A 55,128-nucleotide genomic window follows, 5' to 3' on the forward strand; every position below is an offset into this window, starting at 1 on the left:
ACTTCGCGGCCGGTCTGAAGAACCGCGCCTCCGACACCTTCATCACCACCCACGCCGCATTCGGCTACCTCGCCGAGCGCTACGGGCTGGTCCAGGAGGCCATCAGCGGCGTCGACCCCGAGTCCGAGCCCAGCGCCGCCCGGATGAAGCAGCTGCACGCCCTCGCCGAGGACCACCACGTCAGCACCGTCTTCTTCGAGACCCTCGCCAGCCCCGCCACCGCGAAGACGCTCGCGGGCGACCTGAAGCTGAAGACCGACGTGCTCGACCCGCTGGAGGGCATCACCGACGCCTCCAGGGGCCGTGACTACTTCGGCGTGATGAAGGCCAATCTGGCCGCCCTGCAGAAGGCTTTGGGAACCAAGTGAGCGGACAGGAGACAGCCATGGAGCAGCCCGTCATATCCGTGCGCGGGGCCACGGCATCGCTGGGTTCGCGCCCGGTGCTGCGCGGCGTCGACCTGAGCGTGGGCCGCGGCGAGGTCGTCGCCCTGCTCGGCGCCAACGGTTCCGGCAAGTCCACCGCGGTGCGGGCCATCGTCGGCCAGGTCCCGCTGACCGGCGGCGAGCTGGAGCTCTTCGGCACCCCGCGGCGCCGCTTCCGCCAGTGGGCGCGCGTGGGGTACGTCCCCCAGCGCACCACCGCCGCCGGCGGCGTGCCCGCCACCGTGCGCGAGGTCGTGGCCTCCGGCCGCCTGGCCCGCACCCGGCTCGGGCCGACCCGCAAGGCGGACCGCGAGGCCGTCGTACGGGCCCTGGAGCTGGTCGGCATGGCCGACCGCCTGAGGGACCCGGTGGCCGCGCTCTCCGGCGGCCAGCACCAGCGCGTGCTGATCGCCCGCGCCCTCGTCGGCGAACCCGAGCTGCTGATCATGGACGAGCCGACGGCCGGCGTCGACCTCGCCAGCCAGGAGGTCCTCGCGAGCGCCCTGCGCGAGCAGGTCGCCCGCGGCGCGTCCGTCCTGCTCGTGCTGCACGAGCTCGGCCCGCTGGAGCCGCTCATCGACCGCGCCGTCGTGCTGCGCGACGGCTGCGTCGTCCACGACGGGCCGCCGCCCGAGGCCGTGGGGCAGCATGCGCTGCCCGGCCACGACCACGTACACCCGCACGCCGACCCGGCCGCGGAACCGATCCGGACAGGGCTGCTGAGCTGATGGACATCCTCGAACTCGCCTTCATGCAGCGGGCGCTGCTCGCCGCGCTCCTGGTGGGCATCACCGCCCCCGCCATCGGCATCTACCTCGTCCAGCGCCGCCAGGCGCTGATGGGCGACGGCATCGGCCACGTGGCCCTCACCGGCGTCGGCCTGGGCTTCCTGCTCAACACCAGCCCCGTGTGGATCGCCACGATCGTCTGCATCGTGGGCGCCGTCGTCATGGAGCTCATCCGCTCCTACGGCCGGGCCCGCGGCGACATCGCGCTCGCCATGCTCTTCTACGGCGGCATGGCCGGCGGCGTCATGCTGATGAGCCTGGCCCCCGGCGGCTCCAACGCCAACCTCACCACGTACCTCTTCGGCTCGATCACCACCGTCTCGCCGCAGGACGTCGTGGCCATCTGCCTGCTCGCCGGCTTCGTGATCCTCACCACCGTCGGCCTGCGCAAGCAGCTGTTCGCGATCTGCCAGGACGAGGAGTTCGCCCGCGTCACCGGCCTGCCCGTGCGCCTGCTGAACCTGCTGATCGCCGTCACCGCCGCCGTCACCGTCACCGTCGCCATGCGCGTCGTCGGACTGCTGCTGGTCAGCGCCCTGATGGTGATCCCCGTCGCCGCCTCCCAGCAGATCGCCCGCAGCTTCGCGGCGACCTTCTCGATGTCGGTGGCCATCGGCGTCCTGGTGACCCTCTCCGGCACCGTGACCTCGTACTACGTGGACGTGCCCTCCGGCGCGACGATCGTGCTCCTGGCCATCAGCCTGTTCGTCCTGCTGACCGTCCTGGCCACCCCCCTCGCCCGCCGCCGCGCCACGGCGACGGAGGCCGCGGAACGCTGCACGGCGGTCACGGACGACGTCAAGGTCTGATCGCCTGGCACAATTGGCCTGCACCCCGTGCGACGAGTGTTCAGGCGAGCTTGAGGAGGCAACTGTGGCGACCGCCGGACCCCCGGTACGCGGCCGGGCCACCAAGCAGCGGGCCGCGGTCGCGGCAGCGCTCGACGAGGTGGACGAGTTCCGCAGCGCGCAGGAGCTCCACGACATGCTCAAGCACCGCGGCGCCTCCGTGGGCCTGACCACGGTCTACCGCACCCTGCAGTCCCTCGCGGACGCCGGCGAGGTCGACGTCCTGCGCACCAGCGAAGGCGAAGCCGTCTACCGCCGCTGCTCCAGCGGTCACCACCACCACCTGGTCTGCCGCCTGTGCGGCAAGGCCGTGGAGGTCGAGGGCCCGGCCGTCGAGAAGTGGGCGGACTCCATCGCCGAGGAACACGGCTTCGTGGACGTCGCCCACACGATCGAAATCTTCGGCACCTGCGGCGACTGCGCGGCGAAGCGGTAGCAGACGCCCTGCAGCGAACGACGGGGGCGCCTCCGGAGGATTCTGGAGGCGCCCCCGTCCCCATTCACCTACGCGTCGACAGCACCGTCGGGGCCGGCAACAGCGGGACCGGCATCAGAGTCAGCGCGAACACCACCTGCACACCGATCTGGATCCACAGGATGAGCGGGGTCCCCGCAAACAGCAGAGGCCACACGGGCAGCAGCAGCATCCCCGCCATGAGGGCCCGGAACTCCTGGTGCTCCATCTTCCTGCGCGTCACACCGGCGACGAGGGCGATGAGGACCGACGGGATCCCGATGAGCACCAGCATGCCGATCGCGGTGCCGCAGTAGGACAGCATCGACTCCCCGAACGAGGCGTGCTCGAACGAGTCGGACCCTGCCTTGAGCGTCCGCGGGCCGGTCACCGCAATGGCCAACCAGCCGACCATGAACACGGCGAGGTAGGCCAGGACGCAACGGCCCAACCTCAAACCGACCTTCGACGGTTGGCGGTAGCCGACTTCAGCAGCCATCACTGACACCCCCTGTCATCAGCCCGGCGTCATACCAACGACCTGTGATCGGTTGTCCGTGGGACATCTGTCAGGGACGGAAACATCGGCACGGGCATGATGACGAAGGCGAAGAGAAGCTGAACCACCGTCTGGACACCAAGGTAGATCGCATGATCGGCGAACAACAGCAGCCATTCGGGAAGCAGCACCAGAGCGGCCATGAGCGCGCGGAAGCTTCCGGGCTCCATTGTCCGCCGGAGCGCTCCTGCGAAAACGGCGATGACGATCGTCGGTAGCCCGATGATCAGCAGCATGCCCGGGATCTGATCGAGGTTCTTCAGCAGCGACTCCCAGAAAGGAAGCGTTGCGAAGGAATCGGATTCGGGATCCGCAGCCCGCGGCCCCACCGCGGCGATGAACGCCCAGCCCACAACGAAGGCAAGGAGGTACTGCAGGACACAGGCCGTGACCCGCCGGATGCCGCCCGACGGCCTTTTTCCCGGATGCGCAGTGCTCAACCTCAGCACCCCCTCGTGCAAAGACCATCGACCCACGTCCGGTCGACACTCGAAGACACGCCGGGAATTTTCGCAGGCATCGAATCAAGGCCAGAACCGTGGACCAACTGATTCGTGGCTATGACCCGCGGCTCACCATTACGGGGGTACTGAATGACCTCCATGTCGGGGTAAGCGTCACCAGCACGAGTGACGCTGACTGATGATTTACCGGCCTTGATGGACACTTTGTTGTCCACCGAGAAGAGCGGGAAGAGACTCTGCACTCCCCGGACGTTCAAGTTAAGCTCGTCCGGCGTAGAGTTTCCCAGCTGGAGCACGTTGTTACCACCCAGGGTGTCAGTCGACTTGGCGTTGATCTTGATGTCGTTCGCCGGGATTGTCGTCGACGTTGAATGCCGCCCAAACCTGGCCATCATGTAGCCGTCGTTCCCGGGAGCGATGTGCGATGGGGCGACAGTGAAGGACACTTGACCCGTTGCAGTATCCCAGAAGAGCACCATGCGGTACGGCGCGTCGGGATCTTCCGAGAAGTCCCGGTCATCCCCGAGAAGCATCCCCATCATGGCCAGCTTCGTATGTATGAAGAAACGCATCATGATGATGCCTCGGTCCGGACCACGACCTACATTGAAGGTTGCCCGCTGCGAGCCGGAAGGCTTCCTGCCATATCCCGCGCGGCGAGCTGCCTCGTGGGAACTACTCTCATCACGAGCCCATCTACTCCTCGGATAGGTCTTCTCCCCCCAATTTACGTTTTCTGTGGTTCCGCATCCTCCGGGACAACCACCTGTCGACGGGTTGTACCCATAACATTCGGCGCCCATCCGGCAGTCGTCCGGTATGAGTCCGGTCGGGTCGGAGGACGTTGCCGGATTGTTGTTGGCATACGTATACCCGTTCCCCTGCTGAGGATCGTTCAGATCCATGATCGGGTCGACGCTGATGAAGCGCCCATTGACCGGGTCGTACTCTCGGGCGCCGAGATGGGTCAACCCGGTGTCGGAGTCCCGGGTACCGCCCACGAATCCCTTGTCGCCGGTCCAGTCGGCAGGCTGCGCGCCGCGAGGGCCACCGAACAACATGCTCTTGCGCCTGAAGACCGCCTGGCTGGAGGCGTCGATCTGCGCACCTGACGTGCCATGGTGATCCGAGAGCAGAAACGTGAGCTTGCTGCCGACGCGCATCGCGAAGGTCCGGCTGCCGCTCCCGTAATAGCGTGTGCCGACCACACTCCCTGACTTGGTCAGCTGCAGCTCGGTGCCATTGGGCAGGTAGAGGGTGACCCCGGATGAGTCCTTGCGCAGCAATCGGGCCCCGTCCGTGTCGTAGATGTAGCCGGTCGTGACATCGGCCTGGGTCAGGGTGGCCAGATGCCCTTCGGCATCCCAGTCCAGTCGCTGCTCAGGGGACGAACCGATCTTACGGACGGTCGTGTTTCCAGCCTGGTCGTACGCGTACGTTTCCTCGACAGGCCCGTTCGGCCCGGTCTGGCTGACCGCGGTCAGGTTGTGCTTCCCTGCCGCTGGAGCCTTGTAAGTCCGAGCGAGGTCACCGGTCGGGCCTGACGGCGTCTTGTGCTGAACCTCCGTCTTACGGTTGCCGACCGCGTCATAGGTGTAGGAGGTCCAATAGGCGTCGGCGCCTCCAATCACCGAGGCTGAGGGGCCAGAACCACATTTATCCGCAGTGGTCCACGCCTCGGTTATGCGCTTCAGCGGATCCATGGAGAAGCACTGGGTTTCGGCACTTCTATCGGCATCCTGCCCGTACGAAGCCGCGATCGAAGTGACGTTTCCGGCAGGATCGTAGGTGTACCGAGTGTCATCGATACGCTGTGGAGCCGCGTCACGATCAGTGAACGCACGGGTGAGCGCGCCAGTATGGTCGTCATACTCGTAGCTGTTGTACAGGTGCTTCCCGAAGTCTCCGTACTCTTCTCTTGCGACCCTTCCATAGTGGTCGTACGAGGCTGCAGAGATAAGCGCATCAGTACCGGCGGCCAGAGACGTCGGCAGCCCTGCGCTGAAGCTGTATCCGGGTGTCAGGTCTTCTTGCGGCAGACCGCCGGCGGCAGGGAGGCGCGACCACTTGACCTGGCCGGTGTGATAGTAGGCAGTCGACCACTTGTAAGTACCGGCAAGCAGTCCCTCCGCAGAAGGAATCGTCACCTCGGACATAGACGGTTTGTAGAGGGTGCTGTACGCCGTGGTCCTGCTCGTGTAAGCGGCACCGTTCACGTAACGGGTGGCACTCGCCGGCTGGCCCTTGCCGCCAGTGGCAGTGTCATAGCCCCACTCGGCCAGCTTGGTGTCCCCTTGGGAGAGAGCTACACGACGCCCGAGGATGTCGTAGTCGGTATGCAGCGTGACGCCTCTGCCGTCTTTGACATCAGTAACTCGGTCCCCCTTGTCGTAGGTGGTGATCACCGTTCCCTTGTCCGGATCCGCAACCTCCACCTTCCTCCCGCGGACGTCGTACTGGTACTTCCACGTCGCCCCAGCCGGGTCGGTCACCTGAGCCAAGCGACCTCGCTTGTCGTACTGATACACCGTCGACTGCGACTTCTGGCGCTCGTTGTCGGTGTACTGCTTGAGCTCCACCGTATGACCGCGCGCATCGGTGACAGTGGTGGAGGCGATTCCCCCAGTCGGCGGCAATACCGTGGTGGTGTCGCCCGTGTAGGCCGTGGTGGTGCGCTTGGTCTCGTCACCGAAACGCCTCGAAATGACGGCCGTCGCCCGGCCCGCGCCGTCGAACTCGGTGTCGGTAGAGGCAGGGTATTTTGTCTCTTCACCGGTCACCAGGACCGCTTCGGCCTTGCCGTCGGCGTAGAACTGCCCCGAGTTACGCCACTGCAGTCCCCGGGCGTCGTAGAAAGTCTCTGCAACGAGCCGGCCCGAGTCGTCCGGCGACGGTGTCTGCGTCTCCCGCGGCCGAAGAAGCCCGTCGTAGAAGGCGTACGAGGCCTGATAGGCGTTGTTGAGGTTCAGAGTCTTGGTCGTGACGACGCTGGGGGCATCTTTATTGATCGAGTACTCGAAAACCTGACTCGGTGAATCAGGATTGCTGGATTGTGGATGGGCAGCGGTCCACACCTTGGAGATGCGACCCAGCGGGTCGTATGCGGTACTGGTCACCCGGCCATTCGCATCGGTCACCTGCACCGGCTGTCCTCGAGAACCATCCAGTTCGGTGGTCATCTGGTGGCCCAACGGGTTGGTGGCCACCGTCTTGACAGCCACCTCACCGGATGCGGGGACGTACTCGGTGGTCGTCGTCTTCCCATAGGCATCACTTGCGGCCAGCATCCGCCCGTAGACGTCGTAGCAGAGCTTGTCCTTGGACGCACCGCAGTTGCTCGGCGTGCTGCCGACCGTGTCGTATCCGTCGCCCTTCCCGTTGATCTGATCGGTTTTGGTGACATCACCCCTGGTAGGCGCGGCAGCCGGGTCACTGGCACCGTCGAAATAGGTACGTATGTCACTGATGACGTCAGAGGGACGATCCGGTGTGGCGCCGCAAGGAACCGCGAGGGTCTCCGTACGAGACACCTTGTTGAGCAGCCACAGGCTCGCGTTGCGCGTGTAGGTGGTGATGATGCACTGCTCGTCACCCTGCTTCGCGGTATCGCCCAGGTCCGATACCTCGGTGACCATCCCGTAACTGTCGAACGACCTGGAGATCGATGTCGTGCGCTCGCCCTTCGATGTGGCGGTCCGGGTTTGTTCTTCCTTTATCCCCTTGAAGTACGCCTCAAGGTCAGGAAGACCGGAGCGGGGTCGCGAGGCAGTCAGCGATGAGCGCCACGGCGTGTACGACGTGGCCGTTACGAGCGAACCGCCGTCGCCGTTGAAGGTGGCCTGCTCACGAAGCATCCCGGCGAACTGCTCCCGGTCGGTTACCGAATCACCGGCCGAGTTCTTCACCTCCTTGCCGTCAATGCCCCGGAAGTAACGGTTCTCGGTCAGTGTCCTCGAACTGCCGGGCGTCCCGACTCGGGTCTGGACCCGGCCGTAACCGCGTGCGATCGAGTACGTCCTGTCCGTAGCCTTCAGGAGCTCATCCGCACTCTTGGCCCACGCCGCTCCGTCAAGGTACGTGTACTCGGACACCTTGTCCGGTGTGCTGGCCAGGTTGTCACCCTCCAGTACCCGTGTGACCACGTACGAGTTGAACCAGTCCTGCTTGGCCGTCTCGCCCTCATACGCCCACTTCACGGGATAGCAACGCGTCGCGTTGGTGCCATCCGCGGGTGGCAGACTGCTCACTGTGCAATCCGGTTCCGAATAGTCAACGGCTACCGTCCCGCCGGCTTCGGTGGTGACTTGGTGAAGCCGAAGGCGCACGAAGGGGGCCAGGCCGTCGCCAAGCTTGTCCACCCGGTTGGGCCGCTGCACGCCGGAGAACGTCACCGGGGGCATGGTCTGGAGGCCTCCGACCTTGCCGGACCGCGTGATGGACTTGAGCCACATGGGCGTCGAGACGCCGTCGCCCGAGGGCGGGAAGTCCTGCTCGAGCGACCAGGAGTCTATGTCTCTGTACGCCCCGCCGGTAAGAACCTTGGTAGTGATGCTTGCCAGGCGTTTACGGGTCCAGAAAGTTGGCGAGTATTTGTCCTTGCACTTCTTGTCGCCGTCTTTGCAGTACTGGTCGTACGGAACATCGGGCCAATACTTCGCGTGATCATCATCGAAGCTTCCGCAGTTGTCCAGGCAGCGCTCTTTGACATCGAACTGCACCTGAGCCATGGCTTTGGCCGCATAGATCGAGTCCGACCGAAGGCCGTAGTCGATGTGGTCGAGCCAGCCACCGCGGACGTACGGCGTAGGGGTTGCGTTGTCCGACGCTTCCGGCACGTTACGCCCGTAGTTGTTGGACTCGGTCCTCCAGTGGAAAGCCATGGCATTGCCGTGCGTATCGACTACGTAGTCGAGTTGCCAGCGCCAGGCCTGCTGACACCATGCGTCGGCGAAGGAAGCCTTGTAGCACGGCTCTCCCGGCTGGTTGCCGAAGACAGGGACGGTCCAGGCCGAGTGAGTCTCCGGTGTCGATGAGTCCTTCCATCCAGGCAGTCGGTTGAGACCGAAGAAGAACTGGGTCCCGTCGGTCGTGGTGACCTTCCAGTGCTCGCCGTTGTCATCCCCGTTGACGGCGCCGGTGAGCTTCTCCACCTTCTCACCGGAGTCATTGGCAGGGTGCCAGCCCTTGTCCTTGTCGTGGACGAGCTCCGTCGTCCGGCCGCCGAGCGACAAGGTGGCGTTGTCGTTGTACCAGCACAGGTCACCGACCTTGGTCTTGTTGGTTCCTCCCTCCTTGTCTTCATTGCACGGCTTATAACGGCGTTCAATGAACCCCGGCTCCCAGGACCAGCCGTCACCTATCCAACTTGCCTGGTTGTTGGAGGCTGCGGTGCGCCCATCCACTGTCTGGGAGGAATAGTTCAGGGAAACGGTCGGCTGAAGGCCGCCGGGCACGGAAGGGATACCGATGGGGTAGTTCCAGTTGAAAGCACCCGACGAACCGCCGGCGCTCCACGAGCCGGATGCCTCCAGAGGCGACGCCTTGTAGCTGCCGGAGGAGCCGCTCCCCTCTGCGGTTGCCGCGAGAACGACAGCCTTAGGGCCACTGTTGCTGCGCAAGCCGGCCCCCGCCTGCCTCGCCCCAAGCTCGACTGCGGTCGAGAGACTGCCCAGCTTGGTGTCGTTGGACGTGGCAAGCGGTTTCTTCACCCGGCACTCGGCCTTCTCCGGGGTGGTCACTGCACACTCCGGGAGCTGCACAAGCCGCAGGCGCGACGCCCAGTCACCGCCGTAGGCGCCCCGGAAGGAGGAGTAGTCCACACGGACTCTCGCTCGTTTCGCGCCGGCTCCGGCGTCGGTACGCGCCACGGACACGAGCAGGCCTTCAACGCCGGCCCGTTGGGCGCTTCCTCGCTCGGCTACCGTGACCTGGACCTTGGCGGTGTCCGAGGCGGCGCCATGAGCGGAGGCATCCTCCGGAGCAACCGAGACCGGTAGTGTGCCAGCCTGTTTCATCATCCCCTGCTGCGGCCAGCTTCTGGGAGCTCCACGCAAGGCGGTCAGCGAATCCACATCACTGGAATTAATGATTCCGGTGCTCAGCGCGACTTCGGCCTTCCCTGCAGCCGGCCACTTCACACTGGGCGGTCTCCAAGGATTCTCACTGGCCGCATCCGGGCGTCGACTGCTACCCGGAGACACCCGCTTCACTGGCACAGACTTCGGTTGCTTCAGCGAAGGTAAACCCTTCCCCGAACCACTCGACGAGAGCGGTAGCGCTTGTGCTGGCAACGTCGCTGTCAGCGCGGCCAGCGCGACAGCAGCGGCCAGCGAAGGTCTGAGTAACCGCCGCATGCCTCACCTCCTTGTTCGTTCCAAAAATGACCGGCGAACAGTAGCAGTGACGTAGAGGTGAAGGCAGCATTCCGCAAACATCACGGGAAGATTGGCCGAAAAATAATGCGTAACACTTCATGGGCTCACGTATAAAGTCTCGTTGACTTTTTTCGACGGAGGGAGCACAACGTGCACCGAAGACCCCCGCGCAGATACCGACGACCGCTTCCAGCGACTGGGCTGCTAGCGCTATTCGCAGTCAGTGCCCTCGCCCTGCAAGGCATCGTCATGCCCACTGCCACAGCCGCACGGCATGCCTCCCCTGCGTCTCGGGCCGCAACTGCTTCCGAACCCGACGACGGCTCCGTCAGCGAAGAGGACAAGGCGCTCCAGGAAGCCAAGTCCAGCGGTAAGCCCGTGGAGCTTCTCTCAGCCCGTACCGAGTCGTCGGACACATGGGCCAACCCCGATGGGGCCTTCTCCCTCCGGCGCTACGGCTCGCCCGTCCGCATCTGGCGGGGCAGCACCTGGGTGCCGACCGACCCCACCCTCGTCTTCGCGAGCGACGGAACGGTGGAGCCCAAGGCTTCCAACGTGGCGGTGAAGTTCTCCGGCGGCGGCACCGGTCCCATGTTGTCCGGCATCAAAGACGGCCGGACTCTCACCCTCTCCTGGCCGACCGCACTGCCCAAGCCCACACTCACCGGCAACGTGGCCACCTATGCCGAAATCCTCCCCGGCGTCGACCTCCAGCTCAAGGCAGAGGTCGAGGGTTTTTCCCAGCTCATCGTGGTCAAGACGGCCGAAGCAGCGAAGAACCCTCAACTTGCCACGCTCAAATTCAAGATGGCAACCGACGGCCTGACCGTATCGACGGACGAGGGCACAGGAAGCCTCACCGCTGCGAACCCTGCCGGGCAGACGGTGTTCACCAGCCCGACCCCGCTGATGTGGGACTCGGCAACCTCCGCGAGTTCGCCGGCAGCGCGCTTACCTCGCGCAGCCCTCACCTCCGGCGGGACGACCGAGCCGGGAGAGGTCTTCGAGCCCCCGCCCGGCGCCAAGGACGCGCCGATGCCCACCAGCGTCAGCGGTGACACTCTCCAGATAACTCCGGACCAGAAACTACTGACCGGCGCAGAGACGCAGTACCCCGTCTACATCGACCCGTCGTGGGCCTGGGGGCAGCGGGAGAACTGGGCACGCGTCTACCGCAAGTATCCGGACAATTCCTTCTGGAACGCCAAGGAGGTGGCGCGGGTCGGGTACGAGAACGAGACCTACGGGCTCTCGCGGTCGTTCTTCCAGATGAGCACCAGCGACTTCAAGGGCGCCGACATCCTCGACGCCACGTTCCGCATCAAGAACGTCTGGTCCTGGTCCTGCAACGCCCGGCCGGTGGAGCTGTGGCACACCGGGCCGATATCCAGCAAGACCACGTGGAACCGGCAGCCTTCCAGGATAGGGAAGATCGACACCGTCAATGCCGCCAAGGGCTGGCGGGGCAGTGACGACTGCCCCGCCGGAAACCTCGAGTTCAACGTGAAGAGCAAGGTGCAGGAGGCCGCTGCGAAGAAGTGGTCCAACATCACCTTCGGCATGTATGCCTCGGACGAGACCGACACGTTCGGCTGGAAGAAGTTCGACGCCAAGACGGCGGCTCTGGAGGTCAAGTACAACCACCCGCCGACCGTCCCGAGCAAGGTCGGCACCAATCCCAGGACATCCTGCGACAGCGGCGGTTCCATCGGAAATACCCAGGTCAGCCTGTACGCCACCGTCGACGATCCCGACGCCGGCAACCTCACGGCTCAGTTCCAGCTGTTCCAGGCCGGCTCCAGTACGCCGCTGCTGGATCAGTCCCTCAGTGCGGCCAAGGGGCGTACGGTGACCCTGCCCCTGCCGGACGCGAAGGTCCCGACAGGCGACTATCAATGGCGAGTGAGGTCCAAAGACCCGGATGGCGCCTACTCTCCCTGGAGCGCCACATGCAAGTTCTCCGTGGCCAGGGCCCGCCCGGCCAACCCTCCGAAGATCACATCCGCCGAGTTCCCGCCGGGTGAGAACGGCTGGCCGGCCAACACCGGCAAGGCTCGCACAACCGGCCACTTCGCCCTCTCCCCCAACGGCGCCGGCGATGTCGTGCAGTACGGGTGGTTCACGGACTACGACCCGGCCGTGAAATACATAGATGCGGCATCGGTCAGCAGCTCACCACCCGCCTTCAAGCCGCCGGGTTTCGGTCCGCACTTCATCTACGCGTTCAGCATCGACAAGGCCAAGAACCGGTCCGACACCGCCACTTACCTCTACTACGCCGGGCGTTCGTCGGAACGTGACGGGCCGAACGACGTCAATGGCGATGCGAACAGCGACATCTGGAGCGTCGACACCAATGGCACGCTGCTGACCTACGCCGGACAGGGAAACGGTCAGTTCTCCGCGGCGACCAACGGCGGCCAGGTGTTCGACGGCGCGCAGATCACCTTCCGCGGTGACTGGGGAGGCGACGGCTACAACGACCTCATTGCCCTCGAGTACGACGCCGTGGCCAAACGTAAACGTCTCTGGGTCTACCCCAACAACGGATTCGGCATCGCCACCGTCGACTACAGCGACGGCAAGCGGCCCCTTCAGGTGGCCTGCCCGGACAAGACGCCCGGCAACGATGAGGACCCGGCGGGATGCGCGGCAGGTGACGATCACTGGCAGGATGCCGACCAGATCGTCGCCCCCGGTGACATCAACGGTGACGGCAAGCCGGACCTCCTGGTCAAGGAGGGCAAGCTGCTCTGGGCGTACTACGGTGACCGCGCATCCAAGTTCCTGGACAAGGTGGAGCCGCCGGTCCTGGTGGGAGGCAACGACTGGGACAAATTCACCGTCATTGCTCCTGGCGATCTCAACGGGGACGGTCTGGCCGACCTGTGGCTGCGTGACAACAGCAACGGCGACATTCTGCGCGCGTACGGCAAGGAGGGAGAGAAGAAGGGCGTCCTGAACCCGACGACATGGGGGACGAGCAGCCGGGTGAAGGTCGGCTCAGGCGTGACCGTCGCCGGCTATCCCGTGGTCGGCTCCTCGGGTGATATGAACGGCGACGGCATCCCCGACCTCTGGTCGCGCAAGTCCGACAACACTGTCATCGGCTGGGCCGGGGAGAAGACGGGCAGCGACTTCACCGGATTCACCCGGGGCAACGTCATTGACGGTGTCACCGGCGGCTCCCGGATCCCAGCGGGTACCACGTTGAATGCCGGCGACACCTTCAGCTCCCGGTCCGCCAAGCTGACCATGCAGAACGACGGCAACCTCGTCATCACGTCCAATGCCAACAAGCAGCTGTGGTCGACCGGCACGGGCAACAACCCGGGCGCCAAGGCGATCATGCAAAGTGACGGTGGCCTGAAGGTCTACAAGGCCGACGGCACCACCGTGCTGTGGGACAGCAAGACCTCAGGGGCCGGCGGCTACGCTCTGTTGCAGGACCGCGGGAATCTGGTGGTCAGCAACGCCAAGGGACAGTCGTTGTGGAGCAGCGGCACCGCCATCCGGCACGACTACAACGGCGACGGACGCAGTGACCTGGTCAGCTGGTACGACGTCGCAGACGGTCACGACATCATGAATGTCTACTCGACCGGCAGCGACGGTGTCTTCAAGGAGCCTCGTCTGGCGTACAACGCGCCGGCCGGCACATGGGACGTCTCGAAGCTCCGCTTCGTCACGGGCGATTTCAACGGTGACGGGCGAGCCGACGTTGCCGCGCTCCGTGACGATGGCGACGGAAAGGCAAAGCTGTTCACCATCCCCGGCAAGGCCGACGGAAGTTTCGGGGAAGCGTTCTCCTCGTGGAGCGCCCCGGTGGGCTGGAACGCCGAGCGGATGACTTTCGAGGCCGGCGACTTCAACGGGGACGGCCGCGACGACATCGCCGTCTGGTACAACGCCGCGGACGGCTCGGACCGCTTGTGGACGTTCACGGCCGATGTCCGAGGCGGCTTCAACGAACCGTTCGCCTCCTACTCGGCCCCCGACGGCCAGTGGGACGTGGCCAACATGAAGTTCGTCACCGGCGACTTCAACGGGGACGGCCGCGACGACATCTCGGTCCTGTACGGGTACGCCGATGGCACGATGAAGATGCACACCTTCGCCGCCGCCCCTGGCGGGGGATTCCTCAATCCGGTGACCTCATGGAGTGCGGCGTACGACACCTGGGGTTTCTGGGAGAATTACCGGCTCCATGCCGGCGACTTCAACGGTGACGGCAAGGACGACATCGCCTACTGGTACGCGTACCCTGACGGCCGCGGTGCGCTGCACACGATGCTCAACCGTGGCACGCCGACGGTGACCTTCGCCGAACCGGTGAAGTCCTCGCAAAGCCCGGCGGGCCAGTTCGTCGCCAAGCGCATGCACATCGTGATCGGCGACTACGACGGTGACGGCCGTGACGACGTGGGCGTCCTCTTCGGGCAGACCGACAACGGGCTGCGCATGTACACCTGGCTCACGAAGCCGGACGGCCGCTTCAACGACCCCACCGCGGGCTGGGGGCTGCCGGCGAACTCCATGACCTGGCCAAGGATCCGCGAGATCAACAGCTACAACAGCGACTACAGCTCGTTGCGCTAGCCGCTGTCGTCTTTAGGCGGCCCCGGACGTCGAGGACGTCCGGGGCCGTTCGGCCTGTAGCGGTCAGGCCCGCGGCAGGCGGGCGTCCAGCAGGGCGCGCAGGCGGTCGGCCTCGGTGGGGGCGGCAAGGCCGCGCTTGGGCAGGACGGTCAGGCACCGCTGGTCCTGGCTCAGCAGCACGAAGAGCTGCTCCCGCTCCAGATAGCAACTGAACTGCGGCCACGCCTGCGTGGTGGCGGTCTGCTCGCCCACGCAGGTCACCCCCTGGGAGTTCAGCGACACGCGCCGCCGGCCGTGCTGCTGCAGGCGCCCACGCGCCAGGTGGGCCTGGAGGCCGAACAGCTGCAGGGCGGCGAAGACGACCAGGAAGAGTGCGAGCCCCCAGTCCTTGGGGGGCACCCCGCCGACTCCGTCCCTGAAGATCTCCAGGGTCAGGCCCCACGCCATCATCACCAGCGCGGCGACGAGCACCCAGTTCATGACCCGGGCCCTGCGCACCGTGCGGGCACGGGCGATCATGGCGCTGCGCAGGTCGCCGACCGTCAGCTCGAAGTCGAGGACGACGTCCTCCACCGGCGGAGCCGCGAACGTCTCACTCACCGGTCGCCGACTCCTTCGCGAGCTGCTCCTCGTTGGGGATCGCGCCGCCGAAGCGGCGGTCGCGGCGGGCGAACTCCAGGCAGGCGCGCCACAGGTCGCGGCGGTCGAAATCCGGCCACAGGACGTCCTGGAAGACCATCTCGGCGTACGCGCTCTGCCAGATCAGGTAGTTGGAGGTGCGCTGCTCGCCGGAGGGGCGCAGGAAGAGGTCGACGTCCGGCATGTCCGGGTAGTACAAGTACTTGGCGAAGGTCTTCTCCGAGACCTTCGCCGGGTCGAGCCGGCCCGCCTTGACGTCCTCGGCCAGCGCCTTGGCGGCGTCGGCGATCTCCGCGCGGCCGCCGTAGTTCATGCAGAAGTACAGGGTGAGCTTGTCGTTGCCCTTGGTCTGCTCCTGGGCGATCTGCAGCTCCTTGGCGACCGAGCGCCACAGCTTGGGCATGCGGCCCACCCAGCGCACCCGGATGCCCAGCTCGTCGAGCTGGTCGCGGGTCTTGCGGATGAAGTCGCGGTTGAAGTTCATCAGGAAGCGGACCTCGTCCGGGGACCGCCGCCAGTTCTCGGTGGAGAAGGCGTACAGGGAGACGTTGCCGACGCCCATCTCGATGGCGCCCTGCAGGACGTCCAGCACCCGCTCGGCGCCGACCTTGTGGCCCTCGGTGCGCGGCAGGCCGCGGTCCTTGGCCCAGCGGCCGTTGCCGTCCATGACGATGGCCACGTGCTCGGGCACGAGCTCGCCGGGGATCTTGGGGGGCCGGGCGCCGGAGGGGTGCGGGTCCGGGGTGCGGTACTCGCGTCGGATGCCCAGAATCCCGCGTCGTGCCATGACTGCCACTTCTCCTTGGTCCCTGTCCTTGATCCCTGTGTGCCTATTGTTCGACGTAGCGCAGGGAGCGCAGGCCGCGCTCCAGGTGCCACTGCAGGTACGCGGCCACCAGGCCGCTGCCCTCGCGGACGTGGCGCGCCTCGCACGCGTCCGCGGTCGCCCAGTCCCCGGTCAGCAGCGCGCCCAGGAGCTCGATCGACTCCGAGGAGGGTACGACGCATCCCGGCACCCGGCACTCCCCGCACACCACGCCGCCGGCCGCGACCGAGAAGAACCGGTTCGGACCGGGCATACCGCACTTCGCGCAGGCCCCGAAGCTGGGCGCGTAGCCGTTGACGGCGAGGGAGCGCAGCAGGAAGGCGTCCAGGACGAGGTGCGGGGCGTGCTCACCGGCGGCGAGGGTGCGCAGGCCGCCGACGAGCAGCAAGTACTGCTGGACGGCCGGCTCGCCCTCGTGGTCGGTGAAGCGCTCGGCGGTCTCCAGCATGGCGGTGCCGGCGGTGTAGCGGGCGTAGTCGGTGACGATCGCCCCACCGTACGGGGCGATCGTCTCACTCTGCGTGCACAGCGGCAGGCTGCGCCCGACGAGCTCGCCGCCGCGGGCGAAGAACTGCACGTCGACGTGCGAGAACGGCTCCAGGCGGGCGCCGAACTTCGACTTCGTGCGGCGCACCCCGCGCGCGACGGCGCGCACGCGGCCGTGGCCGCGCGTGAGGAGGGTGATGATCCGGTCCGCCTCGCCCAGCTTCTGAGTGCGCAGCACGATGCCGTCGTCGCGGAACAGAGTCATGGGGACATTGTCCCGTACGGGGCAGTGTGCCCCTGCCCTGCGGGCGGCCGCCTACGACGGCGTGCGGGCCGCCGCCAGGAGGCGGTCGGTGGCTTCGGGGCCCAGCATCAGGGCGCGGCCCACCGTGGCGAGGACCTCGCGTTCGGCAGGGCGGTAGGGGCCGTCGGCCAGGGCGATGCGGGCGCCCTGGAGGAGGATGGCCTCGCGGCCGGCCGGGGCCAGGTGCGGGGCGAGCGGTTCCAGGGCCTCGTGGAGCTCGATGACCAGCGCCGTGCCGCGGCTGTCGAAGCCGCCGGCCGGCGGGGCCGCGTAGCGGCCCGTGTCGGCGGCCAGGGCCTCGATGAGGGTGACGAGCTGCTCCTCGCTGCAGTCGGCGAAGCCCGCCGCCCGCACCGCCCCCACGGCGGCGCGCCGCACGGTGTGGGCCTGGGTGCCGCCGGCGGCCAGAACGGCCAGGGCGACGGTGTGCACGGCGTCGCGCAGCATCGCGGAGAAGCGGGTGGTGGTGGGGTGGTCGAGGACGTCCATGGCGTAGCGGCCGCGGCAGGCGGTGCATTCCACGATGGGCCCGGCCTGCCCGCGCGGGAGCAGGGGGACGCCGAGGACGACGAGGCGGCGCCGGCCGGTGCGGCGGTGGTAGTTGCGGTCGCCGCCGCAACCGGGGCAGAAGAACTCGCCGTCTCCCACGGTGCGCCATACGGTGCGTACGCCCACCACACACCGGTCCGGGCTGTGTCGGCCTTGCGCGTGCATCACGGCGCACCTCCATAACGCCACGGCCTCGTCGCCGCGTTGACGTGATGTTAGCCACATCGTTGATGCGGCGTCAGTACCTCGGCCGTCCGGCCGCGGCCGCCGCGGGGGTGCGGCGGCCGCCGGGCCCACCGGATGTGGTCAACCGCGGTACGCGCGGTTGACCGCCGAGACGACGGCCTTGATCGAGGCGCGGGTGGTGTTGGGGTCGATGCCGATGCCCCACAGCACCCGGCCGTCGATCACGCACTCGATGTACGAGGCGGCCTGGGCGCTGGCGCCCTCGCTCATGGTGTGCTCGGTGTAGTCCAGCAGCCGGGCGTCGACGCCGATGGCGGCGAGCGCGTCGAAGAAGGCGGAGATCGGGCCGTTGCCGGTGCCGGTCAGGGTCGTCCGCGTACCGTCGACGACCGCCTCGACGGTCAGCGCGTCGCGGCCCTCGCTGGTGGTGGAGGTGTGGGTGCCGAGCAGGGCGATGCGGCCCCACGGGTTGCCGGCGGTCGGCAGGTACTCGTCCTGGAAGACCGACCAGATCTCCTGCGGGGTGACCTCGCCGCCCTCGGCGTCGGTCTTGTTCTGGATGATCTTCGAGAACTCGATCTGCATCCGGCGCGGCAGGTCCAGCTTGTGGTCGTTCTTCAGGACGTAGGCGATGCCGCCCTTGCCGGACTGCGAGTTGACGCGGATGACGGCCTCGTACGAACGGCCGACGTCCTTGGGGTCGATCGGCAGGTACGGCACGGCCCACTCGATGGCGTCGACACTCGCTCCGGCGGCGGCCGCGTCGGCCTCCATCGCCTCGAAGCCCTTCTTGATGGCGTCCTGGTGGGAGCCGGAGAAGGCGGTGTAGACCAGGTCGCCCGCGTACGGGTGGCGCGGGTGGACCTCCATCTGGTTGCAGTACTCGGCGGTGCGGCGGATCTCGTCGATCTGCGAGAAGTCGATCTGCGGGTCGACGCCCTGGGAGAACAGGTTCATGCCGAGGGTGACCAGGTCGACGTTGCCGGTGCGCTCGCCCTGGCCGAACAGGCAGCCCTCGACGCGGTCGGCGCCGGCCATGACCGCCAGCTCGGCGGCGGCGACCGCGGTGCCGCGGTCGTTGTGCGGGTGGGCGGACAGGCAGACGAATGCGCGGCGCGAGAGGTGCCGCGACATCCACTCGAAGCGGTCGGCGTGCGTGGAGGGCGTGGAGCGCTCGACGGTGGCCGGCAGGTTCAGGATGATCTCGCGGCCGGCCTCGGGCTGCCAGACGTCCATGACGCCCTCGCAGACCTCCAGTGCGAAGTCCAGCTCGGTGTCGGTGAAGATCTCCGGGCTGTACTGGTAGCCGAAGACGGTCTCGTCGCCGAGGATCTTCTCCGCGTACTCCATGACCAGCCGGGTGCCGTCGACGGCGATCTGCTTGACCTGCTCGCGCGAGCCGCGGAAGACCACGCGGCGGAAGACCGGCGCGGTGGCGTTGTACAGGTGCACGGTGGCGCGGTGGGCGCCGCGCAGCGACTCCACCGTCCGCTCGATCAGCTCCTCGCGGGCCTGGGTGAGGACGGAGATCGTCACGTCCTCGGGGATCGCGCCCTCCTCGATGATCGAGCGGACGAACTCGAAGTCCGTCGCCCCGGAGGAGGGGAAGCCGACCTCGATCTCCTTGTAGCCCATGCGCACCAGCAGGTCGAACATCTCCCGCTTGCGGGCGGGCGACATCGGGTCGATCAGCGCCTGGTTGCCGTCGCGCAGGTCGGTCGACAGCCAGCGGGGCGCCGCGGTGATGCGCCGGTCGGGCCAGGTGCGGTCGGGCAGGTCGACGGCCTCGTACGGGCGGTACTTGTGCACCGGCATCCCGGAGGGCCGCTGGGTGACGGTGGCGGCGGTGACGGGCGTGGGTCGGCCGACGGAATCGGCGCTCTGAGGGTTCTGAGCGTTCTGGGGCATCTGCGGAAGGCTCCTCGGAAGTCACGCGGACGGCCGACGGGGCTGCTGGCGACGAGGCACGGGCAGCACCGGACTCCGCGGGGAGGGGGTCGGCCTTCGCTACGGACCCTCGCCGCGGCAGCTAAGAAGAAGCAGCACGTCACGCATGGTGCACAGCACACTAGCCGAGCCGCCGGGGGCCGGGCAGGGGCGTTCCAGCATGCGGGATGCGGGCGGGCCGCACCGGAACCCGGCCACTCGTTTGTGTCAATCCGCGCACCGGTCGCTGACAAGGCGGGGAGCCGGTGCCAGATTCGGCCCATGACTACCCGGAACCAGAAGCACGGGGTCTTCTGCGGCATCGTCCCGCCGCACGTGCTCGACCGGCTCGCCGAGTCCGAGGACCCCCGCCACTACGAGCCCGCCCGCCGCACCCTGGAGCACGACGGCGCGCTGCGCACACGGCGCCGCGTCACGGCAGCCCGCACCGTGTCGGGCGCGGCGGCGGGGGCCGCGTCCGACCGTCCGCAGCGGACCATCTACGACGCGCGGCACGGCAACACCCTGCCGGGCGCGAAGGTGCACGCCGAGAGCGAGGGCCCGGCCAAGGACGCCACCGTCAACCGCGCCCACGCCGGGCTCGGCGCCACCTTCGACCTGTACTTCAAGGTGTACGGCCGGCACTCCATCGACGGCGCCGGAATGCCGCTGAACGCCAGCGTCCACTACGGGGAGGGCTACGACAACGCCTTCTGGGACGGCGAGCAGATGGTCTTCGGCGACGGCGACGGCGACCTCTTCCTCGACTTCACCATCCCCGTGGACGTCATCGGCCACGAGCTGACCCACGGCGTGACCCAGCACACGGCCAACCTGGAGTACTACGGCCAGTCGGGCGCGCTCAACGAGTCGGTCTCCGACGTCTTCGGCTCGCTGATCAAGCAGTACGCCCTCGGCCAGAGCGCCGCGCAGGCCGACTGGCTCATCGGCGCCGGGCTGCTCGGCCCGGGCGTGGACCGGGGCGCCGCGCTGCGCTCGATGAAGGCGCCGGGCACCGCCTACCAGGACGACGTCCTCGGCACGGACCCGCAGCCGGCCACCATGGCCGGCTACGTCCGCACCAGCCGGGACAACGGCGGCGTCCACATCAACTCGGGCATCCCGAACCACGCCTTCTACCTGCTGGCCACCGCCCTCGGCAGCAATGCGTGGGAGCGCGCCGGGCGCATCTGGTACCAGACGCTGACCGGCGGCGAGCTGGCCTCCGACGCGGACTTCGCCGCGTTCGCCCGGCTGACGGTGGCCTCGGCGCGGACGCTGTACGGCGAGGGGGACGCCGTCCAGGCCGTGCTCAAGGCCTGGAGCCAGGTGGGGGTTCCCACCGCGTAGAGACGGCCTGGACCGCCGCGGACGGGGTAGGCGTCAAGCATGCGTATCGCCATCACCCGCACCGGCGGCTATGCCGGCATCGAGCGCCGGGCCGAGCTGGACACCTGCGGCCGGCCCGACGCGACGCACCTCGAGGCCCTGGCGCACCGCGCCCTCGCGCCGGGGCGCGAGGCGCCCGCACGGGGCGTACCGGACGCCTTCCACTACGAGATCAAGGTGAACGGCCGTTCGGTCCACCTCGCGGACCCGCACCTCACGTCGGAGCAGCGGGAGCTGATCCGCACGGTGCTGAAGGAAGGCGCCTGAGCGCTCCCCCTAGGGCCTGTCCGGCGGGGATCTGCGTCACGCGGTGCCACGGCGCCCCGTAAGGGGCGCGGGGAACTGCGCGACAAGCCACGACGCGCCCGCAGACAGAGTGCCGTGCTGCGCCCGGATCTCGCCGGGGGTGCCTCGGCTGCGGGCCGTCTCTGGCTGCTCGCGCCCACGCGGCGGCAGCCGCAGATCGACACTGCCCCGCGCCCCTTCGGGGGCCCCGCAGTGCCTAGAAGCCCAGCTTCCGCAGCTGCTTCGGGTCGCGCTGCCAGTCCTTCGCCACCTTCACGTGCAGGTCGAGGAACACCGGCGTGCCCAGCAGCGCCTCGATGTGCTTGCGGGACTTCATGCCGACCTCCTTCAGGCGCGCGCCCTTGGGGCCGATGATGATGCCCTTCTGGCTGGGGCGCTCGATGTAGACGTTGGCGTGGATGTCCAGCAGCGGCTTGTCCTTGGGGCGGTCCTCGCGGGGGATCATCTCCTCGACCACGACGGCGATGGAGTGCGGCAGCTCGTCGCGGACGCCTTCGAGGGCCGCCTCGCGGATCAGTTCCGCGACCATGACCTGCTCGGGCTCGTCGGTGAGGTCGCCCTCGGGGTACAGCGGCGGGCTCTCCGGCAGCATCGGCGCGATCAGGTCCGCCAGCAGCGCGACCTGCTTGTCGCCCACGGCCGAGACCGGGACGATCTGCGCCCACTGGATGCCCAGCTCCTCGCCCAGCTGCTGGATGGCGATCAGCTGCTCGGCGAGGGTCTTGGAGTCGACCAGGTCGGTCTTGGTGACGATGGCGATCTTGGGGGTCTTCTTGATGCCGGCCAGCTCGCCCGCGATGAAGCGGTCGCCGGGGCCGATCTTCTGGTCCGCCGGCAGGCAGAAGCCGATCACGTCGACCTCGGCCCAGGTGGTCCGGACGACGTCGTTGAGCCGCTCGCCCAGCAGGGTGCGCGGCTTGTGCAGGCCGGGGGTGTCCACCAGGACCAGCTGGGCGTCGGGGCGGTGCACGATGCCGCGCACGGTGTGCCGGGTGGTCTGCGGGCGGTTGGAGGTGATCGCGACCTTCGTCCCCACCAGTGCGTTGGTCAGGGTCGACTTGCCCGCGTTGGGGCGGCCGACGAAGCACGCGAAGCCCGCGCGGTGGGGGGCCTGGGAGGGGGAGGCGGCGTTGTCCATGCCTCACATTCTCCCCGATTCCCCGCTTCCCTCCGACCAGAGCCGCCCGCGGGCCGGGCCGGCGCCGGGCTAGCCCGCGCTGACCACGGGCCCGGGGGTGCCGTCGGGCCCGGCCAGCAGCACGGGCGTCCGCGGCCCGCCCAGGTCGCCCACGGCGGCCCGGTCGGCGTCGGTGACGGCCCCGGCCTCGGAGACCACCGCCGCGGCCTCCAGGGACTTCGCCCCGCTGGCCACGGCCATGGCCACGGCCGTCTGCAGGGCGCTCAGCCGCAGGGACGGCAGGTCGACGGTGCCGGCGACGTACGTACGGCCGGTCTCGTCGCGCACGGCCGCGCCCTCGGCGACGGCGTTGCGGGCCCGGGTGGCCCGGGCGAGCGTGATCAGCTTGCGGTCTTCGGGGTACAGGGTCTCCGTCATGCCTGGAGCATAGGCGCGGGGCGCCCGGCGCCGATCAGCCGGTGGCCGCGTCCGCCAGGGCGTACATGGTCGCGCGCCGGCCCTCCGGCGTGCACAGCCGGGCCACCTTCTCGGCGGTGCCGGTGTCGGGCACGGGGTTGTGCAGGACGATGGTCAGGTCGGGGCGGGCCGGTACGCGCAGCTGGGCGCTCTCCAGGTACAGGGTGCCGGCCACCGGGTGGTGGACCTCCTTGATCAGCAGTCCCCCGGGCTGCACGTCGCCGCGTGCCCACAGCTGCCGGAACTCCTCGCTGGCCTCGGCCACCTCGGCCACCACCGCCTCGAAGCCCTCGTCCCCGGGCCGTTCGGAGCAGGCCGCCCGGTACTGGGCGACGACCCTGACCGCGTTGGCCTCCCAGTTGCCGGCGCGGGAGCGGTAGACGGGGTCGGTGAAGAAGTCGATCAGGCAGTTCTGCCGGGTCTGCTCCCGGAAGCCCAGGACGAGGGTGGCGGACTCGTTGTAGGCCACCAGGTTCCAGTACGGGTCCATGATGTGCGCCGGCGAGGGCAGCCAGGCGTCGATGAGCCGGCGCAGCCCGTCGCACAGGTACTCGGGGTCGTCGGTGGGTGCGGGCTCGGGCAGCGGCGGGTTGAGCCCGGCCAGGACGTACAGGTGGCGGCGCTCGGGGTGGTCCAGGCGCAGCACCCGGGCGACGGCGTCGAGCACCTGGGGCGAGACGGTGATGTCGCGGCCCTGCTCCAGCCACTGGTACCAGGAGGCGCCGACCCCGGCGAGGACCGCGACCTCCTCCCGGCGCAGCCCCGGCGTGCGGCGCCGGCCCCCGCCGTCGGGCAGGCCCACGTCGGCCGGGGACACCCGGGCCCGACGGCTCATCAGAAACTCTCGCAACTCGTGGCGTCGGCGTACGGCCGTCAACTCTCCCCCTCTTCCCCCGCCGGAGGCGGCCCTGCGTGGCGGTACGGCCCCCACGATAAGGCGCGTTGCCTTCACCTCCTGCGGCGGTGCCGCCGGTCCACGGCCGCCAGCAGCAGGCCGCCCATGACCGAGACGTTGCCGTAGAACGCCGCCCGGTGCTGCATTCGCCGGCCCGGGTCCGTCTCCTTCCAGAAGGCGTGACCGGCCAGCGTCGTCGGCACCAGGCTGGCGGCGAGCACCAGGGCCGACACGCGCGGCAGGACGCCGCAGGCCAGGGCCGCGCCGGCGCCGAGATGGACGGCGCCGTTCAGCCGGACCAGCGCCCGGGCGTCGCGCGGCAGCCCCGGCACCCGTCGGGCGATGGGCAGGGCCACCGGCGCCGCGAGGGCCGCGAGGGCCTCGGGGTGGCGGACGGTCTGCAGGCCGCTGGTGACGAAGACGGACGCGAGGAGGGGACGGGCGAGGCTCCGGACGATTGCCACGCTCACGGCCTTCCCGCGCGGGGCCGGGGGGATGCCCCGGCCCCGCAAGGTTCGCCCACTCAGCCCGCTCGGCCCGCTCGCCCCGCTCAGGCGTCCTCCGACGCCTCCCGCACCGGCTCCACCAGCACCGTGACGATGCGGTTGCGCCGGCCGGCCGGGGCCTCGGCGGTCAGGCGCAGGCCCTGCAGGGCGGGGTCGATGCCCCGCTCCCCGACGGGGACCTCCGCCGTGGCGCCGGCGATGGGCACCCGGCCCAGGGACTTGGCCAGCAGGCCGCCGACGGTCTCGACGTCCTCGTCGTCCAGGTGTTCCAGGCCGTAGAGCTCGCCGAGGTCGCCGAGGTCGAGGCGGGCGGTGACACGGTAGCGGCCCTCGCCGAGCTCCTCGACGGGCGGCAGCTCCCGGTCGTACTCGTCGGTGATCTCGCCGACGATCTCCTCGAGGATGTCCTCGATGGTGACGATGCCGGCCGTGCCGCCGTACTCGTCGATGACGACGGCGCAGTGGGTGCGCTGCTGCTGCATCTCGCGCAGCAGGTCGCCGGCGTTCTTGGTGTCGGGGACGAAGACGGCCGGCCGCATGGCGGTGGAGACCAGCTCGCTCTCGGCCTCGCGGTTGATGTGCGTCCTGCGGACGAGGTCCTTGAGGTAGACGATGCCGACGACGTCGTCCTCGTTCTCGCCGGTGACCGGTATCCGGGAGAAGCCGGAGCGCAGGGCGAGGGTCAGGGCCTGCCGGATGGTCTTGCCGCGCTCGATGACCACCAGGTCGGTGCGCGGCACCATGACCTCGCGTACGAGGGTGTCGCCGAGCTCGAAGACGGAGTGCACCATGCGGCGCTCCTCGTCCTCGATGAGGGACTCCTTCTCGGCGAGGTCGACCATGGCCCGCAGCTCGGCCTCGGAGGCGAAGGGACCCATGCGGAAGCCCTTGCCGGGGGTGAGCGCGTTGCCCAGGAGGATCAGCAGCCTCGGCACCGGGCCCATGACGCGGGCCAGCGGCAGCAGCACGTACGCGGCGGCCGTGGCGGTGCCGAGGGGGTGCTGGCGGCCGATGGTGCGCGGGGAGACGCCGACGGCGACGTAGGAGACCAGCACCATGACGGCGATGGCGACGGTCAGCGCCTGCCAGGTGGCGTCGAAGGACTCCAGGCAGACGTACGTGACGAAGACGCCCGCCGCCATCTCGCAGGCGACGCGCACCAGCAGGGCGACGTTGAGGTAGCGGGTGGGGTCGGCGGCGACGGCCATGAGCCGGGCGCTGCCGCGCCGCCCGAGCCGGACGGCCTCCTCGGCCCGGAACCGGGTGGTCCGGGCGAGGCCGGCCTCGGCGCAGGCGGCGAGCCAGGCGACGACCAGCAGCAGGACCGCCGCGGCGATCAGGCGGCCGGTCACGTGAACGTGGGCGCCGGGGAGGGTCCCGTCAGGCCGTGCTCGGCGCGCCAGCCGTCGATGATCGCCGCCTGGAGGCCGAACATCTCGGCCTTCTCGTCGGGCTCCTCGTGGTCGTAGCCGAGGAGGTGCAGCACGCCGTGGACGGTCAGCAGCTGCAGCTCCTCGTCCATGGAGTGCCCGGTCGGCGCCTCCTCGCCCTGCTTCTTGGCGACCTCCGGGCACAGGACGATGTCGCCGAGGAGGCCCTGCGGCGGCTCGTCGTCGTCCTTGGCCGGCGGGCGCAGCTCGTCCATCGGGAAGGACATCACGTCCGTGGGGCCGGGCAGGTCCATCCACTGGATGTGCAGCTGTTCCATGGCCTCGGCGTCGACGACGATGACCGAGAGCTCGGAGAGCGGGTGGATGCGCATCCGGTTGAGGGCGTAGCGGGCGACGTCGAGGATCGCCTGCTCGTCGACCTCCGTGCCGGATTCGTTGTTGACGTCGATGGCCATGGGTTTCGCGGTTTACTTTCCGTTGCGGCTGTCGTACTTCTCGTACGCGTCGACAATACGGCCGACGAGCTTGTGCCGGACGACGTCCTGGCTGGTGAGCATGGAGAAGTGCACGTCGGGCACGCCGTCGAGGATCTCGCGCACCTGGCGCAGACCGCTCTTGGTGCCGCCGGGCAGGTCGACCTGGGTGATGTCACCGGTGATGACGATCTTGGAGTCGAAGCCGAGCCGGGTGAGGAACATCTTCATCTGCTCGGGGTTCGTGTTCTGCGCCTCGTCGAGGATGATGAACGCGTCGTTGAGCGTCCGGCCGCGCATGTACGCCAGCGGCGCGACCTCGATCGTCCCGGCGGCCATCAGGCGCGGGATGGAGTCGGGGTCGAGCATGTCGTGCAGCGCGTCGTACAGCGGGCGCAGGTAGGGGTCGATCTTCTCGTAGAGCGTGCCGGGCAGGAAGCCGAGCCGCTCGCCGGCCTCGACGGCGGGGCGGGTGAGGATGATCCGCGTGACCTGCTTGGACTGCAGGGCCTGCACGGCCTTGGCCATGGCCAGGTAGGTCTTGCCGGTGCCGGCGGGGCCGATGCCGAAGACGACGGTGTGCTTGTCGATCGCGTCGACGTAGCGCTTCTGGTTGAGCGTCTTGGGGCGGATGGTGCGGCCGCGGTTGGAGAGGATGTTCTGGGTGAGGACGTCGGACGGGGCCTCGACCGCGGCCCCCGCGTTCTCCTCGCGCAGCATCGAGATCGAGCGTTCCACCGCGTCCTCCGTCAGCGGTGCGCCCGTGCGGAGCACCAGCATCATCTCTGCGAAGAGGCGCTGTACGAGGGCGACTTCCCGCTCGTCCCCGGTAGCGCTGATCTCGTTCCCCCGGACGTGGATGTCCGTCGACGGGAACGCCTTCTCGATCACGCGCAGGAGCGAGTCCCCGGAGCCCAGGACCGTGACCATGGGGTGCTTGGCCGGGACGGTGATGCTCGTGCTCGCCTGCGGTCGTGTGGGTGTCTGAGTCATGGGCCGGCTCTAGGCCTGCTCATCCCTCTCTTTCCTGCATTCCTGTATCCGAAGAACCCTGGAATTCAAGGGTACGACGGCCCGGCCGGCGGGCCGAAGGGCTTTTACCTGCGCCGGAAGCCCAGCGTGGGCACGGCCCGGCGCAGCGGCCAGGGGCGTGGGGCCGCGGGCAGCAGGTCGTCGAGGAAGGCGTAGCGGCGCAGGGTGGCCGCGGACTGGTCGTCGAAGGAGCGCACGTGCTGCCACCAGGCGGCGACCTCCACCCAGCCGGGCGCGGAGAGCGAGCCGCCGAACTCCTGCACCGACAGGGCCGCGGTCAGCCCCGCGAAGGCCAGCCGGTCGGCCAGCGGCCACGCGGCGAGGGTGCCGGTGACGAAGCCGGCCACGAAGACGTCGCCGGCGCCGGTGGGGTCCAGGGCCTCCACGTCGATGGCCGGGACCTCGGCGCTCTCGCCGGTGCGCCCGTCCACGGCGTACGCGCCCCGCTCCCCCATGGTCACCACGGCCAGCGGCACCTTCTCCGCCAGTGCCCGGGCGGCGGCGCGCGGGCAGTCGGTGCGGGTGTAGCGCATGGCCTCCTCGGCGTTGGGCAGGAACGCCTCGCAGTGCTCCAGGCCGTCCAGGTCGGCCGGGTCCCAGCGGCCGGACTCGTCCCAGCCGACGTCGGCGAAGACCCGGCTGCCGGCGCGGGCGGCCCGGGCGATCCACTCCTGCTGCCGCCCCGGTTCCAGCAGGGCCACGCAGGCGCGGGCGGGCGGCGGGCAGCCGGGGGGCTCCTCGGGCGGCGCCTCGTGGCCGTGGGAGACCATCGTGCGCTCGCCCTCGTAGGCCATGGAGACGGTGACCGGGGAGTGCCAGCCGAGGACGGTGCGCGACAGGCCCAGGTCGATGCCCTCGCCGCGCGAGAGCGCCTCCCAGCAGTACTCGCCGTACATGTCGTCGCCGAAGGCGGCCGCGAGCGAGGTGCGCAGGCCCAGCCGGGACAGGGCGGTGGCCATGTTGGCGATGCCGCCTGGGCTGGAGCCCATGCCGCGGGCCCAGGACTCGGTGCCGCGCACGGGGGCGGAGTCCAGACCGGTGAAGATGATGTCGAGGAAGACGGTGCCGGTGAGGTAGACGTCGGTGGCCGGATCGTCCGGGGCGCGGATCCCGGCGAGCGGGTCGAGGACGGGGGCGGCAGGCCGCTCCGGACGGAACTCGTGGGGCCCGGGCACCGTCATGGTCGCTCGCCGCTCCTCTCGGGATGCACGAATGCGGTTCCGCACAGTGTGCCCGATGCTGAGGTACGTTCCGTCCCATGAGGCTGACCATTCTCGGCGGTGGCGGGTTCAGAGTGCCTCTGGTGCACCGCGCGCTGCTGGACGACGCCCGGCGGGACGCGCCCGGCCGCTGCACCGAACTCGTGCTGTACGACACCGACTCCGCCCGCATGGCCGTGATCGCCTCCGTCCTGGGCACCCAGGCCGCGGGCGTGGCCGGCGCCCCCGCGGTACGGCTGGCCGGCAGCCTGGACGAGGCGCTGCGCGGGGCGGACTTCGTCTTCTCCGCGATCCGGGTGGGCGGCACCGCCGGGCGCGTGCTCGACGAGCGGATCCCGCTGGCCGAGGGCGTGTTGGGCCAGGAGACCGTCGGTGCGGGCGGGGTGCTGTACGGGCTGCGGACCGTGCTGGTGGCCATGGACATCGCCGAACGCGTGGCCGCCGTCGCGCCCGACGCCTGGGTCATCAACTTCACCAACCCGGCCGGCATGGTGACCGAGGCGATGTCCGCCGTGCTGGGTGAGCGCGTCATCGGCATCTGCGATTCACCCGTGGGGCTGGTGCGCCGGGCGGCCCGGGCGCTGGGGGTCGAACAGGCCGGTGCGGAGTTCGACTACATCGGCCTGAACCACCTGGGCTGGCTGCGGTCCCTGCGGGTCGGGGGCGAGGACCTGCTGCCGGGTCTGCTGGCCGACGAGGCGGCGCTCGCCACGTTCGAGGAGGGCAAGCTCTTCGGGTCGCGCTGGCTGCGGGCGCTGGGCGCGCTGCCCAACGAATACCTGCACTACTACTACTTCCGCCGCGAGACCTTCGCCTCCCTGCGGGAGGCCCCGCAGACCCGGGGGGAGTTCCTCGACCGCCAGCAGGGCGACTTCTTCGCGCAGGCCACCGCCGAGCCGCACCGCGCGCACGAGCTGTGGCAGCACGCCCGGCTGCAGCGCGAGGAGACGTACATGGCGGAGAGCAGGGCGGCCTCCGGCGGCTGGCAGCGCGATTCCTGCGACCTGGACGGCGGCGGCTACGACCGAGTGGCCCTCGCCCTGATGCGGGCCATCGCCGGCGACGAGAACACCCGCCTGATCCTCAACGTCCCCAACGGCTCGACCGTGCCGGCCCTCGACGCGCACGCCGTCATCGAAACGGTGTGCGACGTCAGCGCGAAGGGCGCGCAGCCCCTGCCGGGCGCCCCCCTGCGCGAGGACCAGCTGGGCCTGATGCTGCAGCTGAAGGCCGTCGAGCGGGCCACGATCGACGCCGCCGTCCACGAGGACCGCGACGCCGCGCTGCGCGCCCTGGCGCTGCACCCGCTCGTCGACTCCCCGGCCGTGGCGGCCCGCATCCTGGAGCGGGCCGGCTTCTGACGCCCCGTCCGTCGCTTCCGTCCGCCGGGATGCGGCTGCACGGGTGACGCCGCCCGCGCAACAAGGTGATTTACGTAAGAGATGCTTCCGGTTCCGGTCAGTTCGGGGCCGATTCCGTCAAGGATTCGCATTGTTCACCCGAGTGAGTCCACCGCTTCACTCACAGTTTCCCCAACGTCTGTGATCGTCCGAGCGCGCAGAGAGAGGGAGCAATGGAATCCATGCGCCACCTGGCCGCCCACCTGGGGCTCGACCTGGTCGCCGTATGCCTGCTGACTTTCGCGATCTACTACCCGCGGCACCGGCGCCGGGACCTCGTACCCGCCTACCTCGCCCTGAACGTCGCGCTGTTCACCGTGGTCGCGGCCCTCGGCGAACTCAGCGGCAACGGCGGCCTGGCGCTCGGCTTCGGGCTCTTCGGCGTGCTGTCCATCATCCGGCTGCGCTCGGACGCCGTGCAGCACGAAGAGGTGGCGTACTACTTCACCACCCTCGTCCTCGGCCTGGTGTGCGGCCTGCCGCACCTCGCCCTGGGCATCGCCGCCGCCATGGCCGCCGTCCTGCTGCTGGTCGTCTACGGCGCCGACCACCCCCGGCTGTACGCCCGTTCCCGCCGCACCCTCGTCACCCTCGACGCCGTCCACGGCGACCCCGCCGCCCTGCGCGCCGACCTCGCCCGGCGGCTCGGCGAACCGCTGGACTGGACGGTCATGGAGGTCGACTACGTCCGCGACCTCATGGTCGTCGACGTCCGCTACCGCGCCCTCGAACCGGGCGCCCCCACCACCCCGCGGCAGGTGACCCCGCAGTCCGCCCCGGCCTGGGAGGCGGCGTGAGCGCACCCGCAACCGTCGCCGGGACCGGGGCTGTGGGTGCCATCGGCACGGCCGCGGCCGCCGCGGCACCCATAACCCTGACGGAGGTCAACGAGCGGGCCGAACTGCTGACGCGCTTCGACCGCAGCTACCTGGTGCCCGCCGAAACGTTCTGCCGCCTGGCCGCCCGCCTCACCGACCCCCGGCGCGCCGGCGGCCCCTTCCGGGCCCTGACCATCGACGGCGTCCGCGCCTTCCGCTACCACTCCGTCTACTACGACACCCCCGGACTGCGCAGCTTCCACGATCACCGCCAGGGACGCCGGCTGCGCTTCAAGATCCGCGAACGGGTGTACGAGGACTCCGGTGAGCGGCAGTTCGAACTCAAGCTCAAGGGCCGGCGCGGCGACACGGTCAAACACCGGCGGCCGATCGGCACCGGCGGCCACCCCCTGGACGCCCCCCACCGCGCCTTCCTCGACACCACCCTGGCCCGGGCCTACGGCTTCCCCGCCCCGGCGACCCTCAGCCCGTCGGTCAGCACCGACTACGTGCGCACGACGCTGGTCGCGGACGGCGAACGCATCACCTGCGACGCGGGGCTCGTGTGCACGGACCTGCGGGGCGGGCGGGTGGTGCGGTGCGACAGCGGGCTGGTGCTCGTCGAGACGAAGAGTGCGGGGCACTTGACGGAGGCGGACCTGTTGCTGCATGCGCACGGGGTGCGGCCGGCGGTCTTCACGAAGTACTGCGCGGCACTGGCGGCCCTGCGGCCCACCCTCCCCGCGAACCGCTGGCGCCGCGCGGCACGAGCCGCATTTGCGGCGGGGTGACGCCGCCGTCTCCCGGGGGGGGTGCTGCCCGGTGGGCCGGTTTGTGCCCACCCGTGCCGCCCTGCGGCACGATTGCCCACAAACCGGCGGGTGCCGAATCCAGCCCGTCCGGCGTTTGAGGACGCCGGGCGGAGCCCGGTCCCGGGGGTGCTAGGGGGCGGCAGCCCCGCTAGGAGACGGGGAGAGGGTGGGGCTGGGGAACAGCCGCCCGCAGGGCCACCCACCCCATTGGGACAAATGCGCGCCATGGGGAACCAGAAGCGGAAAGCCGGACGTGTAACACGCACCGAACAGCCCCCGGCGAGAGGAAGCACCCGCAGTGACGTCCATAACCCGCCGCAACGTCCTCACCCTCGGCGCAGGCGCCACCCTGGCCACCGTCCTGGCCGGCAGCGGAACGGCCCACGCCGCCGGAGGCAACGCCGCGCGCCGCCTCGCCGCATTGGAGCGCGCGCACGGCGCGCGCCTCGGCGTGTACGCCCACAACGTCCGCACCGGCCGCACCGTCGCGCACAGTGCCGACGAGCTGTTCCCGATGTGCTCGACGTTCAAGACGCTCGCCGTCGCCGCCGTGCTGCGCGATCTCGACCGTGACGGCGAGTTCCTGGCCAAGCGGATCCACTACACCGCCCAGGACGTCATCGCCGCGGAGAACTCGAAGATCACCGAGAGGCCGGCGAACATCGCGCACGGCATGACCGTCGAGGAGCTGTGCGCCGCCGCCATCTCCTTCAGCGACAATTGCGCCGCCAATCTGCTGCTGCGCGAGCTCGGCGGCCCGGCGGCCGTCACGCGTTTCGCGCGCTCGCTCGGTGACCGTGTCACGCGTCTCGACCGGTGGGAGCCCGCGCTGAACACCGCCGAGCCGGACCGGGTGACGGACACCACGACCCCGTACGCCATCGGCCGCACGTACGCCCGCCTGGTGCTCGGCGACGCGCTCGCCACCGCGGACCGCAGACGGCTCATGGGCTGGCTGCTGGGCAACACCACGAGCGACAAGCGGTTCCGCAAGGGCATTCCCGCCGGCTGGAGGGTCGCCGACAAGACCGGTGGCGGCAGCTACGGGACGAACAACGACGTCGGTGTCGTCTGGACGCCGCAGGGTGCGCCGGTCGTGATGGCCGTGCTGACGACGCATCCCCGCGACCGGAAGGCGCAGGGCGACGACGAGCTGATCGCGCAGACCGTCGCCGTCCTGGCCGACACCCTCGGCTGACCGCAGCACAGTCAGTCCTCGAAGACCACCACGGACCGCAGCACGTCCCCTTCGTGCATGCGCTCGAACGCCTTCTCGACGTCGCCGAGGCCGATGGTCTCGGTGACGAAGGAGGCGAGGTCGATCCGGCCCTGCAGGTGCAGGTCGATGAGCATGGGGAAGTCGCGGCTGGGCAGGCAGTCGCCGTACCAGGAGGACTTCAGGGCGCCGCCGCGGCCGAAGACGTCGAGGAGCGGCAGCTCCAGCTGCATCTCGGGCGTCGGGACGCCGACGAGGACGACGGTGCCGGCGAGGTCGCGGGCGTAGAAGGCCTGCTTGTAGGTCTCGGGGCGGCCGACGGCGTCGATGACCACGTCGGCGCCGAAGCCGCCGGTGAGCTCGCGGATCGCCTCGACGGGGTCGTTGTCGCGGGAGTTGACCGTGTGGGTGGCGCCCATGCGCCGGGCCCAGTCGAGCTTGCGGTCGTCGATGTCGACGGCGATGATCCGCGCGGCGCCGGCGAGGCGGGCGCCGGCGACGGCGGCGTCGCCGACGCCGCCGCAGCCGATGACGGCGACCGAGTCGCCGCGGCCGACGTTGCCGGTGTTCAGGGCGGCGCCGAAGCCGGCCATGACGCCGCAGCCGAGAAGGCCGGCGACGGCCGGGGAGGCCGCGGGGTCGACCTTGGTGCACTGGCCGGCGGCCACGAGGGTCTTCTCGGCGAAGGCGCCGATGCCGAGGGCGGGGGCGAGCTCGGTGCCGTCGGTCAGCGTCATCTTCTGCCGCGCGTTGTGCGTGGCGAAGCAGTACTGGGAGCGGCCGCGCAGGCAGGCGCGGCACTGGCCGCAGACCGCGCGCCAGTTCAGGACGACGAAGTCGCCGGGGGCGACCTCGGTGACGCCCTCGCCGACGGCCTCCACGATGCCGGCCGCCTCGTGGCCGAGGAGGAAGGGGAAGTCGTCGTTGATGCCGCCCTGCTTGTAGTGCAGGTCGGTGTGGCACACGCCGCACGCCTGGACCTTCACCAGGGCCTCGCCCGGCCCCGGGTCCGGTACGACGATCGTCTCCACGCGCACCGGTTCGTTCCTGCCCGGTGCGACGACCGCTCGTACTTCCTGCGCCATCTCGAGCCCCACCCTTCGTGTCGCTGCTGGTGCTCCCCACGGTACGCCCTCGGACGATCTTCTCCCGGTCTTCTTCGCGCGTAGAGAGCCCTTGACCAGCACAGGTCAAGCGCTTAGCTTCACGGGGAGTTTCCTTGTTACCCAGGAGTCATAACGTGCCGTCCCTCTCCCTGAAGTCCACGCGCGTGCGCGTGGCCGCCGCCACCGCCGCCGCCCTCGTCGCCGGGGCCGGCCTGTACACGGCGGGTGCCGCCAGCGCCGACCACGCGGTGCCGCGTTCGGACAAGGAGATCCCGAACCTCACGCAGGTCCAGGACAAGATCAAGGCGTACTACGGCGACACCGTCGACGCCTCCGGCCAGCACTACGCCTCGCCGGAGAGCAACTACGCCAAGCAGGTGGCCGACATCGAGCGCAAGGCGAAGGCCCAGCTGGAGCGGGTCGTCAAGAACCAGGGCAAGGCGCACGGCGCCAAGAAGCCCGCGATCGTCCTGGACGTGGACGACACCACCCTGCTGACGTACAACTACGAGCTGCAGCAGGGCTTCCACTTCACGCCCGAGTCGCAGGACGCGTACCTGAAGTCCACCGACATGGGCCCGGTCTTCGGCATGCCGCAGCTGGTCAACTGGGCCAAGGACAAGGGCGTCGAGGTCTTCTTCGTCACCGGTCGCGACGAGCACCAGCGCGACTGGAGCGTGCGCAACCTCAAGAACGCCGGCTACAAGCCCGCCGCCGACACCGAGCACTTCTTCCTGAAGAACAAGAAGACCCCGCCGGCCTACCTGGCCTGCGGCGCCAAGTGCACCACGGTCGAGTACAAGTCGGGCACGCGCGCGTACATCGAGTCCAAGGGCTACCGCATCGTCGCCAACTTCGGCGACCAGTTCAGCGACCTGCAGGGCGGTCACGCCGAGCGCACCTACAAGCTGCCGAACCCGATGTACTACCTGCCGTAACTCACCGCCGCTTCGGCACCGGTACGCGCATCAGGTCCCGGGCGACGGTGAGTTCGCCGTCGAAGCCCGCCGCCCGGGCCTGCTGCTCGAAGACCGCCGGGTCCTCGTAGCGCTGCGAGAAGTGCGTGAGCACCAGGTGCCGTACGCCTGCCTGCGCCGCCACCCGTGCGGCCTGGCCTGCCGTCAGGTGGCCGTGCTCGGTGGCCAGGTCCTCGTCCTCGTCGGTGAACGTCGACTCGATGACGAGCATGTCGCAGCCCTCGGCCAGCTCGTGCACGCCCCGGCACAGCCGGGTGTCCATCACGAACGCGAAGCGCTGCCCGCGCCGCACCTCGCTCACCTCGTCCAGCGTCACCCCGCGGACCTCGCCCTCGCGCTGCAGCCGGCCGACGTCCGGCCCGGCGATGCCGTGCTCGGCCAGCCGCTCGGGCAGCATCCGGCGCCCGTCGGGCTCGGTGAGGCGGTAGCCGTAGGACTCGACGGGGTGCGAGAGCCGGCGCGCTTCGAGGGTGTACGAGCCCGTGACGGCGAGCACCGCGCCGGTGCCCGCCACCGGCTCCTCCGCCAGCTCCACCGTCTCGCGGTAGGCGGTGGCGTAGCGCAGCCGCTCGAAGAAGCGCTTGCCGCTGGCCGGGAAGTGCGCGGTGACCGGGTGCGGCACCCGGTCCAGGTTGATGCGCTGGATCACCCCGGCGAGACCGAGCGAGTGGTCGCCGTGGAAGTGGGTGACGCAGATCCGGTTGAGGTCGTGCGCGGCCACCCGGGCGCGCAGCATCTGCCGCTGCGTTCCCTCGCCCGGGTCGAAGAGGATGCCCTCGCCGTCCCAGAGCAGGACGTAGCCGTTGTGGTTGCGGTGCCGGGTGGGCACCTGGCTGGCGGTGCCCAGGACGACCAGTTCGCGTACGGACAAGGGCTTAGCCGGGGGGCCAGTTGAAGCCGCGCCCGCCCAGGACGTGCGCGTGCGCGTGGAAGACGGTCTGCCCGGCGCCCGCGCCGGTGTTGAAGACGATGCGGAAGCCGCTGTCCCCGTTCTCCTGCAGGGCGACCTCGCCGGCCTCGCGCAGCACGTCGGCGGCGATCGCCGGCTCGGCGGCGGCCAGGGACGCGGCGTCCGGGTGGTGCACCTTGGGGATCACCAGGACGTGCACGGGCGCCTGCGGGTTGATGTCGCGGAAGGCGAGCGTCGTGGCCGTCTCCTTGACGACCGTCGCGGGCACCTCCCCCTTGACGATCTTGCAGAACAGGCAGTCCGCCTGCGGTTCTCCCGCCACCGGTGGGCTCCTCCCGGGTCGTCGGCTCCTACGGTGCGGATGTTACCCGCCCGTCCGTACGGCCGCCGCGACCCGGCCGTCACTTGCCCCGGGGCATGGGCGTGCTGCTGCAGCTCGGGGAGGGCGCCGGCACGGTGGGCCCCCGGGTACCACCGCCCTGCGGCGGCGGGGGCTTGGGCACGCCGGGCGGCGGTGCCGTGGGGACGGACGAGGACGGGCCGCCGCCCGCGCCGGTACGGGTGCAGTCGCCGAGCACGCTGACCCGGAAGACCGTCCGGCCGTCCACATTGGCCGTCAGCAGGCCGCGCACGCAGGCGGTGCCGGACACGCCGGTGACGGTGCCGAAGACGATGATCCGCCTGCCCTTGTCCGTACCGCCCTCGCAGTCGATGCCGACGATCGTCACCGGCTGCGGCGAGCCCGCCATGTCCGTGCCGCCGTCCTGGGCCTTGCCCCGGCAGGTCAGCCAGGCCACGGCGACGCCCTCGCGGCCGAGCGTCAGGGACGCCTGGCGCTGGGTGACGGCGGCGACGGTCGCCGCGTCGAGCCCGGCGGCCGGCTCGCAGCCGGCCAGCGCCACCACGGCCGCCGCGGCCAGGCCGGCGGCGCCGAAGCCGGCGCCGTACCGCAGGCGGGGGCGGCGGGGGCGGCCGGGGCCGCCCCACTCCCGTACACGTATGCCACGTATGCGCCTCGACGCACCCATGGCGGAGAGTGTCCCACTGCGAGCGGGGGCCGGGGAAGGACGCCTTGGGGCACAACTGGCGCCTTTGGGGCGGGACTTCGACCCGTAAGGGGCGCGGGACTCTCGGCCAAACACGAATGCGAATGCGTCACACCCGTACGAAGCCGTCCCGCCCGGCGGAGGCGGGTGCCAGTGTCCGTACCGCACAGGTGACTGCACGACTCGACGAAAGCCCGACGGAAGGATCTTTCGTGAGCAAGAGGATCACCACCGCCCTGACCACCCTGCTGGCGACGGCCTCGCTCGCCGGCTCCCTGGCCCTGGCCGCCCCGGCGACCGCGGCACCCTCGACCACCGCCAAGGCCCCGGCGGCCGGTGCGAAGATCAAGGCGAGCCGGACGCTGTACGCGCCGTTCGCCCTCGAACGGGGCCAGTCCGTGAGCTCCGACACGGCGACCCTGGTCATGCAGACCGACGGCAACCTCGTCATCTACGACGAGTTCGGCAGAGCCCGCTGGGCCTCCAACACGGTGAACCAGGGCTGGCGGGCCGTCCTGCAGACGGACGGCAACTTCGTCGTCTACACCCGCTCCGGCCGCGCCGTCTGGGCCTCCAACACCGACCGGCACCCCGGCTCGCGCCTGGTCGTCCAGGACGACGGCAACGTGGTGATCTACGACGGCAGCCAGGCGATCTGGGCGTCCGGCACGAACCACTGAGCACGCACGTACGTCGCCCTCTTCCGCCGCTGCTGGGTGGCGGAAGAGGACGACGCTGCGGCTAGGTGTGCGGGATGACGAAGTTGAATCCGGCGGCGTTGTGGCCATTGCCGTTCGGACACCGGCCCTTTTCCGGGTAGCCCCAGAAGAACATGACGTAGCAGGTGGTGCAGAACCGCCAGTACGCCTGGGCCGAGGGCGTCTCGGCGACGTCGTGCGGGATCACGAAGTTGTAGCCGGCCGCGTAGTGCGACCCGCCGGTCGGACACCAGCCGCCGCTGGGGTAGCCGAAGAAGAAGAGCCCGTAGCACTTGCTGCAGAAGCGCCAGTTGGCCTGGGCGTTGCCCGTCTCGGGGACGTCGTGGGGCAGGACGAAGTTGTAGCCGGCCTGCGTGTGGGCGCCGCCCGCGGCACAGTGCCCGTCGTCGGAGAAGCCCCAGAAGAACATGACGTAGCACTTGGTGCAGAAGCGCCAGTTGCCCTGGGCCGCCGCGCCGGCCTGGCCCTTCGCGCGTGCTGCCGGCGCTGCGGTCACGGACGTCAGGGCGACGGCCGCGGTGAGCCCCGCCAGTGCGCCGAGCCCGCGGGCGGCGAAGGCCCGGCGTCCCAGGGGGGCGGTGGTCGTGGTTCTCGGAAGCTCCATGCGGGTTCCTCCCTTGGGCCGCTGGACCGCTGGACCACGTCATGGGCATGGCAGCAGCGGATGACGGCGGCCGTCAAGGGCTGAGCCGCCGGGGCGGCGCCGTTGTCAGTGGCCCGTGGGAGAGTGCGGGCATGGGCATTCTTGCGATCACCGTGGAGACGGAGGGCGGCCGCCGGTACGTTCGGGCGACCGCCGGGGAGCTCGCCGGGCTGGTGGCCCGGATCGGCGGGGAGGGCGACCGGTTCCTGGTCGTGCAGAGGATTCCCGATCTGCCCGACGTCTTCATGCAGGTGTGGCACGAGGCGGGCGGCGACTACATGGTGGAACACCGTGCCGGGGCGGCTGATCAGCATTACCAAGCGGTTCTGCGCGGGCCGGAAGCGGTGGCCGCGGCCATGACCGGTTGGGCACGGCAGCAGGACGGCTGGGACGCGGGGCCGGACTGGGTGCGGCTGGACATGCCGGCACCCGAGCCCGTACCGCCGCTCGCGCTCGACGAGGAGGAGCGCGGCGAGCTGGAGGCGCGGGTCCGCGAGGTGCTGGCGGGCGGCTACGCGACGCGCGCGCAGCTGGCCGAGGTCGCCGAGGACTACCTCGTCTCCGGCGACCGCCGGCCCGTCTCGGCCGCCCAGGCGCGGCAGCTGGCCGACCGGCTGTGGCTGGAACGCGTCGCCGAGCAGGCCGCCTGGGAGGGCGAGACGGACCCTGACCGCCTCACTCGGGCCTTCACGGCCCTGGAGGCCGCCGGCATCACCGCCCGGGAGAACTTCACCTGTTGCCGCAGCTGCGGCCAGGCGGAGATAGGCGCGGAGGCCGCGCCCGGTGCCCGCGGCTTCGTGTACTTCCACTCCCAGTGCACGGATTCGGCCGCGGCCGGGCACGGGCTGACGTTGCTGTACGGCGGGTTCGACGGGTCGGCGGAGACGACGGCGGCCGTCGGCCGCGAGGTCGTCGCCACCCTCGCGGAGGCGGGCCTTGCAACGCAGTGGAACGGGGACGCACGCCAGGCCATCACCGTCACGCCCCTGGACTGGCGCAAGCGCCTCGTGGGCTGACGCCTCCGACGGCCGTCAGGCGGCTTCCACGATCAGCAGGGTGCCGCGACTGCCGGGCAGTACGGCGTGCGGGGTGGCCGCGGGGACGACGTACATCTCGCCGGCGCCGACGTCCACGGGGCGTCCGGCGACGCGAAGCCGGAGCCGTCCGTCGAGGACGATCAGCGCTTCGGGAGTTTCGTGCTGCTCCTCGGCGAGGGGCGTTGCGTCCATCCGTACGACCTTGACGACCGTCTCCGTGCCGGCCCGGCCGAGTACGGAGGAGCGCCACGCGCCGGGCAACGCGCGGGCCTCGTCGTCGAGTTTGATCACGTTCGCGTTCGCATCGAGCATGCCGCCGAGGCTATGCGAGGGGCGGGCGCGGGTGGCTGACCGTTCGGCAAAGGATGCCGCGGGGTCAGGCGCGGCGTGGGGGGTGGGCGAGGAGGCGGTCGACGGCCCGGCGGGTGCGGGTGGCGGCGCCGGAGGGGTCGGCGAAGAGCTGCGTTTCCTGATTGAGGGCCATGTGGAGGCCGAGGAGCTCGTAGACGAGTTGCTCCGGGTCGGTGTCCGGGGGCAGGTCGCCGGCCGCGACGGCCGTGCGCACCTCGGCGGCGAGGCGGCCGCGCCAGACGCGGAGCAGGCGGGCGACGGCGTCGCGGACGTGACCGTCGCGGGCGTCGAACTCGACGGAGGCCGTGGTGAAGAAGCACCCGCCGGGGAAGATCTCCCGCCCGGCCTCCAGGTAGCCCGTCCAGCGCGCGCAGACCGCGCGCAGCCGGGGCAGACCCGGCTCCTCGTGCGCCGCGGGCTCCCACACCAGGCGGGCGAAGGCGGCCGCGGCCCCGTCCAGGGTCGCGAGCTGCAGGGCTTCCTTGGTGCCGAAGTGGCCGAGGACCCCGGCCTTGCTCATGCCGAGGTCGGTGGCCAGGCGCCCGATCGTGAGCCCTTCCAGGCCGTCGACCGAGGCGATCGCGATGCCGCGCGCCACGATGCGCTCCCGCGTCCGGCGGGCTTCGGCGAAGGAGTTGCGAGGGCTCATGACGTCATCGTACCGAGCCGCGAACTTTTAACTTCCGATCGATCGGTTGCTATATTCCGGGCTCCGTCGCCGAGCCGAGGAGACCCCGACCATGCGTTCAGCCCTCCCGGGAAGCCGTATCACCGCCCTGGGCCACTACCAGCCGGCACGCGTCATGACCAACGACGACCTGGCCACCATGGTCGACACCAGCGACGAGTGGATCCGCCGCCGCACCGGGATCGCCACGCGCCGCATCGCCGCCCCCGGCGAATCGGTCACCGACATGGCCACTGCCGCCGCCGGCAAGGCCCTGGCCGCCTCCGGCCTGGAACCCGCCGACATCGGACTGGTCACCGTGGCCACCTGCACGGCGATCGACCGCTGCCCCTCCATCGCCGCCCAGGTCGCCGCCCGCCTGGGCCTGCCCTCCCCCGTCGCCTTCGACCTCAACAACGGCTGCGCGGGCTTCTGCACCGCCCTCGCCTGCGCCGACCACGCCCTCCGCGCGGGCGCGGCCCGGCACGCCCTGGTCATCGGCGCGGAGAAGATGTCCGACGTCACCGACTGGACCGACCGGCGCACCTGCGTCCTGCTCGGGGACGGCGCGGGCGCCGCCGTACTCGGCGCGCAGGAGGGAGGGGGCGGCGGAATCGGTCCGGTCGTCTGGGGCTCGGACCCCACGCGCGGCGATGCCGTGCGCCTGGTCGGCGAGTGGCATCCGCACTTCGCCCAGGAGGGCCAGACCGTCTTCCGCTGGGCCACCGGCGAGCTCCCCGCCATTGCCGAGGAGGCCTGCGCACGCGCCGGCCTGCGCCCGGCCGACCTCGCCGGCATCGTCACCCACCAGGCCAACCTGCGCATCATCGACGCCGTCATACGCCGGCTCGGCCTCCCGGAGGACGTGGTGATCGCCCGGGACGTCACCGAATCCGGCAACACGTCCGCCGCGTCCGTCCCGCTCGCCCTCTCCAAGCTCACCGAGCGCGCCGAACTCCCCTCGGGAGCACCGGTCCTGCTGCTCGCCTTCGGCGGCGGAATGTCCTGGGCCGGACAGGTCGTCACCTGCCCCTGAAGGCCACTGCTCCTACGCGTCCAACGCGGGCGCGACGAGCGCGAAGGCCCGGTCGAGCAGCCCGGCCGGGTCCACGGCGGCATCGTCGCTGCCGCTCCACCGCTGCAGGACGGTGTTGAAGGCGGTGAGCGCCATGCCGGCGGCCATCTGCGGATACAGGTCCGCGTCGGGATCCGCCCCGACGCGGGCCGCCAGCTCCGCCGTCAGGTCGTCGCGCCACTGCGCCTGGCGCTCCAGGAAGCGGGCATGCAGGGCAGGGGTGCCCAGGATCAGCCGGACGACGCCGCGTGCGCTGTCGGCGTGGTCGCCGCAGGCGGCGAGGGGTCCCGAGACGGCGTGGCGCAGCGCGACGGATACGGGCTCGCCGGCGGGGCGGTCCGCGAGGGCGGCGCGCATGCCGGTGCCCATGTCCGCGAGGAACCGGACGACGACGTCCTCCTTGGACGCGAAGTACCGGAAGAACGTCCGCCGGGAGACGCCGGCGACGGCGGCGATCTCGTCGATGGTGACTGCGTCGTACCCCTTCTGTGCCAGCAACTGCAGCGCTGCACTGGTCAGTTCGTCGGCGACGAGCTGACGTTTGCGCTCGGCCAGGCTGGTTTCGGGGCGGGGGCTCACGGGGACAGGGTACCGCCACCATGCAGCGGACGGCACTGCTAGGCATGGTTGACACTCTGTGCCACGAAGGGCAGTGTGTGCCTCATGACGCAGAAGCAGCAGAAGCATCGGTGGACCGCCGACCACATCCCGGACCAGACCGGCCGCACCTTCGTCGTCACCGGCGCCACCAGCGGGCTGGGCCTGGCCACCACCAGGGCGCTGGCCCGCCGCGGCGGGCACGTGATCCTCGCCGTACGCGACGAGACGAAGGGCCGCCACGTGGCCGCCGAGCTGCCCGGCGCCCGGCTCGACGTACGCCACGTCGACCTCGCCGACCTCGACTCGGTCCGCGCCTTCGCCGACCGGCTGCACGCCGAGCACGCGCGGGTGGATGTGCTGATCAACAACGCCGGCATCATGGCGCCACCCCGCATCCTGAGCCCCCAGGGCCACGAGCTGCAGTTCGCCTGCAATCACCTGGGCCACTTCGCGCTCACGGGCCTCCTACTGGACCTGCTCTCGGCCGGGAACGACCCGCGCGTGGTCACCGTGAGCTCGGTCAACCACCGCAAGGCCCGCATCGACTTCGAGGACGTCCACGGCGAGCGCTCGTACTCCCCCATGGGCTCCTACAACCAGTCGAAGCTCGCCAACGCCGTCTTCGGCCACGAGCTCCACCGGCGCCTGACCGGGACCGGCAGCCCGGTGCGCAGCCTGCTCGCCCACCCCGGCTACACGGCGACGGCCCTCCAGATGCGCGCGTCGACCGCCGCCCTGCGCGTACTGCTCGGCCGCATCGGCAACCCCCTGCTGGCCCAGCGCCCCGACCAGGGCGCACTCCCCCAGCTGTACGCCGCCACGGCCCCCGACGCGACGGGCGGCGACTTCATCGGCCCCGACGGCGCAGGAGAACTCCGCGGCAACCCGAGACGCGTACCCCTGTCACCGACCGCGACCGACCCGGAGACGGGCCGCCGCCTGTGGGACCTGTCGGAAAACCTCACCGGCGTCCACTTCGCCCTCCCGGCAACCAGGTAACCTTGCCCTCCTATGTCACCCGCCGCCCAGGACTCCGAGAAGCGCGCAGAACGCCAGATAGCCCTGCGCGTGCTCGTCTACGTCTTCATCACGCACGCCCTGGCGGGCTTCATCTGGCTGCTGTTCTTCCTGGGCGACCACGCGAACAAGTAGCCGCGGCGCGCCCGTGCCCGGCATCCGTTCAGTTCTCCTGAATTCTCCGCACCTCGTGCCGAATACCGTCCAACTCGGCGTCGCCGCAGAACAGCAAGACGTTGAAGGGAATTCCTGTCCCCCCGGGCTTACCGTGCGGGCTCGCCCATGCGTCGGACGCCCACATCAAGGTCTGCAAAAAAACCTCCCGCTCTTCCGGAGCGGACGAAAGCAGCCGACCAGGGTTCCTGATGACGACAAGGTACCGATCGGCCGGAAGCCACTGGAGGTCACGCAGGCAATCAAGTAGGGCCGGCCAGTTCCACCCGAAGTAATCCGGAAACCTCAGCTCTCTCCAAAACTGCTCGAACACCCCATCCGCATCCGCCATATTTGCACCGTCCATGTGTGCGACGACTGCGACCCCGGGCGGCGGGACGATTCTCGCCACCGATCCGGTTGCCTCCTCGGCAAGTACGTGCAACCGCGGACCGGAAACGGACCAGAAGTCAGTCTCAGGAAGATTCATCTGCCAGGTTCCATGACTATGTAGCTCTGATAATGAGTTGGCGTATAGTAGGCAGATCCGTCCGAGCCGGTCACGATACGCTCGCCGCCCCACTTCGGATTATCGGCCGACTGCACGGTTCCCCACTCGAGATACTCGATGGGCTTCCCCGCACTGTCGTACTCCGGAAGCTTGTACGCCCCGCCCTTTCCGGTGTTGCGAAAAGGCTGAGGCATTGAGGGCCCCATGCGTTGGGGACCCGCCCCCTGAGCCTCCACGCCTGATTCCCGAATATCTCTCAGGACTGCCCTTGACTCCTTTGGCACGTCTGTCGGAATCCACCCCTCCAGCCTGGACGTATCACCTAGTACATCCCCTGCCTTACAGGGGGCCAGCCCCAAGGGGTCAACCCACGCCTGTGGAGAGACAACGTAAGCATAAGGATGCGGCGCCGGCTCCAGCCCCAGCGGGTCCGGCGACACATAGCGCGCCGTCTCCGGGTCGTAGTAGCGGAAGTAGTTGTAGTGCAGGCCCGTTTCCGCGTCCGCGTACTGGCCCGGGAAGCGGAGGGGGCAGTCTGCGCCGTCGGGGGGTTGCGGTGGGGCGGGGAGGGGGGTGCCCCAGAGGGTGGTGCGGTGGTGCCAGGCCAGGGTGCCGTCCGGGGTGACGAGCTCCGTGGGGGTGCCGACCGGGTCGGTGATCACCGCGTGGAAGCGGGGCGCCGGTGCCTCGGCGGCGTAGTCCGTGATCAGGGACCGGCCCTGCACCCGGGTCAGCGGGCGGTGGTGGGTCTGGGCCACCGGGCGGTGGGTGCCGGGGGCGTGGTCCCAGGTGGTGACGGCACCGTCGGGTGCCGTTTGTTCCGCCAGGCGCGTGCCGTCCCACGTGAAGAGTGTTTCGGCGCCGTCCGATGCGCGGCGCTTGCAGAGGCGGCGGCCGAGCGGGTCGTAGGTGTACGTCCAGCGTTCGCCGTCCGGCGTCACGGCTTCCGTGAGGTGGTCTTCCGCGTCCCAGGTGTACGTCCACGTCCGCGTCCGGCCGTTGAGGAGCTTGCGGGTCTTGCGGACCAGGCGGCCCTGGGCGTCGTGTTCGTACGTGGTGCGGCCCGCGCGGCGCAGGAGGGTGCCGTCCACCTCGTGGCGGCCGGGGGCCTCGTGGGCGGGGGCGGTGACGTGGGTGAGGTTGCCGGCGGTGTCGTAGGCGTACGTCTCCGTCCAGCCGTGGGCCCGTACGCCGGTGACCCGGCCCGTGGCCGTGAGGTCGAAGCGGCGTGTGCCGGAGGTGAGGTCGCGGATCTCCTGGATGTGGCCGTCCGCCCGGTAGGCGTAGGACCGGTGCTGGAGGAGGCGCTGGGCGCCGGGTGCCCCGGCGGTCACGCTCTGTCCGGTGATGCGGTCGGCGGCGTCCCAGGCCTGGGTGAGCAGGGCGGTGTCGTCACCGAGGCCGCGGGCGGTCTCGCGGCCGGCCGCGTCGTAGGTGAAGGTCAGGGTGCCGGCGTCGTTCCGCAGGGCCGTGGGCCGCCCGGCGGGGTCGTACGTCCATTCCGTGGTCAGTCCGGAGGCGGTCGTGCGCTTCGTGCAGTGTCCTTCGGCGTCGTACGACCACCGGGTCGTCCGTCCGTTGACGGTTTCCGACAGCAGCCGGCCGAGGGCGTCCCGTTCGTGGACGACTTCGGCATCGGCGCCGGCCGTGCGGGCCAGTCGGCCTGCCGCGTCGTAGGTGTACGTCGTCGTCCCGCCGGTGCCGGAGCGCTGCTCGATGACGCGGCCCAGCGCGTCGCGCTCGAAATGCAGCGTTTCGCCCGCGCCGTTCGTCCGGGCCAGCAGTTGCCCGGCCGCGTCGTGGACGTACGTGATGCGGCGTCCGTCGAAGTCGGTTTCGGCCGCCAGGCGGCCCGCGTCGTCGTAGTCGTAGGACCATGTCAGGCCCTGCGGGTCGGTCACGGCGACGAGCCGCAGCTCGGTGTCGTGGGCGAAGGAGTACGTCGTCCCGTCCGGCTCCGTGCGGGAGGCGGGCAGGTCGAAGTGGGTGCTGGTGTGGGTGGTGGTGTTGCCGGCAGGGTCGGTGTGGGTGAGGAGGTTGCCTTCGCCGTCCCACGTCCACGACTCGCAGGTGCCGTCCGGGAGGTCGCGGCGGCTGGGCTTTCCCTCGGTCGTCCAGGACATGCGGGTGACGCGGCCGAGCGGGTCGACCGCCTCGACCACTCGGCCGAAGGCGTCCCGGCGGACGGTCGTGGCGTGGCCGAGGGGGTCGGTGACGACGAGCGGCAGGCCCGCTCCGTCGCACAGGACCGTGGTGGTGTGCCCGAGGGCGTCGGTGACCGCGGTCAGGTGGCCGGCGTCGTCGTACGCGTAGCGTCTGACCGCCCCCAGGGGGTCGGTGGTGGCCAGGAGGTTGCCGCGCTCGTCGTAGGCGTGCCGCCAGGTGGCGCCGCCCGGCTCGGTGACCTGCAGCGGGCGGCACAGGTCGGCGTCGTACGTGGCGTGGGCCGCCGTGCCGTCGGGCAGCGTCACGCGGCTGAGGTTGCCGGCGTCGTCGTAGGTGTAGCGGGTGGTGCGGCCCAGCGGGTCGGTCACGGCGAGGCGGCGGTCGCCCCTTGGGTCCCATGCGGTGCGGGTGGTGTTGCCGAGCTGGTCGGTCTCCTCGACGACCTGCCCGTCGGTGTTGTGGCGGTAGGTGCGCAGGTGGCCGAGGGAGTCGGCCTCGGTGGTCGTGCGCGTGGTGTCGTCGTAGGCGAAGGTGCCGGAGAGGAAGCCGTCGCTTCCCTCGGTGCGTATGACGCGACCGCGGGCGTCGTAGGTGTAGCTGTACGAGGTGCCGTTGCGGTCGGTCCAGGAGGTTATTCGGCCTTCGGTGTCGTAGGTGAAGTGCAGCGGTTTGCCGCTGGAGTTGGTGACCTCGGTCAGGTTGCCCGACGCGTCGTAGCCGTAGCGCATCAGCAGCGTGCCGCGGCCGGGGGCGTGCGGGTGCTCGTACGGCGACGGTGCTTCGTCCAGCAGACGCAGTGCCGTGATACGTGGTCCTTCGGTGTCGACGGCCACGTAGGCCCCGCCGGAGTGCCGCAGTGCGGTGGGGACGCCGAGTTCGGTGCGCTCGATGTCGATGCGCGTGCCGTTGCGGTCGTGAAGGCTTTCGAGCGGGAGCTGGACGGCACCGGGGGTGTCGGTGGGGGCGGGTGCTCCGAAGGTGCGGACGACTCCCTCGTAGGGATCGGTGACGGTCAGTGTCCCGTCCGGTCGGCCGTCCCACTGCAGCGGCCATCGCGGGCCCTTCACGGGCAGGACCGGCTCCCCCGGCCGGGGCACCGGGTAGACCAGGCGCATGCCGTCCGCGGCGGCGTACACGACGCCCTCGGCGTCCAGTTGGACGCGCTCGTCGAACGTCGAGGCCCACGTCGGTCCGAACCAGCCGCCGGAGCGGTAGGACGACAGGTGGGTGCGCTCGACGGTCAGGGGCAGGGCGCCCGGCAGCCGCAGGTCCGTCTGCGGCAACAGCATCGTGCCGGTGGCGACGTCGATCGGATCCTTGGCGCAGGGGATCTCGGCGGTGGGGCGGGCGGCGGGCGGCAGCTCGACCAGGCCGGGGCGGACGCCCTTGAGGAGGTTGCGGTACCCGCCGGCCAGCTCGGCGTTGCGGGCCAGCACGCCGGCCCCGTGGAACGCGCCTCCGAAGGCACCGCCGTAGATCATGCCGTCCGTCGCCGCGGCATTGATCTCGTCCAGGCTGAAACCGTGCTGCAGACCGGCGGCGATCTTCGCGGGCTGGGCGACCGCCAGGTCGACGGTGACGGCCTCCACCCCGCTGAAGGCGGCCAGGACGAGCGTGGTGGCGACGACCTCGGCGACGGTGGCGGAGATGGCGATGCCCACCGTCGCACCCAGTTCGATGACCGCCGTGGCGCCCGCCGCCGAGGCGGCGGTGCTGAGCCCGAACGTCAGGAAACCCAGGCCGACGCCCGCGAGGATGACGCCGGCCTCGATGCCGATCTTCTTCCAGAGCTTGTCGACGGCGTCGTCGATGGCACGGGCGAGCTCTTCCAGGGCATCGGCCATGCCGTGTGCGGAGGCGGCGACGTCGTCGAGCCAGCCCTTGCCGCCCGAGCCCGAGCCACCACCCGTGTAGCGGCCCCAGAAGACGCGGAACGCCTCGATGCCCTCGCCCTGGTTGTTGCGGATGAGTGCCTGGGCGGTGTTGTTGGTCGCTCCGCGGACGCCCTCGACGGCTCCTGCGAACTCCTTCCAGGCGGCCGCCGCCTTGCGCAGCTTTCCCGGGTCCCCGTCGGGCCAGTGGAGGCCGAGCTTCTCCAGGACCGCCCTGGCCTCCTCGGCGGCGCTCACCGGCCGCCCTTCGTCCCGGCGTCGCCCGGCTTCGCCTTGGTGAACATCCCGGCGACGAGCGCGTCGTTGTCGACATGTCCGTCGGCCATGTCGACCAGGGCCTCGTGGATGCTGACCAGGCCCAGCACCAGGGTGCCGGTCGCCTTCTCGATGTCCTTCTGCCGGCGGGGGTATTCCGTGGCGAACTGCTGGACCGCCTCGTCCTTGCCCCAGGGCTCGCCGAGGTCGTCGAGCGTGCCGATCAGCTTGGTGAGCGCCTCGCTGAGCTTCCGGCCCTGTTCGTGGAAGACGGGCGCCGCGGCCTTGATGTCGGCGGTCTTGATGTCCAGGACCTTGCCGTTGCCGGCGTCGCTCACGGCCGTGCCTCCCCCGCCGAGCGCGCCCGGCTCTCCCAGAGTGGTCAAGAACCACCCAGCTTAGAGATTGGTTCGGACAACATCGATCACGGCCCGTCAGACCGATCACGGCCCGTCAGGTGACCAGGCCCGCCTCCTTGGCCAGGAGGACCGTCGAGAGGCGGTTGTTGGTGCCGAGCTTGCGGTAGATCTTCTCCAGGTGGCGTTTGACCGTGTGGGGGGACAGGGAGAGGCGGCGGGCGATGGCGGCGGCCGTGAGGTCCTCGGCCAGCAGCCCGAGGACGGTCAGTTCGCGGGGGGTCAGGCCGTGGTCGGGGACCGGGAGGGGGGTCTTCGCGCGCAGGCGGCGGAGTTCCCGGGTGTGGCGGTCGGCCGTGACGAGGAGGGGGTGGACGCGGGTGACGAAGGCGAGGTCGTGGTCGGTGAAGTCGCCGTCGCGGGCGACCACGATCGCGCGCACGGGGGCGGTCTCGGTGGCCATGGGGATGCCCAGTTGCTGGGTGGTGCCGTAGTCGCGGCGGGCCTCGGAGTACCACGGGGAGTGGCGCCAGCCGTCGCACAGGTCACCGACGACCACCGGGCGTCTCTCGCCCGCCGCGAGGTACTGGATGAGGGGGTGCTGCTGCAGGATGCGGCGCTGGACCATGTCCTCGACGTGGCGGCCCATGGCCTCGGGGGCCCAGCCCTCGGCGCGGGCGGCGCCGGTGGCGGGGTCGATGCCGGAGAACGTCACCGTGCCACAGCCGAGCGATTCCCGCAGGTGATCGGCGATCAGGTGGCCCAGCCGGTCGGGCTCGGGGTGTTCCAGTACGGCGGCGACGAGGTCGAGCATGTGCTCGTAGTCGCGGGCGTGCAGTCGTGGCATGGCCGGTGTCTTCTCCCTCGGCCCCCGCGCACTGCATGCTACGGGGGCCCGAGAGGTCACCTCAAACCGGCTTGGTCAGGGCCGGGGAAGGACGACCGGGGCCGTGCCGGCGCCGGATCCCCCGTTTCCCCCGTGGACGGTGCCGGCACAAGCCCTTGCCGGGAAAGACGATGCCATGGGCCGGTGGGCACGGCCATGGGAAGAACGTCCCATGGCGATGCCCACGCTCAGGCCCAGCGCCCCGTGCGGCCCAGCAGCAGGGCCGCCGCCGCGGTGCCGGCCGTGGAGGTGCGCAGGACGCTCGGGCCGAGGCGGTACGGGTGGGCGCCCGCGGCGGCGAAGGCGTCGAGCTCCTCAGGCGAGACGCCGCCCTCGGGCCCGACGACCAGGACGATGTCGCCGGTCTGCGGCAGGTCGGCGGTGGCCAGCGCCGTGCTGCCCTCCTCGTGCAGGACGGCCGCGAACGCGGCCCCGGCCAGCAGCTCGGCCACCTGGCGCGTCGTCATCAGGTCGGCGACGTCGGGGAAGCGCAGGCGGCGGGACTGCTTGCCGGCCTCGCGGGCGGTGGCCCGCCACTTGCCGAGCGACTTCAGGCCGCGCTCGCCCTTCCACTGGGTGACGCAGCGGGAGGCCGCCCAGGGGACGACCGCGTCGACGCCGGTCTCGGTCATGGTCTCCACGGCGAGTTCGCCCCGGTCGCCCTTGGGGAGGGCCTGGACGACCGTGATGCGCGGCTGCGGCTCCGGTTCGGAGCGTACGGAGGTGACGGCGACGTCGAGGTGGTCCTTGCCCTCGACGGCGGCCACGGTGCCGTGCACGCCGTTGCCCTGACCGTCCGTCAGGACGATCTCCTCGCCCACGCGCAGCCGGCGCACCGAGACCGCGTGGCGGCCCTCGGGGCCGTCCAGCGGGAAGACGGTGCCGGGGAAGACGCCCGTCAGGGCGTCCTCCTCGACCAGGAAGACCGGCGCTGTCATGACCTACTCGCTCTCTCGTGTTGCTCTCAGTTCCGCGGCCAGCACGGCGACCAGCTCCGCCGCCGGCAGGGTGCGCGCCAGGCGGTGACCCTGGCCGGCCCACAGGTTCAGGGCCCCGGCGTCGCCGGCGGCGGCCGCCGCCCTGCGCAGGGGGGAGGTCAGGTGGTGGACCTGCGGGTACGCGGCGGGAGCGGCCGGGCCGTGCTCCCGAAGGAAACGGTTCACCAGACCCCGGGCGGGACGGCCCGAGAACGCCCGGGTCAACTCGGTGCCGGGGAACGCCGGATCCGTCAGCGCGCTCTTGTGCACCGGGTGCGCCCCCGACTCGGGGCACGGCAGGAACGCCGTACCGAGCTGCGCGGCGCACGCCCCCGCGGCCAGGACGGCGGCAATCTGGCCGCCGCGCATCAGGCCACCGGCGGCGATGACGGGCAGCGGCACGCTCTCCCGGACCTCGGCGAGCAGGGCGAGCAGCCCGGTGCCGGCACCGGGGCGGTCCGCGCGCACGTCGTCGTGGTGGGTGCCCTGATGACCGCCGGCCTCGACGCCCTGGACGCACACCGCGTCCGCGCCGGCGCGGTGTGCGGCACGCGCCTCGGCGGCCGAGGTGACGGTGACGACGGTCGCCGTACCGACCGCGGCGAGGGCGTCCACCGCCGTACGGGAGGGGCACCCGAAAGTGAACGAGACGACGGCGACGGGATCGTCGAGGAGGGCGGCGAACTTGGCGTCGTACCCGTCGTCGGTCGCCTGGTGCGCATCGCCGAGCGCCACGCCGTACGCGGCGGCCTCGGGTGCGATGCGGCGCGCGTACGCGGCCACGGCGCCGGGATCGGCGGCGGGCGGCTGCGGCAGGAAGAGGTTCACCCCGAAGGGGCGGGAGGTCAGGGCGCGCACCTGCCGGATCTCCTCGCGGAGGGCGCCCGGGCTCTTGTAGCCGGCGGCGAGAAAGCCGAGGCCACCGGCGTCGCAGACGGCCGCGGCGAGGGCGGGGGTGGAGGCCCCGCCCGCCATGGGGGCCTGCACGATCGGATGCGCGAGCTGCTCGAACAGTGCGGTCACTCCGGTCGACGAGGGCATGACCTCATCGTGTCACAGCCCGACGTACTGGAGGGGCCGCCCACAGGGCGGCCCCTCGCAGCGCATCAGCTACGGGCTACCGCCCGTTGAACGCGTCCTTCAAGCGCGAGAACAGCCCCTGCTGCCCCGGCTTGCTGTGCCCACCCGGGGGACAACCCCCGGACCCCCGGCCGTGCGCCTACCGCCCGTTGAACGCGTCCTTCAGACGCGAGAACAGCCCCTGCTGCCCCGGCTTGAACTCGCCCGTCGGGCGCTCCTCGCCGCGGATCTTGGCCAGCTGGCGCAGGAGGTCCTCCTGCTGCGGGTCGAGCTTGGTCGGGGTGGTGACCTCGACGTGGACGATCAGGTCGCCCCGGCCGCCGCCGCGCAGGTGGGTGACACCACGGCCGTGCAGCGGGATCGACTGGCCGGACTGGGTGCCCGGGCGGATGTCGATCTCCTCGACGCCGTCGAGCGTCTCCAGCGGCACCTTCGTGCCCAGTGCGGCCGCCGTCATGGGGATGGTGACCGTGCAGTGCAGGTCGTCGCCGCGGCGCTGGAAGACCGGGTGGCGGGTCTCGTGGATCTCCACGTACAGGTCGCCGGCCGGGCCGCCGCCGGGGCCGACCTCGCCCTCGCCGGCGAGCTGGATGCGGGTGCCGTTGTCGACACCGGCCGGGATCTTCACGGTCAGCGTGCGGCGCGAGCGGACGCGGCCGTCGCCGGCGCACTCCGGGCACGGGGTGGGCACGACCGTGCCGAAGCCCTGGCACTGCGGGCAGGGGCGGGAGGTCATGACCTGGCCCAGGAAGGACCGGGTGACCTGCGAGACCTCGCCGCGGCCGCGGCACATGTCACAGGTCTGGGCGGAGGTGCCGGGGGCCGCGCCCTCGCCGCTGCAGGTGGTGCAGACGACGGCGGTGTCGACCTGGATCTCCTTGGTGGTGCCGAAGGCGGCCTCGGTGAGGCTGACCTCCAGGCGGATCATGGCGTCCTGGCCGCGGCGGGTGCGCGAGCGCGGTCCGCGCTGCGAGGCCTGGCCGAAGAAGGCGTCCATGATGTCGGAGAAGTTGCCGAAGCCCGCGCCGAAGCCGGCGCCGGCGCCGGCGCCGCCCGAGGAGGAGAGCGGGTCGCCGCCGAGGTCGTAGACCTGCTTCTTCTGCGGGTCGGAGAGCACCTCGTAGGCGGCGTTGATCTCCTTGAACCGCTCCTGCGTCTTGGGATCCGGATTGACGTCCGGGTGCAGCTCGCGCGCGAGACGGCGGAAGGCCTTCTTGATCTCGTCCTGCGAGGCGTCGCGCCGTACGCCCAGGACCGCGTAGTAGTCCGTGGCCACTTACGACTCCGCCAGGATCTGTCCGACGTAACGTGCCACTGCGCGTACCGCTCCCATCGTTCCGGGGTAGTCCATGCGGGTCGGTCCGACCACGCCGAGTTTGGCGACGGCCTCGTCGCCCGAACCGTAGCCGACGGCGACCACCGATGTGGAGTTCAGCCCTTCGTGGGCATTCTCATGACCGATGCGCACGGTCATCTCCGTGTCCTTGGTCTCACCGAGCAGCTTGAGCAGTACGACCTGCTCCTCCAACGCCTCCAGCACGGGCCGGATCGTCAGCGGGAAATCATGACCGAAACGAGTGAGATTGGCGGTACCGCCGATCATCAGCCGCTCCTCGGTCTCCTCGACCAGTGTCTCCAGCAGGGTCGCGAGGACCGTCGAAACGGTTCCTCGGTCCTCCTGGTCGAAGGAATCGGGCAGGTCCTGCACGAGCGGCGGCACGTCCTTGAAGCGCCGCCCGACGACCCGGCTGTTGAGCCGGGCCCGCAGGTCCGCCAGCGCGGTCTCGCCGACGGGCGCGGGGCAGTCGATCATGCGCTGCTCGACCCGGCCGGTGTTGGTGATCAGCACCAGCATGATGCGGGCCGGGGCCAGCGCGAGCAGCTCCACGTGCCGCACGGTCGAACGGCTCAGCGAGGGGTACTGCACCACGGCGACCTGCCGGGTCAGCTGTGCCAGCAGCCGCACCGTGCGCGCCACCACGTCGTCCAGGTCGACGGCACCGTCCAGGAAGTTCTGGATGGCGCGGCGCTCGGGCGTCGACAGGGGCTTGACCTCGGCCAGCCTGTCGACGAAGAGGCGGTAGCCCTTGTCGGTGGGGATGCGGCCGGCGCTGGTGTGCGGCTGGGCGATGAAGCCCTCGTCCTCCAGCGCGGCCATGTCGTTGCGCACGGTGGCCGGGGAGACCCCCAGCTTGTGCCGCTCGGTCAGTGCCTTGGAGCCGACCGGCTCCTCGGTGCCCACGTAGTCCTGGACGATGGCGCGCAACACCTCGAGCCTGCGTTCGCTCAGCATCGCGCGCACCTCCAGGGTCAGTGGTCCTACCGTCGTACGGGGATCCGCCGGGCCCTTCCGCCCTTGGCACTCAATGGTCACGAGTGCCAGATCCCGTAGGCAAGTGTACGGCCGGGCCCCACGACCGGGGCAAGGGCCGTCCGCGCCCCTTGCCTCCGGACGGGCAACGCTATCGGTCAGCCGCTAGCGTCGCCGTATGGAAACTCACGGGAACGCGGGCGCGGTGGGGGGCGGGGCCGGAGCGCGCTGGGAGCGCCTCGCGCCGGGTGTCGTACGCCGCAGGCTGCCGGGCTGGGACGCGACCGCCGGCGCGGTCGCCGGCAGCGACGGGGTGCTCGTCGTGGACACCGGTTCCTCGCTGCACGAGGGCGTGGAGATCCGGCACGAACTGCAGGAGATCTTCGGCGGCCTGCCCGTGACGCACATCGCACTGACCCACCCGCACTTCGACCACGTCCTGGGCACGGCGGCCTTCTCCGGCGTCCAGGTGTACGCGGCCGTGGGCGCCGGAGAACTCCTCGGCCGCGAACGCAAGGAACTGCGGCACGACGCGGTGCTGCACGGCATGCAGCCGGACCTCGCGGCCGAGGCCGTGGAACTGCTCGTGCTCCCCGGCCACGGCGTCTCCGGACAGGTGGCCCTCGACCTCGGCGGCGGACGCCGGGCGCTGCTGGTCAACATCGGGCCCGGCCACACCGCCCACGACCTGGCGGTGCTGGTGCCCGGGGGCACGGACGCCCCCGACGTGGTCTTCTGCGGCGACCTCGTCGAGGAGTCCGGCGAACCGCAGGCGGGCGCCGACGCCCTCCCCCACGCCTGGCCCGCGGCCCTGGACCGGCTGCTGGCCCTGGGCGGCGAGGACGCGGTGTACGTGCCGGGGCACGGGGCCGTGGTGGACGCGGGCTTCGTACGGCGGCAACGGGACGAGTTGCGGGACCGCTTCTCCGCCGCCTGATCCCCGCTGCCCGATCTGCGCTTCGTGATCCACAATTGCGGCCATGCGCAGCAGAGAGTACGGACCGGCCGACCTGACCCCGCCGTGGAAGCGGAAGGTGCCCGTACCGGAGGTGCCGGCCGAGACGGACCTGGTGGTCGAGGAGGTCACCACCGGGTTCTGCGGGGCGGTGGTGCGGTGCGAGACGACAGCGCAGGGGCCCGTGGTCACGCTGGAGGACCGCTTCGGCAAGTGCCGGGCCTTTCCCATGGAACCGCGCGGCTTCCTGCTGGAGGGGCGCGTCGTCACGCTCGTACGCCCCGCTGCCGCGGCCCCGGCCGCGCCCGCCCGCACCGCATCCGGCTCCCTCGCCGTCCCCGGCGCCCGGGCGCGCGTCGCACGCGCCGGGCGCATCTACGTCGAGGGCCGGCACGACGCGGAACTCGTCGAACGGGTCTGGGGCGACGACCTGCGCATCGAGGGCGTGGTCGTGGAGTACCTGGAGGGCATCGACGACCTGCCCGACGTCGTCCGCTCCTTCGGCCCCGGGCCCGACGCGCGCCTGGGCGTGCTGGTGGACCACCTGGTGCCGGGCACGAAGGAATCACGGATCGCGGCGTCGGTCGCGGACGAGAACGTCCTGATCGTCGGCCATCCGTACATCGACGTGTGGGAGGCGGTGAAGCCGGCGTCGGTGGGGATCGCCGGATGGCCGCGGGTGCCGCGCGGGGAGGACTGGAAGACGGGCGTGTGCCGGGCGCTGGGGTGGGCGGAGAACACGGGGGCTGCGTGGCAGCGGATCCTGGGGTCGGTGCGGTCGTACAAGGACCTGGAGCCGGCACTGCTCGGGCGGGTGGAGGAGCTGATCGACTTCGTGACGGTGGGCGGGTAGCCGCCTGCGGCGGGCCGATCCCCAGCCCCGCCCTTTCACCGTTTCCCGGGGCTCCGCCCCGGACCCCGGTCCTCAAACGCCGGACGGGCTGAATGGCCCGTCCGGC

51 protein-coding genes (1 of these 51 only partly in view) are annotated in these 55,128 nt (G+C 70.4%); 19 read left to right on the top strand and 32 right to left on the bottom strand.

Annotated features, from left to right (window positions below; all coding sequences use genetic code 11):
• From ABD361_RS11560 to ABD361_RS11575, 4 genes are all read left to right on the top strand, one after another.
• A protein-coding gene (locus tag ABD361_RS11560) for a metal ABC transporter substrate-binding protein (RefSeq protein ID WP_344434896.1) crosses the window boundary here: on the top strand, window positions 1-368 show its 3' end. It extends 634 nt beyond the left edge of the window; the window shows 368 of its 1,002 coding nt (coding positions 635-1,002); the start codon falls outside the window, past its left edge; the stop codon is at window positions 366-368.
• Window positions 369-385: 17 nt separating this feature from the next.
• A complete protein-coding gene (locus ABD361_RS11565; RefSeq protein WP_344434897.1) occupies window positions 386-1,153 on the top strand; it encodes a metal ABC transporter ATP-binding protein in 768 nt (255 codons plus the stop codon).
• Complete coding sequence (locus tag ABD361_RS11570) at window positions 1,153-2,022, top strand: metal ABC transporter permease (protein ID WP_344434898.1); 870 nt, start codon at window positions 1,153-1,155, stop codon at window positions 2,020-2,022. Before ABD361_RS11565 ends, ABD361_RS11570 begins: the two co-directional genes overlap by 1 nt.
• A 64-nt stretch (window positions 2,023-2,086) precedes the next feature.
• Window positions 2,087-2,497 carry a Fur family transcriptional regulator gene (locus tag ABD361_RS11575; protein WP_344434899.1) on the top strand — a complete coding sequence of 137 codons (411 nt, stop codon included), beginning with the start codon at window positions 2,087-2,089 and terminating at the stop codon, window positions 2,495-2,497.
• Window positions 2,498-2,561: 64 nt separating this feature from the next.
• Here ABD361_RS11575 and ABD361_RS11580 read toward each other — a convergent pair whose 3' ends face one another.
• The 3 genes from ABD361_RS11580 to ABD361_RS11590 are packed head-to-tail and all read right to left on the bottom strand — an operon-like array spanning window position 2,562 to window position 9,675.
• Window positions 2,562-3,014, bottom strand: coding sequence for a hypothetical protein (locus ABD361_RS11580; protein WP_344434900.1), 453 nt, complete (start codon window positions 3,012-3,014; stop codon window positions 2,562-2,564).
• A gap of 29 nt (window positions 3,015-3,043) precedes the next feature.
• The gene (locus ABD361_RS11585; RefSeq protein ID WP_344434901.1) at window positions 3,044-3,514 is read right to left on the bottom strand and encodes a hypothetical protein; all 471 of its coding nucleotides are present in this window, start codon (window positions 3,512-3,514) and stop codon (window positions 3,044-3,046) included.
• A 2-nt stretch (window positions 3,515-3,516) separates the two neighbouring features.
• Window positions 3,517-9,675, bottom strand: coding sequence for an RHS repeat domain-containing protein (locus tag ABD361_RS11590; protein WP_344434902.1), 6,159 nt, complete (start codon window positions 9,673-9,675; stop codon window positions 3,517-3,519).
• A gap of 486 nt (window positions 9,676-10,161) precedes the next feature.
• Between ABD361_RS11590 and ABD361_RS11595 the strand changes: the two genes are divergently transcribed.
• Entirely contained in the window at window positions 10,162-14,511 is a 4,350-nt protein-coding gene (locus ABD361_RS11595; protein ID WP_344434904.1) for an FG-GAP-like repeat-containing protein, read from the top strand.
• A 63-nt stretch (window positions 14,512-14,574) separates the two neighbouring features.
• Here the strand turns inward: ABD361_RS11595 and ABD361_RS11600 are convergent, their stop codons facing one another.
• From ABD361_RS11600 to leuA, 5 genes are all read right to left on the bottom strand, one after another.
• A complete protein-coding gene (locus tag ABD361_RS11600; protein WP_344434905.1) occupies window positions 14,575-15,111 on the bottom strand; it encodes a YcxB family protein in 537 nt (178 codons plus the stop codon).
• Complete coding sequence (locus tag ABD361_RS11605; protein WP_344434907.1) at window positions 15,104-15,937, bottom strand: isoprenyl transferase; 834 nt, start codon at window positions 15,935-15,937, stop codon at window positions 15,104-15,106. Before ABD361_RS11605 ends, ABD361_RS11600 begins: the two co-directional genes overlap by 8 nt.
• Before the next feature lie 43 nt (window positions 15,938-15,980).
• Window positions 15,981-16,727: a DNA repair protein RecO gene (gene recO / locus ABD361_RS11610; protein ID WP_344434908.1), complete on the bottom strand. Its 747-nt coding sequence runs from the start codon at window positions 16,725-16,727 to the stop codon at window positions 15,981-15,983.
• Window positions 16,728-16,778: 51 nt separating this feature from the next.
• A complete protein-coding gene (locus ABD361_RS11615) occupies window positions 16,779-17,480 on the bottom strand; it encodes a TerB family tellurite resistance protein (RefSeq protein ID WP_344434909.1) in 702 nt (233 codons plus the stop codon).
• A gap of 141 nt (window positions 17,481-17,621) precedes the next feature.
• Window positions 17,622-19,409: a 2-isopropylmalate synthase gene (leuA, locus tag ABD361_RS11620; protein WP_344434910.1), complete on the bottom strand. Its 1,788-nt coding sequence runs from the start codon at window positions 19,407-19,409 to the stop codon at window positions 17,622-17,624.
• 300 nt (window positions 19,410-19,709) lie between these two features.
• On the opposite strand from leuA, the gene ABD361_RS11625 reads away from it, so the two are divergent.
• On the top strand, window positions 19,710-20,777 hold the full coding sequence (locus ABD361_RS11625) for a M4 family metallopeptidase (protein ID WP_344434911.1): 1,068 nt from the start codon (window positions 19,710-19,712) through the stop codon (window positions 20,775-20,777).
• Between the two features lie 39 nt (window positions 20,778-20,816).
• Window positions 20,817-21,083: a protealysin inhibitor emfourin gene (locus ABD361_RS11630; protein WP_344434912.1), complete on the top strand. Its 267-nt coding sequence runs from the start codon at window positions 20,817-20,819 to the stop codon at window positions 21,081-21,083.
• Between the two features lie 235 nt (window positions 21,084-21,318).
• On the opposite strand, the gene era is transcribed toward ABD361_RS11630, so the two are convergent.
• The 8 genes from era to ABD361_RS11670 all read right to left on the bottom strand — a co-directional run bounded on the left by era (window position 21,319) and on the right by ABD361_RS11670 (window position 28,194).
• Window positions 21,319-22,260: a GTPase Era gene (gene era / locus ABD361_RS11635; protein WP_344434913.1), complete on the bottom strand. Its 942-nt coding sequence runs from the start codon at window positions 22,258-22,260 to the stop codon at window positions 21,319-21,321.
• Window positions 22,261-22,329: 69 nt separating this feature from the next.
• Entirely contained in the window at window positions 22,330-22,677 is a 348-nt protein-coding gene (locus ABD361_RS11640; RefSeq protein WP_344434914.1) for a cytidine deaminase, read from the bottom strand.
• 34 nt (window positions 22,678-22,711) lie between these two features.
• Entirely contained in the window at window positions 22,712-23,551 is an 840-nt protein-coding gene (locus tag ABD361_RS11645; protein WP_344434915.1) for a helix-turn-helix transcriptional regulator, read from the bottom strand.
• 113 nt (window positions 23,552-23,664) lie between these two features.
• Complete coding sequence (locus ABD361_RS11650) at window positions 23,665-24,075, bottom strand: DoxX family protein (RefSeq protein ID WP_344434916.1); 411 nt, start codon at window positions 24,073-24,075, stop codon at window positions 23,665-23,667.
• Window positions 24,076-24,161: 86 nt separating this feature from the next.
• Window positions 24,162-25,469, bottom strand: a complete 1,308-nt coding sequence (locus tag ABD361_RS11655; protein ID WP_344434917.1) for a hemolysin family protein — start codon at window positions 25,467-25,469, stop codon at window positions 24,162-24,164.
• Entirely contained in the window at window positions 25,466-25,963 is a 498-nt protein-coding gene (gene ybeY, locus ABD361_RS11660; RefSeq protein ID WP_344434919.1) for an rRNA maturation RNase YbeY, read from the bottom strand. Before ybeY ends, ABD361_RS11655 begins: the two co-directional genes overlap by 4 nt.
• A gap of 12 nt (window positions 25,964-25,975) precedes the next feature.
• Complete coding sequence (locus ABD361_RS11665; RefSeq protein WP_344434920.1) at window positions 25,976-26,974, bottom strand: PhoH family protein; 999 nt, start codon at window positions 26,972-26,974, stop codon at window positions 25,976-25,978.
• Window positions 26,975-27,078: 104 nt separating this feature from the next.
• Window positions 27,079-28,194 (bottom strand): PfkB family carbohydrate kinase, encoded by a 1,116-nt coding sequence (locus tag ABD361_RS11670; RefSeq protein ID WP_344434921.1) that lies wholly within the window; start codon window positions 28,192-28,194, stop codon window positions 27,079-27,081.
• 77 nt (window positions 28,195-28,271) lie between these two features.
• Between ABD361_RS11670 and ABD361_RS11675 the strand changes: the two genes are divergently transcribed.
• From ABD361_RS11675 to bla, 4 genes are all read left to right on the top strand, one after another.
• Window positions 28,272-29,594, top strand: a complete 1,323-nt coding sequence (locus ABD361_RS11675; RefSeq protein ID WP_344434923.1) for a 6-phospho-beta-glucosidase — start codon at window positions 28,272-28,274, stop codon at window positions 29,592-29,594.
• 212 nt (window positions 29,595-29,806) lie between these two features.
• On the top strand, window positions 29,807-30,430 hold the full coding sequence (locus ABD361_RS11680; protein ID WP_344434925.1) for a DUF4956 domain-containing protein: 624 nt from the start codon (window positions 29,807-29,809) through the stop codon (window positions 30,428-30,430).
• Window positions 30,427-31,242, top strand: a complete 816-nt coding sequence (locus ABD361_RS11685) for a polyphosphate polymerase domain-containing protein (protein ID WP_344434926.1) — start codon at window positions 30,427-30,429, stop codon at window positions 31,240-31,242. The genes ABD361_RS11680 and ABD361_RS11685 overlap by 4 nt, the downstream gene beginning before the upstream one ends.
• Before the next feature lie 319 nt (window positions 31,243-31,561).
• Window positions 31,562-32,461 carry a class A beta-lactamase gene (bla, locus tag ABD361_RS11690; RefSeq protein WP_344434927.1) on the top strand — a complete coding sequence of 300 codons (900 nt, stop codon included), beginning with the start codon at window positions 31,562-31,564 and terminating at the stop codon, window positions 32,459-32,461.
• Window positions 32,462-32,472: 11 nt separating this feature from the next.
• Here bla and ABD361_RS11695 read toward each other — a convergent pair whose 3' ends face one another.
• Entirely contained in the window at window positions 32,473-33,564 is a 1,092-nt protein-coding gene (locus ABD361_RS11695; protein ID WP_344434929.1) for an S-(hydroxymethyl)mycothiol dehydrogenase, read from the bottom strand.
• A gap of 155 nt (window positions 33,565-33,719) precedes the next feature.
• On the opposite strand from ABD361_RS11695, the gene ABD361_RS11700 reads away from it, so the two are divergent.
• Window positions 33,720-34,523, top strand: a complete 804-nt coding sequence (locus tag ABD361_RS11700) for an HAD family acid phosphatase (RefSeq protein WP_344434931.1) — start codon at window positions 33,720-33,722, stop codon at window positions 34,521-34,523.
• 1 nt (window position 34,524) lies between these two features.
• Here ABD361_RS11700 and ABD361_RS11705 read toward each other — a convergent pair whose 3' ends face one another.
• From ABD361_RS11705 to ABD361_RS11715, 3 genes are all read right to left on the bottom strand, one after another.
• A complete protein-coding gene (locus ABD361_RS11705; RefSeq protein ID WP_344434933.1) occupies window positions 34,525-35,433 on the bottom strand; it encodes a ribonuclease Z in 909 nt (302 codons plus the stop codon).
• A gap of 4 nt (window positions 35,434-35,437) precedes the next feature.
• Window positions 35,438-35,794 (bottom strand): histidine triad nucleotide-binding protein, encoded by a 357-nt coding sequence (locus ABD361_RS11710; protein WP_344434934.1) that lies wholly within the window; start codon window positions 35,792-35,794, stop codon window positions 35,438-35,440.
• A 79-nt stretch (window positions 35,795-35,873) separates the two neighbouring features.
• A complete protein-coding gene (locus ABD361_RS11715) occupies window positions 35,874-36,500 on the bottom strand; it encodes a hypothetical protein (protein ID WP_344434935.1) in 627 nt (208 codons plus the stop codon).
• Window positions 36,501-36,730: 230 nt separating this feature from the next.
• Here ABD361_RS11715 and ABD361_RS11720 point away from each other — a divergent pair, with 230 nt between their 5' ends.
• Window positions 36,731-37,198 carry a hypothetical protein gene (locus tag ABD361_RS11720; RefSeq protein ID WP_344434936.1) on the top strand — a complete coding sequence of 156 codons (468 nt, stop codon included), beginning with the start codon at window positions 36,731-36,733 and terminating at the stop codon, window positions 37,196-37,198.
• Between the two features lie 61 nt (window positions 37,199-37,259).
• On the opposite strand, the gene ABD361_RS11725 is transcribed toward ABD361_RS11720, so the two are convergent.
• A complete protein-coding gene (locus ABD361_RS11725) occupies window positions 37,260-37,841 on the bottom strand; it encodes a hypothetical protein (protein WP_344434937.1) in 582 nt (193 codons plus the stop codon).
• A gap of 137 nt (window positions 37,842-37,978) precedes the next feature.
• On the opposite strand from ABD361_RS11725, the gene ABD361_RS11730 reads away from it, so the two are divergent.
• Entirely contained in the window at window positions 37,979-38,896 is a 918-nt protein-coding gene (locus tag ABD361_RS11730) for a DUF6891 domain-containing protein (RefSeq protein WP_344434971.1), read from the top strand.
• A gap of 15 nt (window positions 38,897-38,911) precedes the next feature.
• Here the strand turns inward: ABD361_RS11730 and ABD361_RS11735 are convergent, their stop codons facing one another.
• A complete protein-coding gene (locus ABD361_RS11735) occupies window positions 38,912-39,229 on the bottom strand; it encodes a cupin domain-containing protein (RefSeq protein WP_344434938.1) in 318 nt (105 codons plus the stop codon).
• Window positions 39,230-39,293: 64 nt separating this feature from the next.
• The gene (locus ABD361_RS11740) at window positions 39,294-39,917 is read right to left on the bottom strand and encodes a TetR/AcrR family transcriptional regulator (protein ID WP_344434939.1); all 624 of its coding nucleotides are present in this window, start codon (window positions 39,915-39,917) and stop codon (window positions 39,294-39,296) included.
• A gap of 91 nt (window positions 39,918-40,008) precedes the next feature.
• Between ABD361_RS11740 and ABD361_RS11745 the strand changes: the two genes are divergently transcribed.
• Window positions 40,009-40,971 (top strand): beta-ketoacyl-ACP synthase III, encoded by a 963-nt coding sequence (locus ABD361_RS11745; protein WP_344434940.1) that lies wholly within the window; start codon window positions 40,009-40,011, stop codon window positions 40,969-40,971.
• A 12-nt stretch (window positions 40,972-40,983) separates the two neighbouring features.
• On the opposite strand, the gene ABD361_RS11750 is transcribed toward ABD361_RS11745, so the two are convergent.
• Window positions 40,984-41,589: an acyl-CoA-like ligand-binding transcription factor gene (locus ABD361_RS11750; protein ID WP_344434942.1), complete on the bottom strand. Its 606-nt coding sequence runs from the start codon at window positions 41,587-41,589 to the stop codon at window positions 40,984-40,986.
• 84 nt (window positions 41,590-41,673) lie between these two features.
• Here ABD361_RS11750 and ABD361_RS11755 point away from each other — a divergent pair, with 84 nt between their 5' ends.
• Window positions 41,674-42,609, top strand: a complete 936-nt coding sequence (locus tag ABD361_RS11755) for an oxidoreductase (protein WP_344434943.1) — start codon at window positions 41,674-41,676, stop codon at window positions 42,607-42,609.
• 12 nt (window positions 42,610-42,621) lie between these two features.
• Window positions 42,622-42,762 carry a DUF6126 family protein gene (locus ABD361_RS11760; RefSeq protein ID WP_344434944.1) on the top strand — a complete coding sequence of 47 codons (141 nt, stop codon included), beginning with the start codon at window positions 42,622-42,624 and terminating at the stop codon, window positions 42,760-42,762.
• Window positions 42,763-42,790: 28 nt separating this feature from the next.
• Here the strand turns inward: ABD361_RS11760 and ABD361_RS11765 are convergent, their stop codons facing one another.
• The 8 genes from ABD361_RS11765 to hrcA form a co-directional block, all read right to left on the bottom strand.
• The gene (locus ABD361_RS11765; protein ID WP_344434945.1) at window positions 42,791-43,270 is read right to left on the bottom strand and encodes a barstar family protein; all 480 of its coding nucleotides are present in this window, start codon (window positions 43,268-43,270) and stop codon (window positions 42,791-42,793) included.
• Window positions 43,267-47,586: a DUF6531 domain-containing protein gene (locus tag ABD361_RS11770; RefSeq protein WP_344434946.1), complete on the bottom strand. Its 4,320-nt coding sequence runs from the start codon at window positions 47,584-47,586 to the stop codon at window positions 43,267-43,269. Before ABD361_RS11770 ends, ABD361_RS11765 begins: the two co-directional genes overlap by 4 nt.
• Window positions 47,583-47,981, bottom strand: a complete 399-nt coding sequence (locus ABD361_RS11775; RefSeq protein WP_344434972.1) for a hypothetical protein — start codon at window positions 47,979-47,981, stop codon at window positions 47,583-47,585. The genes ABD361_RS11770 and ABD361_RS11775 overlap by 4 nt, the downstream gene beginning before the upstream one ends.
• Window positions 47,982-48,057: 76 nt before the next feature.
• Window positions 48,058-48,807: a helix-turn-helix transcriptional regulator gene (locus ABD361_RS11780; RefSeq protein WP_344434947.1), complete on the bottom strand. Its 750-nt coding sequence runs from the start codon at window positions 48,805-48,807 to the stop codon at window positions 48,058-48,060.
• Between the two features lie 227 nt (window positions 48,808-49,034).
• The gene (locus ABD361_RS11785; protein WP_344434949.1) at window positions 49,035-49,784 is read right to left on the bottom strand and encodes a 16S rRNA (uracil(1498)-N(3))-methyltransferase; all 750 of its coding nucleotides are present in this window, start codon (window positions 49,782-49,784) and stop codon (window positions 49,035-49,037) included.
• 3 nt (window positions 49,785-49,787) lie between these two features.
• A complete protein-coding gene (locus ABD361_RS11790; RefSeq protein ID WP_344434950.1) occupies window positions 49,788-50,864 on the bottom strand; it encodes a nitronate monooxygenase in 1,077 nt (358 codons plus the stop codon).
• 178 nt (window positions 50,865-51,042) lie between these two features.
• Window positions 51,043-52,179 (bottom strand): molecular chaperone DnaJ, encoded by a 1,137-nt coding sequence (gene dnaJ, locus ABD361_RS11795; protein ID WP_344434952.1) that lies wholly within the window; start codon window positions 52,177-52,179, stop codon window positions 51,043-51,045.
• Window positions 52,180-53,196: a heat-inducible transcriptional repressor HrcA gene (gene hrcA / locus ABD361_RS11800; RefSeq protein WP_344434953.1), complete on the bottom strand. Its 1,017-nt coding sequence runs from the start codon at window positions 53,194-53,196 to the stop codon at window positions 52,180-52,182.
• 196 nt (window positions 53,197-53,392) lie between these two features.
• Here hrcA and ABD361_RS11805 point away from each other — a divergent pair, with 196 nt between their 5' ends.
• Window positions 53,393-54,151, top strand: a complete 759-nt coding sequence (locus tag ABD361_RS11805) for an MBL fold metallo-hydrolase (protein ID WP_344434954.1) — start codon at window positions 53,393-53,395, stop codon at window positions 54,149-54,151.
• Window positions 54,152-54,194: 43 nt separating this feature from the next.
• Window positions 54,195-55,022: a DUF3097 domain-containing protein gene (locus ABD361_RS11810; protein ID WP_344434955.1), complete on the top strand. Its 828-nt coding sequence runs from the start codon at window positions 54,195-54,197 to the stop codon at window positions 55,020-55,022.
• The last annotated feature ends 106 nt before the right edge of the window (window positions 55,023-55,128 follow it).

Source organism: Streptomyces luteosporeus, assembly GCF_039532865.1.
GTDB lineage: Bacteria > Actinomycetota > Actinomycetes > Streptomycetales > Streptomycetaceae > Streptomyces > Streptomyces luteosporeus.

What these genes read in the sequence shown, in the direction of transcription:
- ABD361_RS11745 (WP_344434940.1), top strand. Translation starts at nt 40,009, where the DNA reads ATGCGTTCAGCCCTCCCGGGAAGCCGTATCACCGCCCTGGGCCACTAC.
- ABD361_RS11665 (WP_344434920.1), bottom strand. Translation starts at nt 26,974, where the DNA reads ATGACTCAGACACCCACACGACCGCAGGCGAGCACGAGCATCACCGTC.
- ABD361_RS11595 (WP_344434904.1), top strand. Translation starts at nt 10,162, where the DNA reads ATGCCCACTGCCACAGCCGCACGGCATGCCTCCCCTGCGTCTCGGGCC.
- ABD361_RS11725 (WP_344434937.1), bottom strand. Translation starts at nt 37,841, where the DNA reads ATGGAGCTTCCGAGAACCACGACCACCGCCCCCCTGGGACGCCGGGCC.
- era (WP_344434913.1), bottom strand. Translation starts at nt 22,260, where the DNA reads ATGGACAACGCCGCCTCCCCCTCCCAGGCCCCCCACCGCGCGGGCTTC.
- ABD361_RS11780 (WP_344434947.1), bottom strand. Translation starts at nt 48,807, where the DNA reads ATGCCACGACTGCACGCCCGCGACTACGAGCACATGCTCGACCTCGTC.
- leuA (WP_344434910.1), bottom strand. Translation starts at nt 19,409, where the DNA reads ATGCCCCAGAACGCTCAGAACCCTCAGAGCGCCGATTCCGTCGGCCGA.
- ABD361_RS11735 (WP_344434938.1), bottom strand. Translation starts at nt 39,229, where the DNA reads ATGCTCGATGCGAACGCGAACGTGATCAAACTCGACGACGAGGCCCGC.
- ABD361_RS11805 (WP_344434954.1), top strand. Translation starts at nt 53,393, where the DNA reads ATGGAAACTCACGGGAACGCGGGCGCGGTGGGGGGCGGGGCCGGAGCG.
- ABD361_RS11760 (WP_344434944.1), top strand. Translation starts at nt 42,622, where the DNA reads ATGTCACCCGCCGCCCAGGACTCCGAGAAGCGCGCAGAACGCCAGATA.
- ABD361_RS11645 (WP_344434915.1), bottom strand. Translation starts at nt 23,551, where the DNA reads ATGAGCCGTCGGGCCCGGGTGTCCCCGGCCGACGTGGGCCTGCCCGAC.
- ABD361_RS11640 (WP_344434914.1), bottom strand. Translation starts at nt 22,677, where the DNA reads ATGACGGAGACCCTGTACCCCGAAGACCGCAAGCTGATCACGCTCGCC.
- ABD361_RS11785 (WP_344434949.1), bottom strand. Translation starts at nt 49,784, where the DNA reads ATGACAGCGCCGGTCTTCCTGGTCGAGGAGGACGCCCTGACGGGCGTC.
- ABD361_RS11565 (WP_344434897.1), top strand. Translation starts at nt 386, where the DNA reads ATGGAGCAGCCCGTCATATCCGTGCGCGGGGCCACGGCATCGCTGGGT.
- ABD361_RS11810 (WP_344434955.1), top strand. Translation starts at nt 54,195, where the DNA reads ATGCGCAGCAGAGAGTACGGACCGGCCGACCTGACCCCGCCGTGGAAG.
- hrcA (WP_344434953.1), bottom strand. Translation starts at nt 53,196, where the DNA reads ATGCTGAGCGAACGCAGGCTCGAGGTGTTGCGCGCCATCGTCCAGGAC.
- ABD361_RS11630 (WP_344434912.1), top strand. Translation starts at nt 20,817, where the DNA reads ATGCGTATCGCCATCACCCGCACCGGCGGCTATGCCGGCATCGAGCGC.
- ybeY (WP_344434919.1), bottom strand. Translation starts at nt 25,963, where the DNA reads ATGGCCATCGACGTCAACAACGAATCCGGCACGGAGGTCGACGAGCAG.
- ABD361_RS11675 (WP_344434923.1), top strand. Translation starts at nt 28,272, where the DNA reads ATGAGGCTGACCATTCTCGGCGGTGGCGGGTTCAGAGTGCCTCTGGTG.
- ABD361_RS11755 (WP_344434943.1), top strand. Translation starts at nt 41,674, where the DNA reads ATGACGCAGAAGCAGCAGAAGCATCGGTGGACCGCCGACCACATCCCG.
- ABD361_RS11615 (WP_344434909.1), bottom strand. Translation starts at nt 17,480, where the DNA reads ATGCACGCGCAAGGCCGACACAGCCCGGACCGGTGTGTGGTGGGCGTA.
- ABD361_RS11740 (WP_344434939.1), bottom strand. Translation starts at nt 39,917, where the DNA reads ATGAGCCCTCGCAACTCCTTCGCCGAAGCCCGCCGGACGCGGGAGCGC.
- ABD361_RS11670 (WP_344434921.1), bottom strand. Translation starts at nt 28,194, where the DNA reads ATGACGGTGCCCGGGCCCCACGAGTTCCGTCCGGAGCGGCCTGCCGCC.
- ABD361_RS11765 (WP_344434945.1), bottom strand. Translation starts at nt 43,270, where the DNA reads ATGAATCTTCCTGAGACTGACTTCTGGTCCGTTTCCGGTCCGCGGTTG.
- ABD361_RS11625 (WP_344434911.1), top strand. Translation starts at nt 19,710, where the DNA reads ATGACTACCCGGAACCAGAAGCACGGGGTCTTCTGCGGCATCGTCCCG.
- ABD361_RS11605 (WP_344434907.1), bottom strand. Translation starts at nt 15,937, where the DNA reads ATGGCACGACGCGGGATTCTGGGCATCCGACGCGAGTACCGCACCCCG.
- ABD361_RS11695 (WP_344434929.1), bottom strand. Translation starts at nt 33,564, where the DNA reads ATGGCGCAGGAAGTACGAGCGGTCGTCGCACCGGGCAGGAACGAACCG.
- ABD361_RS11680 (WP_344434925.1), top strand. Translation starts at nt 29,807, where the DNA reads ATGGAATCCATGCGCCACCTGGCCGCCCACCTGGGGCTCGACCTGGTC.
- ABD361_RS11715 (WP_344434935.1), bottom strand. Translation starts at nt 36,500, where the DNA reads ATGGGTGCGTCGAGGCGCATACGTGGCATACGTGTACGGGAGTGGGGC.
- ABD361_RS11580 (WP_344434900.1), bottom strand. Translation starts at nt 3,014, where the DNA reads ATGGCTGCTGAAGTCGGCTACCGCCAACCGTCGAAGGTCGGTTTGAGG.
- recO (WP_344434908.1), bottom strand. Translation starts at nt 16,727, where the DNA reads ATGACTCTGTTCCGCGACGACGGCATCGTGCTGCGCACTCAGAAGCTG.
- ABD361_RS11790 (WP_344434950.1), bottom strand. Translation starts at nt 50,864, where the DNA reads ATGCCCTCGTCGACCGGAGTGACCGCACTGTTCGAGCAGCTCGCGCAT.
- ABD361_RS11570 (WP_344434898.1), top strand. Translation starts at nt 1,153, where the DNA reads ATGGACATCCTCGAACTCGCCTTCATGCAGCGGGCGCTGCTCGCCGCG.